The sequence below is a fragment of the Streptomyces sp. DT224 genome (genome assembly GCF_049844595.1).
Lineage (GTDB): Bacteria > Actinomycetota > Actinomycetes > Streptomycetales > Streptomycetaceae > Streptomyces.
Genome location: NZ_JBNCLI010000010.1, coordinates 113,920 through 171,590, shown reverse-complemented (window position 1 = coordinate 171,590; position 57,671 = coordinate 113,920). Strand labels below are relative to the sequence as shown.

General features: G+C 72.6%; 46 protein-coding genes (1 of these 46 running past the window's edge). 21 read left to right on the top strand and 25 right to left on the bottom strand.

Annotated features, from left to right (window positions below; translation table 11 throughout):
* Positions 1–130: 130 nt before the first annotated feature.
* The 6 genes from ACLQ2N_RS25215 (at position 131) to ACLQ2N_RS25190 (ending at position 14,205) form a co-directional block, all read left to right on the top strand.
* Entirely contained in the window at positions 131–2,725 is a 2,595-nt protein-coding gene (locus ACLQ2N_RS25215; protein WP_425816424.1) for a S8 family serine peptidase, read from the top strand.
* Positions 2,722–5,670, top strand: coding sequence for an FG-GAP repeat domain-containing protein (locus ACLQ2N_RS25210; RefSeq protein WP_425816423.1), 2,949 nt, complete (start codon positions 2,722–2,724; stop codon positions 5,668–5,670). The genes ACLQ2N_RS25215 and ACLQ2N_RS25210 overlap by 4 nt, the downstream gene beginning before the upstream one ends.
* A gap of 367 nt (positions 5,671–6,037) precedes the next feature.
* A complete protein-coding gene (locus tag ACLQ2N_RS25205) occupies positions 6,038–9,784 on the top strand; it encodes a S8 family serine peptidase (RefSeq protein WP_425816422.1) in 3,747 nt (1,248 codons plus the stop codon).
* Positions 9,785–9,847: 63 nt separating this feature from the next.
* Positions 9,848–13,129 carry a S8 family serine peptidase gene (locus tag ACLQ2N_RS25200; RefSeq protein WP_425816421.1) on the top strand — a complete coding sequence of 1,094 codons (3,282 nt, stop codon included), beginning with the start codon at positions 9,848–9,850 and terminating at the stop codon, positions 13,127–13,129.
* A gap of 98 nt (positions 13,130–13,227) precedes the next feature.
* On the top strand, positions 13,228–13,869 hold the full coding sequence (locus tag ACLQ2N_RS25195) for a class I SAM-dependent DNA methyltransferase (protein WP_425816420.1): 642 nt from the start codon (positions 13,228–13,230) through the stop codon (positions 13,867–13,869).
* Positions 13,870–13,890: 21 nt separating this feature from the next.
* On the top strand, positions 13,891–14,205 hold the full coding sequence (locus ACLQ2N_RS25190) for a hypothetical protein (RefSeq protein WP_425816419.1): 315 nt from the start codon (positions 13,891–13,893) through the stop codon (positions 14,203–14,205).
* 15 nt (positions 14,206–14,220) lie between these two features.
* Here ACLQ2N_RS25190 and ACLQ2N_RS25185 read toward each other — a convergent pair whose 3' ends face one another.
* Positions 14,221–14,499 (bottom strand): metal-sensitive transcriptional regulator, encoded by a 279-nt coding sequence (locus ACLQ2N_RS25185; RefSeq protein WP_425816418.1) that lies wholly within the window; start codon positions 14,497–14,499, stop codon positions 14,221–14,223.
* Positions 14,500–14,679: 180 nt separating this feature from the next.
* On the opposite strand from ACLQ2N_RS25185, the gene ACLQ2N_RS25180 reads away from it, so the two are divergent.
* Genes ACLQ2N_RS25180 through ACLQ2N_RS25170 form a run of 3 tightly spaced genes read left to right on the top strand, consistent with a single transcriptional unit; the run spans position 14,680 to position 18,665 of the window.
* A complete protein-coding gene (locus ACLQ2N_RS25180; protein WP_425816417.1) occupies positions 14,680–16,581 on the top strand; it encodes an alkyl/aryl-sulfatase in 1,902 nt (633 codons plus the stop codon).
* 35 nt (positions 16,582–16,616) lie between these two features.
* Complete coding sequence (locus ACLQ2N_RS25175; protein WP_425816416.1) at positions 16,617–17,072, top strand: SRPBCC family protein; 456 nt, start codon at positions 16,617–16,619, stop codon at positions 17,070–17,072.
* A 30-nt stretch (positions 17,073–17,102) separates the two neighbouring features.
* Complete coding sequence (locus tag ACLQ2N_RS25170; protein WP_425816415.1) at positions 17,103–18,665, top strand: phytoene desaturase family protein; 1,563 nt, start codon at positions 17,103–17,105, stop codon at positions 18,663–18,665.
* Positions 18,666–18,673: 8 nt separating this feature from the next.
* Here ACLQ2N_RS25170 and ACLQ2N_RS25165 read toward each other — a convergent pair whose 3' ends face one another.
* The gene (locus tag ACLQ2N_RS25165) at positions 18,674–19,552 is read right to left on the bottom strand and encodes an SDR family oxidoreductase (protein WP_425816414.1); all 879 of its coding nucleotides are present in this window, start codon (positions 19,550–19,552) and stop codon (positions 18,674–18,676) included.
* A 239-nt stretch (positions 19,553–19,791) separates the two neighbouring features.
* Here ACLQ2N_RS25165 and ACLQ2N_RS25160 point away from each other — a divergent pair, with 239 nt between their 5' ends.
* Together ACLQ2N_RS25160 and ACLQ2N_RS25155 are read left to right on the top strand one after the other, a co-directional pair.
* Positions 19,792–20,478, top strand: a complete 687-nt coding sequence (locus ACLQ2N_RS25160; RefSeq protein WP_425816413.1) for a HemK2/MTQ2 family protein methyltransferase — start codon at positions 19,792–19,794, stop codon at positions 20,476–20,478.
* Complete coding sequence (locus ACLQ2N_RS25155; RefSeq protein WP_425816412.1) at positions 20,462–20,710, top strand: CDGSH iron-sulfur domain-containing protein; 249 nt, start codon at positions 20,462–20,464, stop codon at positions 20,708–20,710. Before ACLQ2N_RS25160 ends, ACLQ2N_RS25155 begins: the two co-directional genes overlap by 17 nt.
* Here ACLQ2N_RS25155 and ACLQ2N_RS25150 read toward each other — a convergent pair.
* The 6 genes from ACLQ2N_RS25150 to ACLQ2N_RS25125 are packed head-to-tail and all read right to left on the bottom strand — an operon-like array spanning position 20,658 to position 25,875.
* Positions 20,658–21,890 (bottom strand): cytochrome P450 family protein, encoded by a 1,233-nt coding sequence (locus tag ACLQ2N_RS25150; protein WP_425816411.1) that lies wholly within the window; start codon positions 21,888–21,890, stop codon positions 20,658–20,660. The two genes, ACLQ2N_RS25155 and ACLQ2N_RS25150, sit on opposite strands and share 53 nt — an antisense overlap.
* Before the next feature lie 9 nt (positions 21,891–21,899).
* The gene (locus tag ACLQ2N_RS25145; protein WP_425816410.1) at positions 21,900–23,111 is read right to left on the bottom strand and encodes a cytochrome P450; all 1,212 of its coding nucleotides are present in this window, start codon (positions 23,109–23,111) and stop codon (positions 21,900–21,902) included.
* On the bottom strand, positions 23,108–23,734 hold the full coding sequence (locus ACLQ2N_RS25140) for a GTP-binding protein (RefSeq protein ID WP_425816409.1): 627 nt from the start codon (positions 23,732–23,734) through the stop codon (positions 23,108–23,110). Before ACLQ2N_RS25140 ends, ACLQ2N_RS25145 begins: the two co-directional genes overlap by 4 nt.
* Positions 23,712–24,038 carry a DUF742 domain-containing protein gene (locus ACLQ2N_RS25135; RefSeq protein WP_425816408.1) on the bottom strand — a complete coding sequence of 109 codons (327 nt, stop codon included), beginning with the start codon at positions 24,036–24,038 and terminating at the stop codon, positions 23,712–23,714. The genes ACLQ2N_RS25140 and ACLQ2N_RS25135 overlap by 23 nt, the downstream gene beginning before the upstream one ends.
* Before the next feature lie 23 nt (positions 24,039–24,061).
* Positions 24,062–24,490, bottom strand: coding sequence for a roadblock/LC7 domain-containing protein (locus ACLQ2N_RS25130; protein ID WP_425816407.1), 429 nt, complete (start codon positions 24,488–24,490; stop codon positions 24,062–24,064).
* Positions 24,491–24,492: 2 nt separating this feature from the next.
* Positions 24,493–25,875, bottom strand: coding sequence for a hypothetical protein (locus ACLQ2N_RS25125; protein WP_425816406.1), 1,383 nt, complete (start codon positions 25,873–25,875; stop codon positions 24,493–24,495).
* Positions 25,876–26,304: 429 nt separating this feature from the next.
* Between ACLQ2N_RS25125 and ACLQ2N_RS25120 the strand changes: the two genes are divergently transcribed.
* Positions 26,305–27,522: an FAD-dependent monooxygenase gene (locus tag ACLQ2N_RS25120; RefSeq protein WP_425816405.1), complete on the top strand. Its 1,218-nt coding sequence runs from the start codon at positions 26,305–26,307 to the stop codon at positions 27,520–27,522.
* A 36-nt stretch (positions 27,523–27,558) separates the two neighbouring features.
* Here the strand turns inward: ACLQ2N_RS25120 and ACLQ2N_RS25115 are convergent, their stop codons facing one another.
* From ACLQ2N_RS25115 to ACLQ2N_RS25065, 11 genes are all read right to left on the bottom strand, one after another.
* Positions 27,559–28,287, bottom strand: a complete 729-nt coding sequence (locus ACLQ2N_RS25115; RefSeq protein WP_425816404.1) for an ABC transporter ATP-binding protein — start codon at positions 28,285–28,287, stop codon at positions 27,559–27,561.
* A gap of 9 nt (positions 28,288–28,296) precedes the next feature.
* Positions 28,297–29,139: an ABC transporter ATP-binding protein gene (locus ACLQ2N_RS25110; protein ID WP_425816403.1), complete on the bottom strand. Its 843-nt coding sequence runs from the start codon at positions 29,137–29,139 to the stop codon at positions 28,297–28,299.
* Positions 29,136–31,331: an ABC transporter permease subunit gene (locus tag ACLQ2N_RS25105; protein WP_425816402.1), complete on the bottom strand. Its 2,196-nt coding sequence runs from the start codon at positions 31,329–31,331 to the stop codon at positions 29,136–29,138. Before ACLQ2N_RS25105 ends, ACLQ2N_RS25110 begins: the two co-directional genes overlap by 4 nt.
* A 1-nt stretch (position 31,332) precedes the next feature.
* Positions 31,333–32,541: an ABC transporter substrate-binding protein gene (locus ACLQ2N_RS25100; RefSeq protein WP_425816577.1), complete on the bottom strand. Its 1,209-nt coding sequence runs from the start codon at positions 32,539–32,541 to the stop codon at positions 31,333–31,335.
* Between the two features lie 100 nt (positions 32,542–32,641).
* Positions 32,642–33,046, bottom strand: a complete 405-nt coding sequence (locus ACLQ2N_RS25095) for a roadblock/LC7 domain-containing protein (RefSeq protein WP_425816401.1) — start codon at positions 33,044–33,046, stop codon at positions 32,642–32,644.
* Entirely contained in the window at positions 33,043–35,412 is a 2,370-nt protein-coding gene (locus ACLQ2N_RS25090; protein ID WP_425816400.1) for a sensor histidine kinase, read from the bottom strand. The genes ACLQ2N_RS25095 and ACLQ2N_RS25090 overlap by 4 nt, the downstream gene beginning before the upstream one ends.
* Before the next feature lie 339 nt (positions 35,413–35,751).
* A complete protein-coding gene (locus tag ACLQ2N_RS25085; protein WP_425816399.1) occupies positions 35,752–37,026 on the bottom strand; it encodes a hypothetical protein in 1,275 nt (424 codons plus the stop codon).
* Positions 37,027–37,098: 72 nt separating this feature from the next.
* The gene (locus ACLQ2N_RS25080) at positions 37,099–39,474 is read right to left on the bottom strand and encodes an ATP-binding cassette domain-containing protein (RefSeq protein ID WP_425816398.1); all 2,376 of its coding nucleotides are present in this window, start codon (positions 39,472–39,474) and stop codon (positions 37,099–37,101) included.
* 84 nt (positions 39,475–39,558) lie between these two features.
* Entirely contained in the window at positions 39,559–40,008 is a 450-nt protein-coding gene (locus tag ACLQ2N_RS25075; protein ID WP_425816397.1) for a helix-turn-helix transcriptional regulator, read from the bottom strand.
* Positions 40,009–40,062: 54 nt separating this feature from the next.
* The gene (locus ACLQ2N_RS25070) at positions 40,063–41,106 is read right to left on the bottom strand and encodes a hypothetical protein (RefSeq protein ID WP_425816396.1); all 1,044 of its coding nucleotides are present in this window, start codon (positions 41,104–41,106) and stop codon (positions 40,063–40,065) included.
* 109 nt (positions 41,107–41,215) lie between these two features.
* Complete coding sequence (locus ACLQ2N_RS25065) at positions 41,216–42,031, bottom strand: SAM-dependent methyltransferase (protein ID WP_425816395.1); 816 nt, start codon at positions 42,029–42,031, stop codon at positions 41,216–41,218.
* Positions 42,032–42,222: 191 nt separating this feature from the next.
* Between ACLQ2N_RS25065 and ACLQ2N_RS25060 the strand changes: the two genes are divergently transcribed.
* The 3 genes from ACLQ2N_RS25060 (at position 42,223) to ACLQ2N_RS25050 (ending at position 45,760) form a co-directional block, all read left to right on the top strand.
* On the top strand, positions 42,223–43,596 hold the full coding sequence (locus ACLQ2N_RS25060) for a lipase family protein (RefSeq protein ID WP_425816394.1): 1,374 nt from the start codon (positions 42,223–42,225) through the stop codon (positions 43,594–43,596).
* A 128-nt stretch (positions 43,597–43,724) separates the two neighbouring features.
* Positions 43,725–44,366: a CatB-related O-acetyltransferase gene (locus ACLQ2N_RS25055; protein ID WP_425816576.1), complete on the top strand. Its 642-nt coding sequence runs from the start codon at positions 43,725–43,727 to the stop codon at positions 44,364–44,366.
* Positions 44,367–44,584: 218 nt separating this feature from the next.
* Entirely contained in the window at positions 44,585–45,760 is a 1,176-nt protein-coding gene (locus ACLQ2N_RS25050) for a macrolide family glycosyltransferase (protein ID WP_425816393.1), read from the top strand.
* A gap of 74 nt (positions 45,761–45,834) precedes the next feature.
* Here the strand turns inward: ACLQ2N_RS25050 and ACLQ2N_RS25045 are convergent, their stop codons facing one another.
* The gene (locus tag ACLQ2N_RS25045) at positions 45,835–46,797 is read right to left on the bottom strand and encodes an electron transfer flavoprotein subunit alpha/FixB family protein (RefSeq protein WP_425816392.1); all 963 of its coding nucleotides are present in this window, start codon (positions 46,795–46,797) and stop codon (positions 45,835–45,837) included.
* A gap of 49 nt (positions 46,798–46,846) precedes the next feature.
* Positions 46,847–47,632 carry an electron transfer flavoprotein subunit beta/FixA family protein gene (locus ACLQ2N_RS25040; RefSeq protein ID WP_425816391.1) on the bottom strand — a complete coding sequence of 262 codons (786 nt, stop codon included), beginning with the start codon at positions 47,630–47,632 and terminating at the stop codon, positions 46,847–46,849.
* Between the two features lie 109 nt (positions 47,633–47,741).
* Between ACLQ2N_RS25040 and ACLQ2N_RS25035 the strand changes: the two genes are divergently transcribed.
* Both ACLQ2N_RS25035 and ACLQ2N_RS25030 read left to right on the top strand, forming a co-directional pair.
* Complete coding sequence (locus ACLQ2N_RS25035) at positions 47,742–48,494, top strand: TetR family transcriptional regulator (RefSeq protein WP_425816390.1); 753 nt, start codon at positions 47,742–47,744, stop codon at positions 48,492–48,494.
* A 118-nt stretch (positions 48,495–48,612) separates the two neighbouring features.
* Positions 48,613–49,008 carry a Zn-ribbon domain-containing OB-fold protein gene (locus tag ACLQ2N_RS25030; protein ID WP_425816389.1) on the top strand — a complete coding sequence of 132 codons (396 nt, stop codon included), beginning with the start codon at positions 48,613–48,615 and terminating at the stop codon, positions 49,006–49,008.
* A 21-nt stretch (positions 49,009–49,029) separates the two neighbouring features.
* On the opposite strand, the gene ACLQ2N_RS25025 is transcribed toward ACLQ2N_RS25030, so the two are convergent.
* The 3 genes from ACLQ2N_RS25025 to ACLQ2N_RS25015 all read right to left on the bottom strand — a co-directional run bounded on the left by ACLQ2N_RS25025 (position 49,030) and on the right by ACLQ2N_RS25015 (position 51,586).
* Positions 49,030–49,674, bottom strand: coding sequence for a response regulator transcription factor (locus tag ACLQ2N_RS25025; RefSeq protein ID WP_425816388.1), 645 nt, complete (start codon positions 49,672–49,674; stop codon positions 49,030–49,032).
* On the bottom strand, positions 49,665–50,837 hold the full coding sequence (locus ACLQ2N_RS25020) for a sensor histidine kinase (protein ID WP_425816387.1): 1,173 nt from the start codon (positions 50,835–50,837) through the stop codon (positions 49,665–49,667). The genes ACLQ2N_RS25025 and ACLQ2N_RS25020 overlap by 10 nt, the downstream gene beginning before the upstream one ends.
* Positions 50,838–50,914: 77 nt before the next feature.
* Positions 50,915–51,586: a DedA family protein gene (locus tag ACLQ2N_RS25015; RefSeq protein WP_425816386.1), complete on the bottom strand. Its 672-nt coding sequence runs from the start codon at positions 51,584–51,586 to the stop codon at positions 50,915–50,917.
* Positions 51,587–51,871: 285 nt separating this feature from the next.
* Here ACLQ2N_RS25015 and ACLQ2N_RS25010 point away from each other — a divergent pair, with 285 nt between their 5' ends.
* Positions 51,872–54,595: a cellulose binding domain-containing protein gene (locus ACLQ2N_RS25010; RefSeq protein ID WP_425816385.1), complete on the top strand. Its 2,724-nt coding sequence runs from the start codon at positions 51,872–51,874 to the stop codon at positions 54,593–54,595.
* 106 nt (positions 54,596–54,701) lie between these two features.
* Complete coding sequence (locus ACLQ2N_RS25005) at positions 54,702–55,211, top strand: hypothetical protein (protein WP_425816384.1); 510 nt, start codon at positions 54,702–54,704, stop codon at positions 55,209–55,211.
* Between the two features lie 95 nt (positions 55,212–55,306).
* Here the strand turns inward: ACLQ2N_RS25005 and ACLQ2N_RS25000 are convergent, their stop codons facing one another.
* A complete protein-coding gene (locus ACLQ2N_RS25000; protein WP_425816383.1) occupies positions 55,307–56,191 on the bottom strand; it encodes an SIS domain-containing protein in 885 nt (294 codons plus the stop codon).
* 185 nt (positions 56,192–56,376) lie between these two features.
* On the opposite strand from ACLQ2N_RS25000, the gene ACLQ2N_RS24995 reads away from it, so the two are divergent.
* Both ACLQ2N_RS24995 and ACLQ2N_RS24990 read left to right on the top strand, forming a co-directional pair.
* Positions 56,377–57,177, top strand: coding sequence for a DeoR/GlpR family DNA-binding transcription regulator (locus ACLQ2N_RS24995; protein WP_425816382.1), 801 nt, complete (start codon positions 56,377–56,379; stop codon positions 57,175–57,177).
* Positions 57,178–57,514: 337 nt separating this feature from the next.
* Positions 57,515–57,671, top strand: partial view of an ABC transporter permease gene (locus tag ACLQ2N_RS24990; protein ID WP_425816381.1) — the beginning only. 851 nt of this gene lie beyond the right edge of the window; only the first 157 of its 1,008 coding nucleotides appear in the window; it begins with the start codon at positions 57,515–57,517; its stop codon lies beyond the right edge, outside the window.

Here is a 57,671-nt window from a genome sequence, read left to right as displayed (position 1 = left end):
ACCACCGACGGGGCGTCAATCACTGCTGGTAGAAGGCGGGTTGCCGCTGACCAGGCCTGTAATGGCCGAGTAACGGCCCGCTCCTACGGTTCGCGCACCCCGTATGTACCCTCACTCGGAGGAGTGCTCGATGCCCCAGCCCCAACCGTCCAGGCGCAGATCCGCCGTATGGACGGTGGCCTCGCTCGCCGCGGCTGCCCTGCTCACCACCCCGCTGCCGGCCCTGGCGGCGGACTCCCCGTCCTCCTCCGCCACCGCTTCGGCGAAGATCGACTCCGCGCTCGCGCGCGCGGTGCGCGACGGCGGGGACACCACCTTCTTCGTGGTCCTGAAGGACCAGGCCGACCTGTCCGGCGCGAAGAAGCAGAAGACGCACGCGAAGAAGGCCACGGCCGCCTACCGCGAGCTGCGTGCGCACGCCGAGTCCAGCCAGAAGTCGCTCAACGCCTTCCTCGACAAGAAGAAGGTCGGCCACCAGGACTTCTGGATCGCCAACGCGGTCAAGGTCACCGGCGGCCAGGACCTCGTCAAGGAGCTTGCCAAGCGCTCGGACGTGGCGTCGGTCGTGAAGCGGCAGTCGTTCCAGCTGGACGGCATCGAGACCTCCGACAAGAAGGTCACCGCCTCGCGCGCCGCCGCGCTCGGCACCGACTCGGCCGCCGACGGCACCGACGCCCCGGCGTGGGGCGTCGCCGACATCAAGGCCGACCAGGTCTGGGACCAGTACCAGGACCGCGGCGAGGGCATCGTCGTCGCCAACGTCGACTCGGGCGTCCAGTACGACCACCCCGACCTCGTCGCCAACTACCGCGGCAACAACGGCGACGGCACCTTCTCGCACGACTACAACTTCTACGACGCGAGCGGGCAGTGCCCCACGACCGCGCCGTGCGACAACAACGGCCACGGCACCCACACGATGGGCACCATGGTCGCCAAGAACGGCCTGGGTGTCGCACCGAACGCCAAGTGGATCGCCGCCAAGGGCTGCGCCTCCGACATCTGCTACGACGACGAGCTGCTCGAAGCCGGCCAGTGGATTCTCGCCCCGACCGACCACAACGGCCAGAACCCGCGCCCGGACCTGGCCCCGAACATCGTGAACAACTCCTGGGGCAACAAGGACACCAGCACCCCGTTCTACGAGGACATCCTGGCGGCCTGGAACGCCGCGGGCATCTTCGAGGCGTTCGCGGCCGGCAACGACGGTGACGGCGTCACCTGCTCGACCACCCACCCGCCGGGCTCGCAGGCCGATTCCTACGGTGTCGGCGCCTACGACTCGACCGGCAAGATCGCCAACTTCTCCGGCTTCGGCCCCTCGCCGACCGACGGCAGCGAAAAGCCGAACATCTCCGCACCCGGCGTCCAGATCCCGTCGACCTGGCCGGGCAACGCGTACAACACCATCAACGGCACGTCGATGGCGACCCCGCACGTCGCGGGCGCGGTCGCGCTCCTGTGGTCGGCGGCCCCCTCGCTCATCGGCAAGATCGAGGAAACCCGCAACCTCCTCAACGAGGGCGCGCGCGACGTCGACGACACCCACTGCGGCGGCACCGCCGGCATGAACTACGTGTGGGGCAACGGCAAGCTCGACATCCTCGCCTCCGTCGAGAAGGCCCCGCACACCGCGGCCGTCGTCAGCGGCAAGGCCACCGACAAGGCGACCGGCGCGGCGCTTGCGGGCATCACCGTGAAGTCCACCGACTCGGCCGGCGCGGTCCGTACGGTCACCACCGGCCCGGACGGCACCTACCGTCTGCCGCTGGCCGCCGGCACGTACTCCTTCGCGTTCAGCGGCTACGGCTACGCGAACGGCTCGGCCGCCGGCGTCACCCTGGCCGAGAGCCAGGCGTTCACCCAGGACATCGCGCTGACCGCGGTGCCCGCCCACGTGGTGTCCGGCATCGTCCGTGACGTCACCGGCAAGCCGCTGCCCGGCGCCACGGTCGAGCTGAACGGCACGCCGCTGCCCGCCGCGACCACCAACGCCAACGGCACGTACACCTTCAAGAAGGTCGCCGAGGGCTCCTACGCCCTGGCCGTGAAGCCCGCCGCACCGGTCCTGTGCAACGGTGTCTACACCGGTACCGCCGCCGTCGGCGCCGCCGACCTGACGAAGAACGTGCAGGTCCCCAACCGCACGGACCACTCCGGCAACGTCTGCGCCCCGGCCGCCTACTCCTGGATCGCGGGTTCCAAGAAGGTCGCCCTGTCGGGTGACGAGGACTCCGCCACGGTCTCGCTGCCCTTCCCGGTCAAGCACTACGGCGTCTCGTACTCCACCGCCTCGGTCACCACCGACGGTCTGATCAACTTCCTGTCCTCGCGCGTCGGCGACTACCACAACACCGCCCTGCCGACGGCCGGCGTCAACGGGGTGAAGGGCATCGTCGCCCCGCTGTGGGACGACCTGACGCTCGACAAGAAGTCCTCCGTGCAGACGGCCACCACCGGCACCAGGGGCAGCCGGAAGTTCGCCATCGTGTGGAACAACGCCGCCTACGCCGACGGCACTTCGGGCCGCGCCACCTTCGAGGCCGTCTTCGACGAGTCCACGGGCGGGGTGACCCTCCAGTACCAGTCGGTCGCCGACCAGGGCGCGGGCGCGACCATCGGCCTCGCGGACCAGGCGGGCACCGACGCCTTCCAGTACGCGTACAACCAGCCCGTGATCGCCGCCGGCACCGCCGTCGGCTTCACCCAGGGAGCGAAGTCATGAGAGCCCAGCACTCCCGGCGGGCGCTTCAGCTCGCCGCCGGCCTCGTCGCGGCGGGCCTGTGCCTGACCGCGGCCCCGCAGGCCCTCGCCGCCGACGGCGGCAGCGACGCGCCGATGAAGCTGACCAGCGCCGAAGCGAAGAAGCTCGCGGCCGACGTCACGCTCGACCCGTACGTCAGGGCCGAGGACACCACCGGCACGCGGAAGGACGCCCCGGCCGCTTCCGCGACGACGCACGCCACGACCCCTTCCGCGACGACGGACGCCACGGACACCGACGCCGCCCCGGACACCAAGGTCACCATGACCGCGAAGTCCACCCTGGAAGGCGTGCGCGGCCTGGGCGCCACGGTGCCGGCCGGCAAAATGGGCGACTACTTCAGCGTCAACGCGATGGGCAACGTCCAGCTCCACGCGGCCGACGGCAGCGAGACCTGGGCCCGCACCAGCAGCTCGTTCTACACGGACTGGCAGGTCAAGCCGCTCCAGGTGTGGCGCGTCGAGCCGTACCCGCCCCAGATCCTCATGGGCTACAACGCGGTCTCGCCGTTCTCGCCGAACTCGGAGTCCGGCTACTCCGCCGGTGACCTGACCGGCGACGGAGTCCCGGACCTGGTGTTCTCGGCACTGGTCGGCGCGACCCCGTACCCGCGCGCCTTCACTTCCCCGGGCTCCGACCTGAGCACCGGCACCTTCGTGACGGTCCTCGACGGGAAGACCGGCGCCACGGTCTGGTCGAAGCTGTACAACTACGCCGCCATGGTCAAGATCGTGGACGGCACCCTGCTGATCGCCGACGCGCCCCGGATGAGCCGCGACGCCAAGGTTCCGGCCGCCGCCACCGCCACCCTGACGGGCATCCGCTTCTCGGCGGGCGCGGACGGGAAGCTGAGCCCGGCGCAGACCTGGTCCTTCGACACCGAGGAAACCCGGTACACCAACTGGGGCGACATCCAGGACCTCGGCAAGGGCAAGGTCGCCGTCTCCTGGAACCTCGCCAAGGCCACCGGTGTCGAGGGACGCGGCCACACCGCCGTCCTCGACGCCGCCGACGGCTCGGTCACCTGGCGGACCGACAGCGTGCTCTACAGCCGCATCATGCGCCTGGACGCCGCCCGCAAGCGCCTCGTGGCCGTCGAGCAGGCGGACGTCAACGACGCCGTGCACTACGAGATCGCCGCGTACGACCTGAAGACGGGGCACCGCGCCACGCTGAGCGGCCGCGACAACGTGGTGCCCACCGCGCTGGCGGTCGGTGACCTCAAGGCGAAGGCGGGCGACGAGTACGCGGTCTCGGAGTCCTCGTTCGACGAGAACCTCGTCATCAACGCCAGCACCATCCGTGTCGTCAGCGGTGACAGCGCGGACAAGGTCCTCTGGTCGAACACGACCAAGCGGGATGCCGCGAACGGCCACGACGCGCCCAGCACCTGGGGGCTCGGGGTGATCGACGGCAAGCTGGTCGCCTCGGCGCAGGACGACCGGAAGATGAACGAGCCGGAGAACCGGGGCAGCCTGCGCTACGCGTCGCTGACCGTCTTCTCCGGCAAGGGCACGGTCGCCTGGCAGTCCAAGGGCGTCGCGGCCTCGCCGATGTTCCAGGACCTCTACACCGACGCCACGGGCTCCCACGTCCGGGTGATCGACCAGGGCCAGAACATCCGCACCTTCAAGCTGGGCACCGGCAAGGCGGAGAACGTCACGCCGCTCCAGGGCGACATCGCGTACGCCAAGGGCGCCGACCTGAACAAGGACGGCAGGACGGACGTCGTCATGGGCGGCTCCTCCAACGGCGTGTGGGCCTACTCGGGCCCGTCGCTGGTCAACGGCGGCAAGCCCGAGAAACTGTGGCAGGCCACCCTCCCCGGCGCGGTACACGACATCGAGACCGGTGACGTCAACGGCGACGGCAGGACCGAGATCGTGGTCGCCGCGGACACGGCAACGGTCGTCCTCAACGGCAGGACCGGCAAGACGCTCGCCACCATCGAGGCCGGCGAGGGCACGTTCGTGCGCTCGGTGCAGCTGGCCGACCTCGACGGCGACGGCGAACAGGACATAGTCGTCCCGACGGACGCGGTGCGCGCCTATGACGGTGACGGACACGCCATCTGGACGTACGACGCCCCGGCGGAGGCGGGCGAGGTGCGCTTCGGCGACGTGTCCGTCAACGACGGCCGGGTGTACGCCGCGTATGCCACCCTGAACGCCTACCAGCAGGCTTCACCGGTGACGACCGCGGTCGCGCTCAACGCCAAGAACGGCAAGGCCCGCTGGTCCGTCGCGCCGAAGGCGCCCGGTGGCGCGGTCGGCGGCATCCGCGGACTCGACCCGAACCAGGGTGTCTTCGCCTCCAAGGAGATCCCCTACGCGGGCGGGCACGCCGTGGCCTACGTGTGGGTGGTCAACGCGCCCATCAACTTCGACAGCACGCAGGCGATCAGCCCGCAGAACTACTTCGAGATCCGCGACGGCCGCACCGGTGAGGTGCTGCACACCCTGATGTCGGGCGGTCTGTGGACGCACAACGGCTTCTTCGCCAAGGACGGAGCGCTGTACCAGGCCGGCACGGCGTCGATCCGCCGCTTCCGGGCGAACGGTGACGACACCGTGCAGCTCTTCCTGCCGCAGACGTACGGTCTCGGCTTCATGACGGGCCCGGGCGGGCGCGAACTCCTGATCGCCGGCGCGGAGTCCAGCATGCACGTCTTCGACCCGAGTGCCGTCGATTCCCCGAACTCCTGGGCCGAGGCCGTCGGCGGCATCGGCAGCCTCATGGGTGCCCGCAACTACTTCGCGGGCGACCTGGACGGCGACGGGGTCGACGAGGCGATCTCCCTGAACGGCGACGACGCCGGCCGGGACCGCGCGGCCGGCGAGTTCGGCGGCGGCTACTTCGTCACCGACAACGGCATCCACCAGGTCACTGCGTACAAGCTCAGCTGACCCGAACCGCCCTGCACGAGCCCCCGGGACGCGCCTCGTCCCGGGGGCCCTCGGCGTACGCCACACCCCGCGCGTACACGGATGGCGGGCCGGGACGAGCCGGCCCCGGGCGGCGTGCTCGCGGTGTCCCGCGGAAGCCGGCCGTGGTGGTTCCGGCGGCGCCGCGACCGCCCACCCGCCCCGGCGAACAGGCGACATGTCGCATGCTCGCCACCCGTACCTCCTATGCCTCCCCGCGACGCCGACCCGAGGATGTCCGGCAACGGGCCGCGCGGCCGCCTGAGCGGTCGCCCGGCCCGTCCCCGCGCTCCCGTTCGTCCGTCGCCCGGCAGCCGCTGCCGGGGCCGTACCTCGCCAGGAGGCCACGATGCGCACCGGTCCTGCCAGACGCAGCGGAGGGGCGGCGCGCGGCACCGCGCTCCTCGCCTCGGCGTGCGCCTTCGCGCTGCTGGGGCCCGTACTCCCCGGGCAGGCGGCCGGAGCGGAGCCCATCGCCGTCCGTACGGCCCCCGCCCCGCACCGCGCCACCGTCACCCTGGTCACCGGGGACACGGTCACCGTCACCACCGACACCGACGGGCGCGTCTCGGCCGACCCCGCGCCGGCCACGGGCACGGCCACCGCCTTCCGTACCGAGCAAGGGCCTTCGGGCGACACCTACGTCATCCCGGACAGCGCGGGGGAGGGGCTGGCCTCCGGGCGGCTCGACCGGGAGCTGTTCAACGTGACCCGGCTCGCCGCCGACAAGCAGGGGGCCTCCGGCAGCGACACCCTGCCGTTGATCGTGGACTACGCGGGCACCCCGGCCCGGTCCGTGCTCGCGGCGCGCGCCGGGGACGTCCCGGGCGTCACGCGCCGGACGCCGCTCACCTCGCTCGGCGCGGCGGCCGTGGACGTCGAGAAGGACGAGCTGCACGCGTTCTACCACGCGGTGCTGGAGGGGCCGGAGGCCGTGGTGCGGCCGGACCGCAGGGTGCGGGCGGCCCTGGACGTCAGCGTGCCGCAGATCGGCGCACCCGAGGTCTGGAAGAGCGGGTACGACGGCAGCGGGGTCCAGGTCGCCGTGCTGGACAGCGGAATCGACTTCAAGCACCCCGACTTCGAGGGCCGGGTCCTCGGCTCGAAGAGCTTCATCCCCGGCCAGCAGGTCCAGGACGGGCGTGGCCACGGCACCCACGTGGCGAGCACCGTGGCAGGCAGCGGAGCCGCGTCCGACGGGAAGTACAAGGGCGTCGCGCCGGGCGCCGGGCTCCTGATCGGGAAGGTGCTCGACAACACGGGCAACGGGGACGAGTCCACGGTCATCGCCGGCATGGAGTGGGCCGTCGCCCAGGGCGCCGACATCGTCTCCATGAGCCTCGGGGCGCCCACCGAAGAGGGCAGCGACCTGCTGAGCGAGGCCGTCGACGCGCTCAGCGAGTCCACCGGGGCGCTGTTCGTCATCGCGGCCGGCAACACCGGACCCGGCCGGTCCACCCTGGCCAGCCCCGGCACCGCGCGGACCGCGCTGACCGTCGGCGCCGTCGACGGCCGGGACCGCCTGGCCGCCTTCTCCGGGCGCGGGCCGACCGCCTCCGGCGCGCTCAAGCCGGAGATCACCGCGCCGGGCGTCGGAATCGTCGCCGCCCGGGCCGCCGGCACCCACATCGGCAAGGACGCCGGGGAGTACTACACCGCGCTGGACGGCACCTCCATGGCCACCCCGCACGTGGCCGGCGCGGCGGCCCTCCTCAAGCAGCAGCACCCGGGGTGGCGGGCGGCCCGGCTCAAGGACGCGCTGGTCTCCGCCGCGAAGACGGGGCCCGACGACGACGTCTACGAGCAGGGCGCCGGACGCGTCGCCGTGGACCGCGCCTCCGCCCAGTCGGTGACCGCGACCGGGACCGCCGACTTCGGGGAACTGCGCGACGAGCTGCGGACGGTGACCCGGGACGTCGTCTACACCAACGACGGCGACCACGAGGTCACCCTGAGCCTCGCCCTCGACCTGGGACGCGGGGCGGTGGTGCCCGAGGGCGGCGCGGCCCTCTCCGCCCGTACCGTCACTGTCCCGGCCCACGACAGCGCGGCCATCACCCTCACCGTCGATCCCACCCGTACCGGAACCGGCCGCTACGACGGCTACCTGACCGCCACCGCCGACGGGACCCACCTCACCACCGCCGTCGGCTGGACCGAGCAACCCCCCAGGCACACCGTCGACTTCACCTTCACCGGCCGCGACGGCCAGGCAGGCGGGCAGACCAACCTCCAGATCCTCAGCCTGGAGACCGGCGACGCCCAGCTGCAGAGCCTCACCTTCATGGGCGACGGCACCTGGCGGACCCGGCTGCCCGAGGGGCGCTACGCCCTGCAGGCCCTCGTCACCACCTACGACACCACCCGCATCCCGCTGGCCGTGGACACCTTCGCCGAACCGGAGCTCACCGTCGACGGCGACACCACCGTGGACATCGACGCCCGGCGGGCCCACGAGCTGACCGCCCGGGTGGACGGCGAGGACCGTCCGACGGAGCACGCCGCCCTGGGCGTCACCGCCCGCCGCACCCTGGACGACGGAGCCACCGCAGCGATCGGCGTCGCCAAGGGCCTCAGCGACAGCACCACCCGGTACGGCGCCATCGCCTCGCACACCACCGCCGAGCACGGCACCTTCGACCTCACCGCCGAGCACCGGCTGCGCGACCCGCTCGTCCGGGGCACCTGGGATGCGGGCCGGACGACCCACCGCCTCGACCTCCTCGCTCCGGACCTCGGACAGCGGTTCACCGGCGACCGCGAGCTGTCCGCCGTCGACGTGGGCACCGGCACCGAGGCCGACTACGCCGGCCTGGACCTGACCGGCAGGCTGGCCGTCGTCCGCACCAACGGATGGCTCGTGCCCGTCCTCGCCACCGCCGCCCGGCATCATGCCGCCGCCGTCCTGGCGATCCGCCCCACCGAGGGCGCAACCCTCGTCCAGGACGACGGCAACAGCACCGTCCCGGCCGTCGCCGTCAGCCACGAACAGGGCGCCGAACTCCTCGCCGCCCTCGCGAAGGGCCCCGTCACGGTCACCCTCGACGGCCGCGCCGACAGCCGGTTCACGTACACCGCCCCGTTCCACGCGGCCGGGGCCATCCCGGAGCGCACCGCCCTCACCGTCCGGACGGACCGGTTCGCCCGGCTCGTCAGCACCTTCCACGCGGACGGCGCATCCCGGTTCGCCGACGACGTCCTGACCGTTCGGCACCCGTGGGAGAGGGCCGCGTTCCGCGTCGCCGCCCGGCACCTCGCTCCCGGCATCCGTTCCGACTTCGTCTACGCCCCCGACAGCCAGTACGCGCAGACGGTCAGGGTGTCCGACCTGTCCGACACCGCGCTGGACGAGTACCCCGCGAGTCATCGCGCCGGTGAGACCGTGACCACCGACTGGGGCCGCGCGCCGCTGCATCCCACACTGCCGCGCCGCATCAGCTGTGCCCTCTGCCGCTCCGACATCGGTGCGAGCTTCCTGCTCGCCCCGTACGGCGACGGCGCCCCCTCCCACTACGGCACGGGCGTCTCCACGAGCACCTTCACCTATCGCCGCGACGGCCGGCCGGTGCCCGCCGCCCAGCTGTTCGTGCCGGAGGAGGCCGAGTACCGCATCGACCAGAGCGTCGTCCGCCGCACCAACGCCCTGGAAACCCTCGGAACCCGGACCGACACCACGTACACCTTCCGCTCGAAGGCACCGCAGGCCGGAGCCACCGCACCCGGCTGCGCCGAGGTCTACGGCCCGGACCACCCGTGCGCCGTCCTGCCGGTGATCCTCTTCGGCTACGACCTGGGCGTCGGCGGCGACAACACCGCCCGCGCCGGCCGGGCCCTCCCGGTGCGTGTCAGCACCCTGCGCCCCGACGGCTACGCGGGCCCGCGCGTCACAGGAATGCGGGTCGAGGCGTCGTACGACGACGGCACGACCTGGACCGATTCCGTACGGCCGCACGTGCGCGCCGATGGATCGGCCACCGCCGTCCTGCACCACCCACGCACCGGGGCGGAGTACGTCACGCTCCGGGTCACCGCCTGGGACGACGCCGGTAGCCGCACCCAGCAGACGATCACCCGGGCCTACGCACTGCGCCGCTGACCCGGGGCGCCGGGGACGAACGAACCGCAGGCCCACCCCTCAACAGGAAGGGTTCACCTCTCCATGACACCGAGACACGGCAGACCGCGACGCGCCTGGGGGCTCCTGCTCGCCGTGGGCCTCGCGGCGACGGGGCTCCCCGCCGCCACGACCGCCCAGGCCTCGCCCGCGAGCGACGCCACCGCCCCGTCCGTCGAGCGCGCGCTGACCAACGACCTCGCGGACGGCGGAAGTTCCACCTTCTGGGTCTACCTCCGCGACGAGGCCGACCTCAAGGGCGCCGCGAAGATCAAGGACCGGGCGCGGCAGGGACGCGAGGTGCAGAGCCGCCTCCAGGAGACGGCCCGGGCCAGCCAGTCCGCCCTGATCGACGTGCTGCGGGACGCCGACGCCTCGTACACGCCCTTCTGGATCGCCAACACCGTCGAGGTGAAGGGCGACGCGGACCTGCTGAAGCGGATCACTGCCCTGCCGGAGGTGGAGCGGGTCACCGGCGACCGGACGTACGCCCTGCCGGAGATGAAGGCGGCGCAGGACGAGCCGACCGTGGACGACGTCGAGTGGGGTGTCGACCGGATCGGCGCGCCCGGGGTGTGGAAGGACTACCAGGCCACCGGTGAGGGCATCGTCGTCGGCAGCATCGACTCCGGCGTCCAGTACGACCACCCGGCGCTGGTGGAGCGGTACCGGGGGAACAACGGCGACGGCACGTTCACCCACGCCTACAACTGGTACGACCCCACCGTCAGTTGCGGCATCGTCGTCTCCACGCCCTGCGACAACGTGGGGCACGGCACCCACACCGTCGGCACCATGGTCGGCGACGGCGGCACCGGCAACCACGTCGGCGTCGCACCGGGCGCCAAGTGGATCGCCGCCAAGGGGTGCGCGGGCAGCACCTGCGCGCAGAGCGCCCTGCTGGCCGCCGGCCAGTTCATGCTGGCTCCCACGGACGCCCGCGGCAAGAATCCGCGCCCCGACCTGCGGCCGCACGTCGTGAACAACTCGTGGGGCAGCGCCGCGGCGGGGGCCGACCCGTGGTTCGAGCAGACCGTGCAGGCGTGGGTGGCGGCCGGGATCTTCCCGGTCTTCTCCAACGGCAACGAGGGCCCGGACTGCGGGACCGACGGCAACCCGGGCAACCTCAAGGAGAGCTACGGGGTCGGCGCCTTCGACGCCGACGGCACCATCGCCTCCTTCTCCAGCCGCGGCCCCTCGGAGTTCGATGACGGCCTGATCAAGCCGAACGTCTCGGCGCCGGGTGTCGCGATCCGTTCCACCTACCCCGGCGGGAAGTACGCCGTCGGCAGCGGGACGTCGATGGCCGCGCCCCATGTGGCGGGCTCCATCGCCCTGTTGTGGTCGGCGGCCCCGGCGGTCGCGCGGAACATCGACGCGACCCGGCGTCTCCTCGACGAGACGGCCGTGGACGTCCCTGACGTCTCCTGCGGTGGCACCGCCGCGAACAACAACGTGTACGGGCAGGGCCGCCTCGACATCCACGCGGCCGTCGAGAAGGCGCCGCGCGGCACAACCGGCACCCTGAGTGGCACGGTCACCGACGCGACCACGGGTGAGCCCGTCGAGGGCGTCACCGTGCAGCTCACCGCCGCCGGTGACCCGGTGGGCCTCCCGGCGACGACCGACGCCGAAGGGCGCTACACCACACTCGCCACCGTCGGCGACTACACCGTGACGACGTCCTCCCCGGCCTACACCGCCACGAGGACGGAGGTGACGATCACCGAGTCCGCCACCGCCACCGCCGACATCCGCCTGCCGGCCCTGCCCGGCAAGGTCCTGTCCGTCGGCCCGGGCGACGTCGACTTCGGCTCCGTACCCATCGGCACCACCGGCGGCCCGGTCGCCGTCACGCTCACCAGCCTCGGCAGCAAGCCGGTCACCGTCATCCACGTCACCGACCACGACGGCGCCTTCGTGGCCGACGCGGGCACCTGCGGCAAGGCGCCCTTCCGGCTGAAGCGCAAGGAACACTGCACGCTCGATCTGTCCTTCCGGCCCACTGAGAAGACCGGACAGGACGGGAAGATCACCCTCCTCGACGACGCGAAGGGCCACGTGCACACCGTGCGCGTCCACGGCGGCGGCACCCCGATTCCGGCCCGCACCGGCACGGTGGGCACCTCGCCCCTGCAACGCGACCTGCACGCCGCGGCCATCGACCCCGAGGGGCGTTACGCCTACTTCGGCACCGACAACCCCGTGGACCCGTTGCCCGGCTACATCACCAAGGTCGACCTGAAGACGTTCAAGAAGGTCGGCACCCTGTCGGTGGGGATCGGGCAGAAGGTCATGCAGGACGCGGTCATCGACCCGGCGGGGAAGTACGCCTACTTCGCCGTCGCCGCCTACCCGAGCCGCCTCGTCCGCATCGACCTGGACACCTTCACGCTCGACAAGATCATGGTCCTGGGCGCGGACGACGGCAACGTCCGCTCGGCCCTCATGGACCCGGCGGGGAAGTACGCCTACTTCGGGACCGGCACCAACCCCGGGCGCCTCGTGAAGGTCGACCTGGCCACGTTCACCCGCGTCGGCTCCGTCACCCTGGGAGCCGGAAACGACTTCCTGGACGACGGAGTCATCGACTCCAAGGGGGAGTTCGCCTACTTCGGTACGGTGACCAGCCCGCAGGGACGCGTGGTCAAGATCGACCTGGCGTCCCTGCGGGAAGTCTCCACGCTCACGCTCCAGCCGGGTGAGGGGCCCCTGCGCGCCGCGGTGATCGCGCCCGACGACCACTACGCGTACTTCGGCACCGGCGAGGGCAGCAGCGGCCGGATCATCCGGGTCGACCTGACGACCTTCACCCGCGACAAGGTCATGACCCCGTCGGGCGGCGGGGCGTTCTTCTCCGCGGTGATGGACCCGGGCGGGCGGTTCGCGGCCTTCGGCACGCTGTCGACCCCGGGCCGGGTCGTCACCATCGACCTGGAGCGCTTCGAGCCCACCGGGTACGTGGCGCTCGGCGAGAACGACGGCCCGCTGATCTCCGGCGTGATCGACCCGCAGGGCGCCTACGCGTACTGGGGCACCAAGGACGCGCCCGGCCGGATCGTCAAGGTCAGGGTCGGCGCCCGCTTCGAGCTCACCGCCACGGCGGGCCCGGGCAGGCTGCTGCGCACCGCGTCCCTCACCTGGAACGGGGCGACGACGGCGAAGGTCCGGGTGGTCCGGGACGGCAAGGCGGTCGCGACCGTGCCGAACACCGGGCGCTTCACCGACCTGATCACCGGACGCCGCCTGCCCTCGTACACGTACAAAGTGTGCGACACGGGCACGGACCGCTGCTCGGCCGAGGCGAAGGTGGCCTTCGGCGGGTAGCGCGCGGGGCCTCCGCCGGTTCGTTCCCCCCGGCGGAGGCCCCTGCCCGTCGGACGGGCCCGTCCAGGAACCCCGTTGCGGGCGCTACCCTCGCCGCCATGGTCGAACACGAAGCCTTCTCCGTCACCCGTGCCGCCTACGACGACGCCGCCGGGCTGTACGCGCGGTTGTTCAGCGACTCACTGCGCGACAGCCCGCTGGACCGGGCGATGCTGGACGTCTTCGCCGAGGCCGTCGGTGCGGGCGGGCGGGTGGCGGACCTCGGCTGCGGGCCGGGCCATGTCACCGCCCACCTCGCCGGGCTGGGGCTCGACGTGTTCGGCGTCGACGCCTCGCCCGCCATGATCGAGCTGGCCCGGACGGCCTGCCCGGGGCTGCGGTTCGACACCGGGTCGATGGCCGCGCTCGACATCGCCGACAGTTCCCTGGCCGGTGTCCTCTCGCGGTGGTCCGTGATCCACACCCCGCCGGCGGAACTCCCGCCCGTCCTGGCCGAGTTCGGCCGCGTCCTCGCACCCGGCGGCCACCTCCTCATCGGCTTCTCCGCCACCGACGGGCCCGACCGCCCCACGCAGTCCTTCGACCACGCCGTCGCGACGGCCTACCGGTGGTCGCCCGACCACCTCGCCGGTCTGCTGCGGGCCCACGGGCTGACCGAGACGGCCCGGATGGTGCGCGAGCCCCGGCCGGACGACCGGCGGCAGTTCCAGGAAGTGCACCTGCTCGCCCGCAAGGCGTAACGCGGGGAGCGGTCCGGTGAGGTGCCGGACGGCGAGGTGTGGGTGCACTGCGCGGGCGGGACGCGCGCGGCGATCGCCGCATCCCTGCTCGACGCCGAGGGCCGTGCGGTCGTCGCCGCACTCGCCGCCCTCGCCGCGGTGCGCATGCTGCGGCGCTCCGGCGGCGCGGCGGGCATGCACTGGGCGGTGGCGGCCCCGTTCACCGGCGCCGCGATCCCGGGTGCGTGGGACGTCAGGCGGCTGGCGGCACGGGAGGCCGGGGGCGGCCTGCAACGGCTGTTCGCCTGGGAGCTGCTCGGGGTCGCCGCGTTCACGCTGGCCGACGCGCTGACGTAACGGCGGCGGCGCCGCTCAGGCCAGGGAGAGGAACAGCTTCTCCAGACGGGCCCGCATCCGGTCCCGGTCCACCACCGCCCGGTCGCCGTCGGCCATGCACTGCTGGAGGCCCGTCGCGATGATGGCGAAACCGGCCCGGTCCAGGGCGCGGGAGACGGCCGCCAGCTGCGTGATCACGTCCTCGCAGTCCCGGCCCTCCTCGATCATCCTGACGATCCCGGCGATCTGGCCCTGAGCCCGCTTCAGCCGGTTGAGCACCGACTTCAGCTCGTCGGCCGCCATGTCCAGCTCCACGGTTCCTCCCACGTGCACGGCCTCGGGTACGGCCTCGGTCAGGGTTATACCCCCAGGGGTATATTCTACCCCGTTCGGCGACCCGTACGGCGTACACCCGCTTGTGGGGCCCCGCAGGCCGGGTGAGGGTGGCGGTGCCCGGGCCCCGCAGGGCCGGGCACCGCCGCGAGGGAGACCGACATGCCGCAGGACACGGAGATCAAGCCCGCCGAACAGACCATCGCCCGGGCCCACCAGGCGGTCCGGCGCGACTACCCCTTTGACGACACCCAGGACCTGGAGGACGCCCGGCGCGGCTTCATGGGCACCGCGCAGGACCCGGTGATCCGCGACGCCACCGGCAGCGCCGTCTGGGACCTGGAAGCCTACGGGTTCCTCGACCAGGAGTGCCCGGACACCGCCAACCCGAGCCTCTGGCGGCAGAGCCGGCTCTGCTCCGAGCACGGGCTCTTCGAGGTCACCGAGGGCATCTACCAGGTACGCGGCTTCGACCTGTCCAACATGACGATCGTCGAGGGCGAACGGGGTGTCTTCGTCATCGACCCACTGGTGTGCGCCGAGACGGCCGCCGCCGGCCTCGCCCTCTACCGCAGCCACCGGGGGGACCGGCCGGTCACGGGCGTGCTGTACACCCACAGCCACGCGGACCACTTCGGCGGGGTGCGCGGGGTGCTGACGGACGAGGACGTGGCGGGCGGTGTGCCTGTCCTCGCCCCGCAGGGGTTCCTGGAACACGCTGTCAGCGAGAACGTCTACGCGGGCACTGCGATGAACCGTCGCGCGGCCTATATGTTCGGTGCCGCGCTGCCCAAGGGCGCGCAGGGCCAGATCGGTGCGGGGCTGGGGCAGACCCTCTCGACCGGTGTCGTCGGGCTGATTCACCCGACGGTGGACATCACCCGCACCGGCCAGGAGGAGACCGTCGACGGCATCCGCATGGTCTTCCAGCTCACCCCCGGCACCGAGGCGCCGGCTGAGCTGAACATCCACTTCCCCGACTTCTCCGCCCTGTGCATGGCGGAGAACGCCACGCACAACCTGCACAATCTGCTGACCCTGCGCGGAGCCGTGGTCCGCGACCCGCACGTGTGGTCCCGCTACCTCACCGAGTCGATCGATCTCTTCGGCGGGCTGTCGGACCTCGCCTTCGCTTCCCACCACTGGCCGGTCTGGGGCCGCGAGCGCGTGATCGCCTTCCTCACGGAGCAGCGCGACCTGTACGCGTACCTCCACGACCAGGTCCTGCGGATGCTCAACCAGGGACTCACCGCCCCGGAGATCGCCGAGGAGATCGTGATGCCGCCGGCCCTGGAACGGGCCTGGCACACCCACGGCTACTACGGCTCCGTCAGCCACAACGCCAAGGCGATCTACCAGCGTTACCTGGGCTGGTTCGACGGCAACCCGGCGCACCTGTGGCAGCACCCGCCGACCGAGGGCGCCCAGCGGTACGTGGAGTTCATGGGCGGCGCCGAGGAAGTCCTGCGCAGGGCCCGGCAGTCCTTCGAGGACGGCGACTACCGCTGGGTGGCGGAGGTCGTGAACCACGTGGTGTTCGCGGACCCGGACAACAGGGGGGCACGCGCCCTCCAGGCAGACGCGCTGGAACAGCTCGGCTTCGGCTGCGAGAACGGGACCTGGCGCAACTTCTACCTGATGGGCGCCCTGGAACTGCGCCACGGTTCGGTCGGCACCCCCACCTCCACCGTCGCACCGGACGTCCTGGCGGCCCTCACCCTGGACCAACTGGTCGACTCGGTCGCGATCCGGGTCAACGGCCCCCGCGCCTGGGACGCGGACATCACCGTCCGCTGGGACATCGCAGGCAGCGAGCCCCTCACGATGCGGCTGCGCAACGGCGTCCTCACCCACGTCACCGGCACCGGACCCGCTGCGGGCGAGCCCGACGTCGCCTTCGCGCTGACCGAGGCGGACCTGCGGGACGTCCTGGTGGGCGCGGTGCAGCCCGGCGACCTCGCGGCCCGCCCCGGCGTCGAGGTCACCGGGGACGCCGGCCGGCTGATCGAACTGCTCGGGTATCTCGACGCCCCGGACCCGGACTTCGCCATCGTCACCCCCTGATCGGCAGACCCGCACCCACGACGACAGGAGGACCGATGGCGGTACGACACCGTTTGATCGAGGCCACGGTGGCAGATGTCTGGCGGGTCCTCGCGGACCCCTCGCTCTACAGCGACTGGGTGGTCGGGACCTCCGACTCCCGCCCCCGCCGCGGCACCTGGCCGGAGGTCGGCGCCAGCCTCACGTACACCCTGGGCATCGGCCGGTGGTCCGTGCGGGGACGGACGATCGTCCGGCGGTGCGAGGCGCCGCACGTGCTGGAGCTGGAGGCCGACAGCGGCCGGATCGGCACCGCCCGGATCGCCCTGGAAGTGCGGCAGTGGGGCGACAACGCCCTGGTCACCTTGGACGAACACCCCCTGCGCGGTCCGGCCGGGACGTTCCACAACACGGCCATCGACGCCGTGATCCAGCTCCGTCACCGCAGCGTGCTCGCGCGGCTGGCGCAGACCGTCGCCGCGGCCCCGAAGGGCGCCCGCGAAGCGGTCTGACCCCTTTCCGTGATCCCCCTGGAGGCACCGATGCCGGACGCCGTGGTCATCGGAGCGGGTCCCAACGGTCTCGTCGCGGCGAACCTGCTCGCCGCCGCCGGGTGGAGCGTCGAGGTCCTGGAGGCCCAGCCCGAGCCCGGCGGGGCGGTGCGCAGCGACCGCCGGGTGCACCCCGACTACGTCACCGACCTGTTCAGCGCGTTCTACCCGCTGGCGGCGGCCTCCCCGGTCATCGGCGGGCTCGACCTCCGGGAGGAGGGGCTGCGCTGGTCGCGCGCCCCCCGCGTCCTGGCGCACCCGCTGCCGGACGGGCGGTGCGCGGTGCTGGAGGACGACGCGCGGGACACGGCGGCGGGCCTCGACGCGTTCACCGAGGGCGACGGGGCGGCGTGGCTGGAGCTGTGCGCCACCTGGGACCGGGTGCGCCGCGACGTGCTGGGCGCCCTCTTCACGCCGTTCCCGCCGGTGCGTTCGGGCGTCCGCCTCGCCGCCCGGCTCCGGGCCGCCGACGGCCTGCGCCTGGCGCGGACCCTGCTGCTGCCCGTGCGCCGTCTGGGCGAGGAGCGGTTCGGCGGCGAGGCGGCCAGGATTCTGCTGGCGGGCACCGCACTCCACGCCGACCTCGGCCCCGAGGCGGCCGGGAGCGGCGGCTTCGGATGGCTGATGTCCATGCTCGGGCAGACCTACGGCTTCCCGGTGCCCGTCGGCGGCGCGGGCGCGCTCACGGCGGCCCTGGTACGCCGGCTCGAACGGCACGGCGGCGTGCTCCGCTGCGGGGAGCAGGTCACGGAGGTCGTCGTACGCGGCGGACGCGCCGTCGGCGTACGCACCGCGAAGGGCGAGGCCGTGCCCGCGTCGCGCGCCGTGCTCGCCGACGTGTCCGCGCCCGCGCTCTACGGCCGACTGGTCGACGCACGGCACCTGCCCGGCCGGCTCCTGGACGACCTGCGCCGCTTCCAGTGGGACTTCGCGACGTTCAAGGTGGACTGGGCGCTGAACGGCCCGGTGCCCTGGACCGCCCGCGCGGCCACCACGGCGGGCACCGTGCACCTGGCGGACGGCGTCGACGGCCTCACCCGCTTCACGGCGCAGATCGCCACGGGACAGGTGCCGGACCGGCCCTTCCTGCTCTTCGGGCAGATGAGCACCGCCGACGCCACCCGCTCACCGGCCGGCACCGAGGCCGCCTGGGCCTACACCCACGTCCCGCACCGCATCAAGGGCGACGCGGGGGAGGACGGGCTGACCGGGCGGTGGGACCGGGGCGAGCAGGAGGCCATGGCCGACCGCATGGAGCAGGAGGTGGAGCGCTGGGCCCCCGGCTTCCGCTCCCGCATCAAGGCCCGCCGCCTGCTGGCACCGCCGACCATCGAATCCATGGACGCCAACCTCTACGGGGGTGCGATCAACGGCGGGACGGCGTCGGCGCACCAGCAACTGGTGTTCCGCCCGACCCCGGGCGCCGGCCGGCCCGAGACCCCGGTCAGGGGTCTGTACCTCGCCTCGGCCTCGGCGCACCCCGGCGGCGGGGTGCACGGCGCCCCCGGCGCCAACGCGGCGCGCGCGGCGCTGCGCAGGCGTCTGCGGCGCTGAGGCGCGGGTCAGTCCCGCCGCGCGGGGCCCGCCGACCCGGCCGCCCGGCCCCCGGCCCCCAGCAGGCCCGTGGGCGTGAACTCGGAGCGGTTCAGCTCCTTGCGGGTCGCGAGGGCGACCACCCCCGGCAGCCCGGCCCGCACGGCCTGGACGCCGCGCAGCCAGCCGGGGACGTACACGGAAGGCGACCGCCGTTCGATCGCGGCGACCACGCGCCGGGCCACGTAGGGCGCCGGGTAGGTCTTCCGGGCCGGCGGGGGCATGTGGGCGCGCAGCTCCCGCAGCACCGGGTACTGGTCGGCGTCCCGGATCATGTCGGTGTCGATCCAGTTCAGGTACGCGATGCCCACGCCGACACCGCGCGGCGCCAGTTCCGCGCGCAGCGAGTGGCACAGGGCCTCCACGCCCGACTTGGAGGCGCAGTACGCGCTCATCATGGGCGCGGCCCCCATGGAGGCCAGCGAGGCGATCTGGAGGTAGTGCCCCCGGGTGTCCAGGAGCTGGGGCAGGAACGCCCGGGCGGTGACCGCGCTGCCGATCAGGTTGACCTCGATCACGCGCCGCCAGCTCGCCGGGTCGGACTCCGCGAACGGCCCGCCCTCGGCCACGCCCGCGTTGGCGACGACCACCGAGGCGGGGCCCAGCCGACGGCGTACCCCGTCGGCGACGCGGGCCATCGCCGCGTCGTCGGTGACGTCCACGTGCCAGTGCCCGGAGGGTGCGGGGAGCGTGCCGGCCACCCCGGCGAGCGCTTCCTCCTCCAGGCCGAGCAGGGCCACCCGGGCGCCCCGGGCGGCCAGCTCCCGGGCCACGGCCTTGCCCAGGCCGCGCGCCCCGCCCGTCACCACGGCCGTACGGCCGCTCAGCAGGTGCTTCCGGTCAGTCACGGGACTCCTTCGCGGTGACGGGAATGGTCGGACAGGCCCCGAGCGCCCTGTTCCGGCCATGGTCACCCGGGGCTGCCGGATGTGCGCGGCGGGAGCGGCCCCGCATGCGGCCGCGGGGGCGGGGCAGGAGGCGGGGGACCGCCGCTCGGGTCGCGGCGGGGGGCGGGCCCGGCCACGCTGGACTGGATGAGCCCGCGCCGGTGAGAAGAGGACCGCCTTCCCCCTCATGGAGGATCCGGATGACGACTACCGCCGCACCGCCCGCCGACCTGGGCAGCCTGTGGACCCTGCCCGGGGTGTACGCCCCGCAGGCCGACACCCACCTGCTGGCGCGGGCGCTCCGGGCCGAGGGCCCGGCCGCGGGCATGGACGTCCTCGACGTCTGCACGGGCAGCGGCGCACTGGCCCTGCTGGCGGCGCGGGGCGGGGCCCGGGTCTGGGCGATCGACATCTCCCGGCGGGCCGTCCTGACCGCCCGCCTGAACGCCGCCCGCGCCGGCCACCGCGTCCGGGTGCTGCGCGGCGACCTCACCGGCCCCGTGGGCGGCCGGCGCTTCCACCTGATCGTGAGCAACCCCCCGTACGTCCCCGCCCCGCACACCCGCCGCGCCCGCGCCCACGGCCCCGAGGTCGCCTGGGACGCCGGGCGCGGCGGCCGGCAGGCCCTGGACCGGATCTGCGCCCACGCCCACGACGCCCTCCACCCGAACGGCGTGCTGCTCCTCGTCCACTCCGGGCTGTGCGGCGTGGAGGAGACCCTCGCCCGGCTGACCGCGAGCGGCCTGCGCGCCGCGGTGACGAGCCGGGCCTCCGTACCCTTCGGGCCGGTCATGACCGAGCGGCTGCCGTGGCTCCGCGCACAGGGACTGCTCGGCCCTCACGACGACACCGAGGAACTGGTGGTCATCCGTGCCGAACGCCCCTGAACCCCGCCGCCTCTCCATCGAGCCGGGCGGCCCCGTGCTGATCGAGGGGCCGGTCGAGATCGTCCGGGAGGACGGCTCGACCGTCACCTCCGACCGCTTCGTCGTGGCCGTCTGCACCTGCCGCCGGAGCCGGATGTACCCCTGGTGCGACACCAGCCACCGCCGTCACCGGCGGCCCGTCAGCCCTCCGCCGGGTGAAGGCGGACCGGAAGGGCCTGGTGGCCGTTGCTGATCAGCGACGGGAGCGGCAGGAGGTCCTCGGCGGGGACCGCGAGACGGATCTCGGGGAAGCGCTCGAAGAGCTGACGCAGGGCGGCGGCGATCTCCAGGCGGGCCAGCGGGGCGCCGAGGCAGAAGTGGACGCCGTGGCCGAACGCCAGGTGGTCCTTGGCGGTGCGGGTCACGTCGAAGTCGTCGGCGGTCTCGCCGTGCCAGTCGGGGTGGCGGTTGGCGGGGGCGAAGGAGACCAGGATCGCCTCGCCCCGGGCGATCTTCCGCCCGTCGGGCAGGGGGATGTCCGAGACGGCGAAGCGCATCGGGATGTGCTTGACCGCGGGCTCGTGGCGCAGAGTCTCCTCGACCACGTCGTTCCAGTCGGCGCGGCCCTCGCGGAGATGGGCGAGCTGTTCCGGGTGGGTCAGCAGTGCGGTGATCGCCTGGTCGATCACGTTGACCGTGGTGTCGTAACCGGCGGAGATCATCAGGAGCAGCGTGTCGCGCAGCTCCTCCTCGCTGAGGCGTCCGCCGTCGCCCTCGTCGTCGCGGGTGGCGAGCAGGAGCGAGGTCATGTCGTTGCCCGGCCGGTCCCGCTTGGAGGCGATGAGCCGGCCGAGCGCCTCGTACAGGGCGGCCGTGTTGGCGGTGGCCTCCTCGACGGTGAGGGTGGTGTCGAAGACGCCGTCGACCGTGGAGCGGAAGCCGTCGAGCTGGTCCTCGGGGACGCCCATGAGCCGGCCGATCACCGCGATCGGCAGCGGGTGGGCGAGCTCGGTGCGGAGGTCGACCGGTTCGCCGGCGGGCCGGTCGGCGAGGCCGTCGAGGAGTTCGGAGACGATCTTCTCCACCGAGACGCGCAGGTCCTGGACGCGGCGGGCGCTGAACGCCGGGGCGATCATCCGGCGCAGCCGCCGGTGGTCGCCGCCGTACGCGGTGAACATGTTGTTCACCGCCACCCACAGGGCGAGCGGCCAGGTGGCCACCGTCTCGGCGAACGCCGGCCAGTGCGCCCGGGCGTCCTTCGAGACCTGGGAGCTGGTCAGGAGCTCCTTCAGGAGGACCGGGTCGCTGACGGACCACGCGGTGACCCCGAGGACGTCGACGCGGGTGGCGGGACCGCGCTCGCGCAGCGCCCGGTACTCCGCGTGGCGGTCGGTGCCCGCGGGGTCGAGGACGAGGATCGGCTGCTCGGACATGGGACTCCTTCAGTGGGAGGCGTGGAAGACGATGGGGAGCGATTCCAGCGCGCGGTGGAACGGGCCCGGGCGCCTGCGCAGTTCCGCGGCCGGGACCGCGAGGTCCATCTCGGGCAGGGCGTCGAGCAGACAGGTGACCGCGGTCTCCGCGATCAGGTACGCGTGCGAGCGCGCCGGGCAGGTGTGCGGGCCGATGCTCCACGCCAGGTGGGCCCGGTTGCCCGCGATGCCGCCGGACGCCCGCGCGATCGCCGGGTCGTTGTTGCAGCCGGCCATCGAGATCATGACCGGCTGGTGGGCGGGGAGCAGCACCCCGTCGATGTCCGCCGGGTAGGGCGGGTAGGTGATGCAGTAGTTCGCCATCGGCGGGTCGGTGTAGAGGACGGTGTCGAGCGCGTCCCGCACGGTGGAGTGCCCGGCGTGCAGCCCGGCGGAGAACTCCTCGTCGGTGAGGATCTTCAGCTGGGTGTTGGCGATGAGATTGGTCAGCGGCTCGATGCCCGCCCCGTACAGCGTGACCAGTTGGTGGCCCATCTCCTCGTCGGTCAGCTGCGCCGCGTGGCCGAGCAGCCGGGAGGTGATGTCGTCGGCGGGGTGGCGCCGGCGCAGTTCGACCAGGTCGGCGACCGCCTGGCCCAGGATCTCGTTGCCCCGCTGGGCGTCCGTGGCCTCGAAGATCCGGGACATCCCGTCGGCGATGCGCGCCCCGATCTCGTCGGGGCAGCCGAGCAGGGAGCTCAGGACGCGGAAGGCGATCGGCCACGCGTACTGGGTGAGCACATCGGCCCGGCCCGCCGTGATGAAGTCCGCGATCGCGGCCGCGGCCAGCTCCTCCACCCGGGCCCGCAGCTCGTGCTGGTCCACGGCGTCGATCGCGGTGGTGTTGGCGGTCCGGTAGCGGGCGTGCGCGGTGCCGCTGCTGCGCAGGGCGTTGGGCCGCCACTCCATCATCGGCCGCACCGGGCAGGAGGCCGGCACCCGCTCCTGCCAGACGCGCGGGTCGTGCGGGAAGTACAGGGGGTCGTTGAGGATGCGCCGGGCCTGGAAGTACCCGATCACCAGGGTCGCCGGGATGCCCGGGGACAGCTCGACGGGCACCAGCGGCCCGTACGCCGCCCGCATCCGCTCGTGCGCGGCGTGCGGGTCGGCGGCGTAGGCCGGGTCGTAGAGCGCGACCCGGCCCGACGGGGCCGACGGCAGGGTGGTGGTGGGGGACGTCATGGCGTGGGCTCCAGGGAGAGGGCCGAACGTTGCGCGGCGAGGTGTTCCGTGAGCGTGATCAGGGCGTACACGCAGGAGGTGCGGTCACGGGCGTCGCAGGTGGTCAGGGGCGTCTCCGGGTCCAGCGCCAGGGCCTCGCGGATCTCGTCCAGGCCGTACCCGGGCGCGTCCGGGAACACGTTGATCGCGACCGCGTACGGGATGCCCTGGTCCTCCAGCAGCCCCAGCGCCTCGTGGCTCGCGTCCAGGTCGCGCGTGTCGGCCAGCACCAGGCAGCCGAGCGCGCCGTGGGCCAGGTCCTCCCACACCGGCTGGAACCGCACCTGGCCGGGCAGGCCGAACAGGTAGAGGGCGAGCGCGCCGCGGGCCAGGTGGATGCGGCCGAAGTCCATGCCCACGGTCGTCGTGGTCTTGTCCGGCACCCCGCGCAGATCGTCCACGCCGGCGCTGTCCTCCGTGATCGGCTCCTCCATCCGCAGCGGCCGGACCTCCGAGACGCTGCCGATGAAGGTCGTCTTGCCGACGCCGAAGCCACCGGCGATCACGATCTTGGCGGACTGGGTCACCGTGGCCGGCACGTACGAGACGCCGTTCGAGGCGTCAGACCAGTTCTCGGAGTCCATCGAGCACCTTCTGGAGGATGTCGTTTCGGGGCTGGTCACCCGCGGCGGGTGCGGGGCCGGCCAGATGGCCGCTGTCCATCAGGGAGGACACGATGATCCGGACGGTGGAGGGCGGCAGCTGGAGCGCGGCGGCGATGTCGGCGACCGCCAGACCGCCCCGGCCCACCGCGAACAGGCTCATCACCCGCCGCGCGTCGGGCCCCAGCTCACCGGCCGGGCCCGGCGCGGCGACGACCACGCTCTCCAGGCGTACATCCCGGTCCGGGCGGACCCGCCCGCCGGTACGGACGTAGGGCCTGACCATGTCCGGATCGTGCCGGGGGCCGCTCATGCGGCGGGGCCCCCGTCCGGCCGGAGTACCGGGGTGCGCTCCCTCGTGCCCAGCTGTTCGCCCAGGCGGACGACGAGCAGGGCCATGTGGTGGCTGATCAGGCCGACGTCCGCGTGCGGACCCGTCGTCACGACGGACAGCATGGTGTGGTTCCCGGCCGCGGTCGTCAGCCCGATGGCCGACACGGACTCGATCAGCTGCTGGCGCACCCCCTGCCCGCCGGTGAACTCGTCCCAGGCCCGGCCCGACGCGCGCAGCGACGCGGTCAGGGCGGCCAGCTTCTCGCCGTCCTCCTGGCTGATGGTGCGCGTCCGCGCCTTCAGCAGTCCGTCGCCGCTCATCAGCACGGCGTACCGGACGCCCTCCACCGTTCCGAGCTGCTCGTCCAGCAGCCAGCCCAGGGTGTTCGCGTGCGTGTCCGACATGATCAACGTCCTTCGTCCGTACGGGGGGTGTTCTGGTCGTCCCGGCTGCGGCGGCTGCCCGCCATCCAGGCGGCGGCCACCGCGGGCCTGCCCGGCTCGACCTCGGGTTCGGGGCCCGGCCGCGCTGCGGTGGCGGGCCGCGTCCCGCGGCGGCGGACGGTGAGCCCGCCGGCCGTGGTCGCCGGGGCGGGAGCCGGACCGGGGGCCGGACCGGGCGCGGGTTCCGGCTCGGGGGCAGCCAGGGGGGCGGTGGCCTTCCGGGCCGTCGGCAGCGACTGCGCGGCCGCCGGCCGGGACGGCCCCGGCGTCGTCAGCAGCTCCTGCGGCAGCACGATGATCGCGCGGGTGCCCCCGTACAGGTTCGGCGCGGTCAGCTCGACGCGGAAGCCGTACTGGTGGGCCAGGACCGAGGCCACCCGCAGACCCGTCTGCGGGTAGGCGCCGAGCCGTGTGATGTCGTCCCGCTGCTCGCCGGACATCACCTCGCGGGCCCAGGTCAGCCGCTCGTCCTCCATCCGGAGACCGGCGTCGTCCACGACGAGGAACGCCGCGTTCGCCCCGTGCTCCAGCGAGACGTGCACCAGGGCGTTGGGCGGCGAGTAGCGCAGGGCGTTGTCCAGCAGCACCGCCAGGGTGTGGACGACCGCCTCCACGGACCGGCTGCGCACCGCGAAGGACTCCAGATCCGTGTGCCGGACGCGCTGGTAGCCCTCGACCCGGCCCATGGCGGTGCGCACCACATCGGTCAGCGTCGTCGCGGGCCAGCGCCGCGACAGTTTGTCCCCGGCCAGGACCCCGTAGCCGGACGCGGTGAGCAGCATCTGCTGCGCCAGGTGGTCCATCTCGACCAGCGTCGCGTACGCGTCGTCCGACACGTGGCGCCGTACCCCGGCGCTGATCGTGCTGCTCAGCTTCGCCGCGCGGTGCACGGTACTGGACGCGAAGGCGCGTACCGCCGCCCGAGCCGTGTCCACCGACTCCTGGCGGACCCGGGCCACCTGACGTTCCGTCTCCACCCTTGCCTGGGCGAGCTGTTCCTCGGCGGCGTTCTGCGTGAGGCGGGCCGTCATGGTGATCGCGGAGCGCACCTGATCGGCCAGCGCAGTCAGCCCGTTGGCGAGCTGGGTGTGGGCCAGCTGGGGCGGGATGGCCGAATCCAGTGGGTAGGGGCGACCGCTCCGCGCCTCGGCGGCTGCGGCCTGGACGACGCTCTGGGCGATGTGCGCCACGTACTGCTCGGCCGCCCGGATCTGCTGAGTCAACTGATCGCGCTGTGACCGGATTTCGTCGGCCCGGCGCTTCTCGGCGCGGGCCCGGCGCAGGAACCACAGCGAGGCGCAGGCCCCCGCCGCCAGCGCGAGCAGGATCACTATCGGTTCAGTCATGGGGTCCTCGCGGAGATCATGGGGGGCGGTTCCACCGGCCGCGCGGGCGCCGGAGCCCGCGCGGTCAGCTGAGGCGGGGGGAGGCGAGGCGTCTTCGGAGCGCGTCGCGGCCGGTGCCGAAACCGGCCGCCGGGCGGGCCGCTGAGCAGGTGACCGGCGATGGGGACATGACAGAACAGTAATCAGAAATGACCAAGGCACGTGCAGAAAGAGATTGTTGACGATGTATCGGTGGCCGAAAAGTGGAACCACCTGGCCGCTGGCGCGCCGAACGCCCCTCGTAGGATTCGGTGCGGGCCCGCGACCGCCGAGGTGCGGGCCGACCAGCGCCCGCGCGAGCGTACGTCCGCGCCGGGGCCCCGGCGGGGGAGTGGCCGGGCGGACGGCCGGAACATCGAGCCGGGACATCAAGTGAGTGGAGAGCCAGTCATGCGTGGAGGCAGCATCGCCGTGGTCGGCGGGAGCATAGCGGGGTGTGCCGCGGCCCTGGCCGTGTCGCGCGCCGGAGCGGACCGCGTCACCGTCTTCGAGCGCGCCGACGCCGAACTCCGGGACCGGGGCGTCGGAATCGCCCTCCAGAGCGACCGCTACGAGGAGCTGAGAGAGGCCGGATACGTCGCCCCCGAGATGCCCTGGGCGCCGCTGACCCGGCGGGTGTGGAGCGTACGGGACGGAGACGCGCCGCACGGCCGGGGCTTCGGGCGGCAGCCGTTCCCCTTCCGCGCCTACAACTGGGGCTCGCTGTGGAGCGAGCTGCGCAGCCGGGTGCCCGAGGGCGTCGACTACCGCTCCGGAGCCGTCGTCACCGCCGTGGAGCCGGGCGACGACGGGGTGACGCTGCGGCTCGCCGACGGCCACGAGGAACGCTTCGACCTCGTCATCGGCGCCGACGGCTACCGCTCCGTGGTCCGCGAGGCCATGTTCCCCGGCATCAGCCCCGAGTACGCCGGATACATCGGCTGGCGCGGCGCCTCCGAGGACGTCGAGGGGCTGCCCTCGGACGGGCTCGACGCCCACAACATCGTCTTCCCCGGCGGCCACTGCATGATCTACCGCATCCCGGACGGCACCGGCGGCCACCGCCTCAACTGGGTGCTCTACACCACGCCCCCGCAGACCGACGGCCTCCACCCGGACCTGCGCACCCCCACCTCACTCCCGCCCGGCCGCCTCAACGCCGAGCTGACCGACTGGCTGCGCGCCCTCGTCGCCGGCAACTTCCCGCCCTTCTGGGCCGACAAGGTGCTCGGCACGCCCGCCGAGACCACGTTCATCCAGCCCATCTACGACCTGGTCGTCCCGCACTACACTTCGGGCCGCATGGCACTCGTCGGCGACGCCGCCAGCGTCGCCCGCCCGCACGTCGGCGCCGGAAGCGTGAAGGCGCTCCAGGACGCGACCGCGCTGGAGGCGGCCTGGACCGCCGGGGACAGCTGGAAGGACGTGCTGGACCGGTACGACGCCGGGCGCGGCCCGGTCGGCTCCGCCATGGTGGCCCTCGCCCGCCGCATGGGCAGCACCCAGGTCGAGAACACCCCGGACTGGCCGGCCATGCACCAGACCGGGTTCGACGCCTGGTGGCAGGACCAGAACAGCGGCTCCGACCGCAGCAGCGGCTTCGGCGGCCACAGCCTGAAGGCGAACTGACCACGGGCGCGAGGGGGCACCGCCCCCTCGCGCCCGTCAGGACGCCGCGGGTGCGAGCTCCAGCGCCGCGTGCAGGGCCGTCGGGTCCTTGCGGGCCTCCGCCCCGTCCAGTCGCAGCGCCACCCGGCCCGACGTCAGGACCGTGAGCGTGTCCGCGCACCCGGCCGCCGTCGCCGGACTCGGCGACACCAGGAGCACGGCGATGCCCTCGGCGGCCAGCGTCGTCACCAGGTCGTGCACCTGACGGACCAGGGCCGGGGCCAGCCCCTCCGTCGGCTCGTCCAGCAGCAGCACGCTCGGCGAACCGAGCAGCGCCCGGGCCAGGGCCAGCATCTGCTGCTCCCCGCCCGACAGGTCCGTGCCCCGGTTGCCCCGGCGCTCACCCAGCCTCGGCAGCAGATCGAGGACCCGCTCGGGCGTCCACACACTCGGCCGCGAGGCGTCGCCCCGGCGCGGCGGACGGTGCGCAAGGCGCAGGTGCTCCGCGACGCTGAGGTTCGCGAAGACCCGGCGGCCCTGCGGCACGAGACCGATCCCGGCGCGGGCGATCCGGTGCGCCGGCTGCCCCGTCAGGTCCCGGCCGGCCAGCCGTACGGTGCCCGCGTCCGGGCGCATCAGACCGGCGACGGTGTGGACGAGCGTCGTCTTCCCCGCGCCGTTGTGGCCGACGACGGCGTGCACCGTACCGGCGGGCACGGACAGGTCGAGGCCGTGGAGGACCGTGCCGCCGTGGTAGCCCGCGGTCAGGCCCGTGAGTTCGAGCATCGGGGTCGGTCATCCTCTCGTTTCGGGGCTGCGGGCGACGAGGTCCGGCGCCTCACCGGACACCGGCGCCGTGTTCTGATACGCGTCGCGCACCTCCGGGTGGGCGAGCGCCTCCCCGGTCGGACCGGTCACCAGCACCCGGCCGGCCGCCAGCACGGTGACCGATGTGGCGACCTGGGCGACGACCTCGACGTGGTGCTCGACCAGCACGACCGCCACGCTCTCGGGCAACGCCCCGAGGATGTCGAGCAGTCGGCCGATGTCGGCGTCGGTCAGCCCGGCCGCCGGCTCGTCCAGGAGCAGCAGGCGCGGATCGCCCGCCAGGGCCGCGGCCAGGTCGAGCATGCGGCGCTGCCCGTGCGAGAGCTCGGAGGCCGGCCGGTGCGCCAGGTGCGCGAGCCCCACGGTCTCCAGGTGCCGCCCCGCCGATTCGGTGTGCAGCCGGTAGCGGGACGGGCTGCGCCAGGCGCCCCGGCGCTTCGGATGGTGCGCCCAGCCGGCCAGCACGATGTTGTCCAGCACCGTCAGCTCCCCGATGACGGACGGCTGCTGGAAGCTGCGCGCGATGCCCAGCCGGCTGCGCTTCGCGGTGGACGCCCGGGTGACGTCCGCACCGTTCAGCGCGATCGTGCCCCGGTCGGGCCGGTCGGTGCCGGCGATGAGGTTGAGCAGGGTCGTCTTGCCGGCGCCGTTGGGGCCGATCACGGCGTGCCGGGCGCCCGGGGGCAGCCGCAGCGCGACGTCGTCCACGGCGGTGAGGCTGCCGTACCTGCGGGTGAGGTGGTCGAGGTCCAGCACCGGGGCCGGCTGTCCGGCCTCGGGTGCGGGGGTCGTTCCGGTTGCGGGCGTCATGGCGAGACCTTCCCGGCGGGGGGCACGGTGGGGGCGGCGGAAGCGGGGCGGCCGACGACGGTGCGCAGACCGGCCAGACCGCGCGGCAGCAGGTACACGGCGGCGATGAACAGCGCCCCGAGCAGCAGCGGCCCATGGCCCGGCCAGGAGCCGGCCACCCAGTCCCGGGTGAACACGATCAGCCCGGCGCCGAGCAGGGCGCCGATGACCGACGTCGTACCGCCGATGACGACCGCGAGGAGCGCGAACGCGGCGATCTCGAAGCCCACGTCGGCGGGGGAGAGGTACTGCTGCACGGTGACCATCAGCGAGCCGCCCACCCCGGCCAGCGCACCGGCGCAGACGTGGGCCACCAGCAGATAGCGCCCCACGGGGTGCCCGGACGCGCGCATCCGCGCCTCGGCGCCCCGGGTCCCGGTCAGCAGCTTGCCGGCCGGGGAGCGCAGCACCAGCAGGGTGAGCGCGACGGCGACGACCGCGACGACCGCCGCGTACACGTACAGCTCGCGCTCCTCGGTCATGCCCTCGCCGCCCCACAGCGCCCGGGTGGCCGGGAAGCCGACCAGCCCGTCGGCGCCGCCGGTCACGGACTTGACCTGGTTGATCACGGCACTCGTCAGCTCGCCGACGGCCAGCGTGATCATCAGCACGGTCGTGCCCCGGGCCCGGATCACCGCGGGTCCGGTCACCGCCGAGAAGACGGCGGCCGCGAGCGCCGACAGCACGATCTGGACCGGGCCCACCGTCCACCCGGCGTCGGCCAGGTTGGCGGTGGCGTACGCGCCGACGGCGAACGGGGCGGTCTGCCCGAGCGTGGGCAGACCGGCGTACCCGGTCAGGACGGTGACGCTGACCGCGAGCAGCCCGAGCGCCAGGGCGGACCCGGCGAGCGAGATGCTGTACGAGTCGAGCATCCCCGGGAGCGCGAACAGGACGGCGAGCAGGACGAGCAGCGGGACGGCCTGCCGCCACCCGGCCGCGTGCAGCCAGGCCCGTAGGGCATGTTTCGAAAGTAGCGCCGTCCGCCCGTAGGGCGGGTCCGGCGGCGTCTGGTGCGTGCGATCGCAAGGCGGAGGGTCGCCCCGATACTGGGTGTATCGGGGTGGTCCCGACAACGCGGCGAGCAATGGGGCCTCCCCTGCTCGAACGGAGTTGAGAGCTTGGGGAAGTGCCAGGCGTCGCCGGACAGGCGGGACTTTCGAAACACGCCCTAGCCACCCCGGGACCGCCGGAGCGGGGGTTGCCGCGCGCGGCCGGTTCTCCCACCGGGCGGCGAGGAGCCGGCGCAGCCGGGAGACCGGATCGGAGGAGGGGCCCCGCTCCTCGTGCGCCTCCGGCTCCGCGAACCGGGAGCGGAACACCAGGACCGCCGCCATCGCGGCGAACAGCAGGTACGGCGCCAGGTCCGGGAGCACCGAGACGCCCAGGGTCTGGACCTCGCCCACGGCGACCGCCGCGGCGAACGTCGCCCACAGCGAGCGCAGCCCGCCGAGGACGACGACCACCAGGGAGAGCATCAGCACGTTCTCGGAGGTGCCGGGCCCGGGGCCGATGATCGGCGCCCCGAGCACGCCCGCCGCACCGGCCAGCGCACCCGCCGCCGCGAGCACCCCGGTGTGCACGGCCCGGGGGCTGTGGCCGGTGGCGGCGAGCATCTGGGGGTCGTCCGCCGACGCGCGTACCGCAGCGCCCACCCGGGTCCGGGTGAGCACCCACGTACCGAAGGCCGCCAGGACGACGGCCATGGCGATGAAGCAGAGCCGGTAGGCGGGGTAGCGGTGGCCCAGCAGGTGGACCGAGGAGTCGAGCGCGCCGGGGACGCGCACCGGCAGTTCGTCCGCGCCGAAGAACTGGATCAGCAGGTCCCCGCCGACGAGGGCGATTCCGAACGTCAGCAGGGCCTGGGCCAGATGCCCACGCCGGGCGAGCGGAACCGTGGCGGCGGAGAGCCCCGCCCCGGCGAGGGCCGCGGCCGCCGTTCCGGCGGCGAGCCCGAGGGCGAGGCCGCCCCATGTTCCGTCGCTCAGCTCGGCGCCGGTGTAGGCGCCGATCGCGTACAGCATGCCGTGCGAGAGGTTCAGTACGCCGGCCGTGCCGAACGCGAGACTCAGGCCGGCGGCGACCACGAACAGCAGCAGCCCGTAGGCCACGCCGTCCACCGCCGGCACGAGGTGGGCATCGAGCAGATCCATGTCAGCCGCCGAGTGTCGCCAGGTCCTGGACCATGACGTTGGACAGCTGGTTGCCGTCCGGGCGCACCTGGCGCAGGTACCACGTCTGCACCGGCGCGTGCGCCTTCTTGCTGAACTCCCAGTTGCCGCGCGGGCTGTCGATCTGGCCCAGGCTCGCGATGGCCTTGTTGATCGTCTCCGAGGTCACGTCACCCTTCTTCGCGGCGTCCGCGATCGCCTTGTCGAGCACGGCGGCCGCGTCGTAGGACGACATGGCGTACGTGGTCGGCTGGGTGTCGTGCTCGGCGGTCCAGTCGGCGGCGAACTTGCGGTTGGCCGCGTTGTCGAGGTCCGGCGCGTAGTTCAGGACGGAGTAGATGTCCTTGGCGGCCTGGCCCTCGGCCTGGAGCACGCTGCCCTCGGTGACGAAGGCGGTGTACAGCGGCAGGTCGGCGACGTCGGACTGCGCGTACTGCTTGGCGAAGTCGATCGCGGCCTTGCCGGCGTAGAAGCAGTAGACCGCCTTGGCGTCGGTCTTGGCGATCTCCGCGAAGTACGGCATGAAGTTGGTCGTCTTCGGGAACGGCGTCCACTTGGTCTTGCCGTCCGGGTTGGCCAGCTTGCCGCCGACGCGCTTGAACTCGTCGGTGAACCCGCGCAGTTCGTCGTAGCCGCCCTGGTAGTCCGGTCCGATCGCGTAGACCGGGCCGTTCACCTTCTCCTTGACGTACGGGGCGATGGCCTTGCCCGGCTCGTCGGACATGAAGCTCGTCGTCCACACGTACTCGGGGTCCTTGACCTCGGGACGGGCGTTGGAGCCGAGGAAGGGGATCTTCGCCTGGCCGACCAGCGGCAGCACCGCGTTGACCGAGCCACCGCTGACCAGACCGGTCAGCACGTCGACCTTGTCCTTCTTGACCAGCTTGGTGGCGGCCGGAACGGCGGTCGGCGGGCCGTCGCCCTCATCGGCCACGATGAGCTCGACCTTGCGCCCGCCCAGCTTGTTGTCGTGCGTCTTCAGGTACAGCTGGAAGCCGTCGCGCAGGTCGGTGCCGACCGGCTTGTAGGTGCCGGAAAGCGAGGCGACCAGGCCGACCTTGACGGTCTCGTCGCCGGAACCGCTGTCGCTGCTGCAACCGGTGACGGCGGCCAGGCCGAGGGCCAGGGCGGCGGCGCCGACGGGCCGGACGAGTCTGCGGTGGCGGGTGCGGCGGGGTATGTCGAAGAACATGAGTGCTCTCATCGGGGGAGTGGTTGGGCAACGGTGTGACCCGACCGCGGGGCGTGGGCTCCGCGGACGGGTCGGTGTGCGGCCGTGGGGGACGGCCGGGTCAGTGCGTGGGGGAGGCGTGCGGGGAACGGACCTGGGGGGACAGCGAGTCGCCGACCTGGTTGATCAGCTCGGACATCATGTAGCTGACCTCGCCGATGTCCGCGTCCCTGGTGGTCATCACCAGGAGCGAGGCACCGCTGGAGACGGCCATGGAGAACATGTAGCCGCCCTCCATCGCGGTGAGGCTGTGCTCCACCGGGTCGGTGTCGGTCAGCTGGGCGGCCGCGGACAGCAGGTTCACGACGCCGGAGGCGATGGCGGCCAGCCGGTCGGCGTCGTCGCGCTCCACGCCGGTGTACGCGAGCGCGAGTCCGTCCACGGACACGGCTATCGCCTGGGTGACTTCCGGGATGCGTCCGGCGAAGTCGCTCAGGATCCAGCTCAGGTCGGTGGGTGAGGTCATTTCTTGGTCCGTTCGGTGTCGTCGTTGGTGGCGGGACGCCCGCGGGGGTTCGTGCTCCGGCTGATGCCCTGGGCGTAGGCCGCCAGGACGTCGGATACCTGCCGGGAGTCCCGGCGGCGGGGGGTCGGCCGCGACGCACCGGCGCCGGACCGCTGCTCGGTACCGGCCCGCTTCTCCCGCGCCGGCCACTGCTGGGGCGCGGTGCGCTTGCGGACCGGCAGGCCGGACGCGCTGACGCCCGCGATGCGCGAGGCCGGCTCGTCGTGCACGGGATGCGGGGCGGGCGCGTCGGCGACGTCCGTACGGGCCGGGGCCTCGTGCTCCTCGCGCGTGCCCGGGTCCGCCGGGGCGCCCGCACGGGCGCCGATGCCCGCGCCGACCGGGCGGCCGGCCCGTCCGCGTACGTGGTCCGGCTTGCGGCGGGTGACGACCGTACGGGGCGACTCGAAGCCGTTCTCCGTCGGCAGGGCCGGTTCCTCGGACACCTCGGCCAGCACGTCCTTGGGCAGGGTGACCTCGGCGATGGTGCCGGGCCCCGAGGAGTCGCGCAGCTCGACAACGATGCCGTGGCGGGCGGCGAGGCGCGCCACCACGTGCAGACCCATGGACCGCACGTCACCGATGCCCGACTTCGGCTCGCGCAGCCCGGCGTTGAGCGCGGCACGGCGGTCCGCCGCGATGCCCACGCCCTCGTCCACGATCTGGACGACGGCCCGGTCCCACAGCCGCCAGACGGCGACCCCGACCTGGGCGTCGGGCGGGGAGAAGCGGGTGGCGTTGTCGAGGAGTTCCGCCAGGATGTGCGCGACGTCGTGCACGGCGCGGGCGGCGATGCCGATGCCCGCCTCGATCGCGCCGAGGGACACCCGGTCGAAACGCTCGATCTGCTGGGCCGCCGCCACGATGACGGTGGAGCAGCCGATGTCGGCGGACCGCACCCGGGCGTTGCCGTAACCGCCCAGCACCAGCAGGTTGTTGGTGTTGCGCTCCATGCGGATCGCGAGGTGGTCGAGGGCGAAGAGCGTCTTCATGCGCTCCGGGTCGGCCTCGTCGCGCTGCACCGTGTCCAGCTCGGACACCATGACACTGGTCAGCTGGGCGCCGCGGCGGGCGACCCGGACCAGGGTCTCGGCGAACTGCTCGTGCACCCGGGCCTGTTCGGCGGCGAGGCGCACGGCCTCGTGGTGCACGGCGTTGAACGCCTCGCCGACCTCGCCGATCTCGTCGCCGCTCGTGGTGGTGACGGGGTTGCCGGTGCGTTCGGCGACCTCCTCGGGCGTGGCACCGCTCAGCGCGCCGGGCTGGGACAGCTCGCTCATGACGGCGGGCAGCCGGACGTGGGCCACCTCGTGCGCGGCGTTGCGCAGGTCGCGCAGACGGCGGATCATGACCCGGCCGAGGCGGACGGCGACGAGGACGACGCCGACGAGGGTCAGCAGCACGAGGGCGACCTCGCCCCCGGCGGTCCACAGCAGCCTGGTGCGCTCCGCGTCGACGGTGGCGGCGACGGATTCGTCGATCCGCTCCTCCACCTGGTGCAGCAGGGTCTGCCGGTCGTCGGACGCCTTCTGCCATTCCTCGGGCGTCACGCCGATCGGCTTGCTGGTGTCCGTGCGCCCGATCCGGTCCTCGAGTTTGCGGGACTCCAGGGCCTTCGGTCCGGAGAGGGTGCGCTCCAGCCAGGTCCGCCACTCGCTCGGGCCGAGGCTGAACAGCACGCCCGTCGACTCGGTGTAGCCGAGCCGGCTGGCGTCGAAGGTGCGCTGGGAGGCCGCGGTGAAGCCACCGGCGGCCTGCGCCCTCATGACGGTGATCTGCTGCTGCGCGGTGTGCTCGGCGGCCTCGGACAGCGCCGCGGCCGCGCGGATGCGGTCGGCGATGTCGGCGTCGACGCCGTCGGCCTGCGCGATGCCGTCGCGGTAGCCGTTGAGGTCGGCGATCACGATCCGGTAGCCGAAGGCGAGCGCGGAGATGGTGGTGCTGCCGGAGCGGACCTGGGCGCGCAGGGCGGGGAGTTCGTCGATGAAGCGGTCGATGCGGGCCAGTGCCTCCCGGGCGCTTCCGGGTACCTCGGAGAGCCCGCCGGCGCGGCTCTTGAAGGCGGCGATGCTCTTGTCGGTCGCGTCGGAACTCGCCTGGAAGGCCGACGAGTCCCCCTGATCCGAGACCAGGGCGGTGGCCGCCGCGCGCTCACGCTGCAACTGGTGGGTTAAATCAGCTGCGCCGGCGGCGACGTCGACCATGTCGGCCAGCCGGTCCGCCTGGAGCGCCTGATTGGTGGCGGGTGCGAGGGCGAGGGCCGAGAACGTGACCGCGACGGTGAGCGGAGCGGTGACCAGCAGGACGAGTCGGCGGTTGATTTTCACTGCGCGGCTCCGTAGCCGGAACCGGGCTTGAGTATCGGTGACACGCAGATACCTGTTAACGGGTTGTGGGGTGTCGGTAGGGACGCTCGTACATCGTGCGCACAGTTGCGGATGGGACGGGTGGGGTGGGTGGGGTGGGTGGGGCTCGCACTGCGCGGCTTGATCCTATGCCTAGTACACAACGCCGGAAGCGTGCAGCATCGAAAATTTGCGTTCAGTTAGACGTGCGAATGCGGTCGGACTCGGTCAATAGTGGCCGCCGGGCGCCTGATTAGCCCTGCTGTACGCGCCTCGGCAGGCTCCGTGCAGGTGTGCGAAGTCGGGTGAACTTGCGGCGGATTAGCGAAGGCGACGGTTCGTCACCCCCTTCACAGCGCCGTGAACAAGCCATCCTGGAAAGACACATGGTCTCCACGGCACGCCGTCTTGACCTGATCGCCCCTCCAGTGCGGCCACCGCCCACCGCGCCCGCGCGGACAGCGGCGCGAGCGCCTTGACCGACCCCTTGGCGATGTGCCCCAGCACCAGCCGGGCGTGCCCCATCACCGAGCGCGCCAGCTCCGCCTCACCCGACTCGGCGGCGACCAGCACCAGTTCGAGATGCTGCTGCGCGATGAACCGGCCGAGACCGCGACGGTGCCACTGCTCGACCGTGGCGTCGGGCGCGCCGGAACCGCGCCCGCGACCGCCCTCACCGCCCATCCCCACCGCCTCACGCGCCCGCTCCAACGCCAGCGCCGCGGCCGGGAGATCGCCCTTGCCGCGCTCGATCCGGGCGAGCGCGTACGCCTCCGCCGCGCGGTCCCGGTCCGTGTCCTGGAGCGAGAGCAGGCCGGACTGGGCGCGGGCCGCCTGCCCGTACTCTCCCAGCCTCTCCAGGAACCGGCTCAGCGCCCGCAGCCGGTCCGCGTCGGGGCCCGTGTCGTCCAGCATCCGGATCAACGCCACCGTCGCGTGGGCGCGCAGGCCCTGACGGCACGCCAGCTCGGCCAGGGCGAACGCGTCCGGCTCCGGCCCCTCCCCGGCGTCCGGGAGCGCCGCACGGCCGGGCCCGAGGACCACGTCCCGCAGCCGCATCCGGTACGCCTCGTCCAGCCGGTAGGCGCACAGCTCCGCGGAGTTGAGAAGCAGGTAATCCGGCTCGGTGCGCCGGGCGGCGGACTCCGCCAGGGCGAAGAGCTCGGTCAACGGCCGCTCCGGCAGCCCCAGACCCTCGGTCAACGCGGCGCGCCGGGCGTCCAGGTCGGGGGCGAACTCCTCGCGCGCCTCCGCGTCCCCGGCGCGCACGGCGGCCCGCAGCCCCTCCTCGTCCAGGTCCGCGGTCAGCCCCTCGCACCAGTCGGGCAGCCGCACCAGCATCTCCAGCGCCTCGGAGACGCTGTCGGCGATCAGGACCGCGTCGCCCTCGGACGAGGCGTACAGCACCGCCGCACCGCCGCACAGGAAGTACGTACCGCCGGTGTCGTCCCCCGCGACCGGTTCCAGCTCCATCCCGGACGCCAGGTGCACCGCCTCGACGTGGTAGGCCCGCTCCACGTCGAAGCCGAAGGGGAAGGCGGCGAGTTCCGCCAGGTCGGGACGGGCGCGGAGCAGTTCGAGCACACGGTCGGTCATGGCCCGCATCCTAGGAAGCGGCCCGCGTCCGCGCGCGCCCGGCCACCCGGACCGGGCGCGCGGTGAGGTCGCTCAGGCGCCCACGTACTGCGCCAGGTGCTCGCCCGTGAGGGTGGAGCGCGCGGCGACCAGGTCGGCCGGGGTGCCCTCGAAGACCAGCGTGCCGCCGTCGTGGCCGGCGCCGGGGCCCAGATCGATGATCCAGTCGGCGTGCGCCATCACCGCCTGGTGGTGCTCGATGACGACGACCGACTTGCCGGAGTCCACCAGCCGGTCGAGCAGCCCGAGCAGCTGCTCCACGTCCGCGAGGTGCAGCCCGGTGGTCGGCTCGTCCAGCACGTACACGCCGCCCTTTTCGCCCATGTGCGTGGCGAGCTTCAGCCGCTGCCGCTCACCGCCGGAGAGCGTGGTGAGCGGCTGGCCGAGGCTGAGGTAGCCGAGCCCGACGTCCGCCAGCCGTTCGAGGACGCGGTGCGCGGCCGGCGTACGCGCGTCCCCGGAACCGAAGAACTCCTCGGCCTCGGCGACCGACATCGCCAGCACCTCGCTGATGTCCCGCCCGCCCAGCCGGTATTCGAGCACCGACGCCTGGAACCGCTTGCCCTCGCACTCCTCGCAGACCGTGGCGACACCCGCCATCATCGCCAGGTCCGTGAAGACGACACCCGCGCCGTTGCACGTCGGGCACGCGCCCTCGGAGTTGGCGCTGAACAGGCCCGGCTTCACGTCGTTGGCCTTGGCGAACGCCTTGCGGACCGGGTCGAGCAGCCCGGTGTACGTGGCCGGGTTGCTGCGCCGCGAACCGCGGATCGCGCTCTGGTCGACCGTGACCACACCGTCCCGGCCGGCCACCGAGCCGTGGATCAGCGAGCTCTTCCCGGACCCGGCGACGCCCGTGACGACGGTCAGCACGCCGAGCGGGATGTCCACGTCGACGCCGCGCAGGTTGTTCGCCGAGGCGCCCCGCACCTCCAGCGCGCCGGTGGGCTTGCGGGTGTCCGCCTTGAGTGTGGACCGGTCGTCGAAGTGGCGCCCGGTGACCGTGTCGGATGCGCGCAGCCCGTCGACGGTGCCCTCGAAGCAGACGGTGCCGCCGGCCGTTCCGGCGCCGGGACCGAGGTCCACGACGTGGTCGGCGATCGCGATCGTCTCCGGCTTGTGCTCCACCACCAGCACGGTGTTGCCCTTGTCGCGCAGGCGCAGCAGCAGGTTGTTCATCCGCTGGATGTCGTGCGGGTGCAGCCCGGCGGTCGGCTCGTCGAAGACGTAGGTGATGTCGGTGAGCGAGGAGCCGAGGTGGCGGATCATCTTGACGCGCTGTGCCTCACCGCCGGACAGCGTGCCGGCGGGGCGGTCGAGCGCCAGGTAGCCGAGGCCGATCTCCACGAACGAGTCGAGGGTCTGCCCGAGCGCGGTGAGCAGCGGCGCCACCGAGGGCTCGTCCAGGTCACGGATCCAGGCGGCCAGGTCGCTGGTCTGCATCGCGCAGGCGTCCGCGATGCTGATGCCCGCGATCTTCGAGGACCTGGCGCCCTCGCTGAGCCGGGTGCCCTCGCAGGCCGGGCAGGTGGTGAAGGTGACCGCACGCTCCACGAAGGCCCGGATGTGCGGCTGGAGCGAGTCCTTGTCCTTGGACAGGAACGACTTCTGGATCTTGGGGATCAGCCCCTCGTACGTGAGGTTGACGCCCTCCACCTTGACCTTGGTGGGCTCGCGGTACAGGAAGTCCCGCATCTCCTTCTCGGTGTACTTCGCGATCGGCTTGTCCGGGTCGAGGAGGCCGGACTCGGCGTAGACCCGGACGGTCCAGAAGCTGTCGGACTTCCAGCCGGGGATCGTGAACGCCCCCTCGGCGAGGGACTTGGAGTCGTCGTAGAGCTGGGTGAGGTCGATGTCCGAGACGGTGCCCCGGCCCTCGCACTCGGTGCACATGCCGCCGGTCCGGTTGAAGGTCGCCTTCACGGTCTTCTTGTTGCCGCGCTCGACGGTGATCGCACCGCTCGCCTTCACGGACGCGGTGTTGAAGGAGTACGCGCTGGGCGGGCCGATGTGCGGGGTGCCGAGGCGGCTGAAGAGGATGCGCAGCATGGCGTTGGCGTCGGTCGCCGTGCCCACGGTCGAACGGAGGTCGCCGCCCATCCGCTGCTGGTCCACGATGATCGCGGTGGTCAGCCCCTCCAGGACGTCCACCTCCGGCCGGGCCAGGGTGGGCATGAACCCCTGCACGAAGGCGCTGTACGTCTCGTTGATCAGCCGCTGCGACTCGGCGGCGATGGTGTTGAACACCAGCGAGCTCTTGCCGGACCCGGAGACGCCCGTGAACACCGTCAGCCGGCGCTTGGGGATCTCGATGCTGACGTCCTTGAGATTGTTCACGCGCGCCCCGTGCACACGGATCAGATCGTGGCTGTCGGCGGCGTGCGGCCGCGTACCTGTGGCCCTGCTCATGGTGTCTCCCTGTAGTGGCGGAGCCGTCGCGCAGCCCCGTCGTCGCCGCCCGTTGTCACCGGCGGCCCTTCCCCGTACATCGCCTTACGCTAGCGGCGTCCCCGGCAGCGGGGCTTCTCGATTCCTGACCGGCCGCGTCACCTGCTTCGCGACGCAGGACGGCATGCCCTCGGTCGCCTGCGCCGCCTTCTGCCGGTAGACGCTCGGCGGCATCCCGACCAGCTCCGTGAAGCGCGTGCTGAACGTGCCGAGCGAGGAGCCGCCGACCGCGAAGCACACCTCGGTGACGCTCATGTCCCCCCGGCGCAGCAGCGTCATCGCGCGCTCGATGCGCCGGGTCATGAGGTAGCCGTACGGGGACTCCCCGTACGCCCTCCGGAACGCGCGGCTGAGATGGCCCGCCGACATGTGCGCGCCGCGCGCCAGCGCCTCGACGTTCAGCGGCTGGGCGTACTCGCGGTCGATCCGGTCGCGGACCCGGCGCAGCCGCGCCAGGTCGCGCAGGCTCTGCGCCGCGTCGGGTTTGCTCGTCACGCCCGAAGCGTACGTCGCCGGGGAGCGCCCCGCCCGGGTGTCGCGCGCCCCGGGTCAGGTGCGGGTGGCCGTGTCGCAGTCCGAGGCGTCGCGGTCCCCCATGCGCTCGTCCATCGACGTGCCCCGCTCGTACGGGTCGATCGTCGTGCCGTCGTCCGAGGGCCCCCGCTTCTTGCCGAACTCGGGGACGAAGTAGCCGGTGGTGTTCTCGCAGCCCCCGTTGGCGGAGTCCAGCCGGTACGACTTCAGCGAGAAGGTGCCCGGCGTAATGATCACTTTCTCGGGGTCGTCCCAGCTCATCACGATCTCCCGGCGGGCGATCGTACGGGCGACCTCGTCGCTGTCCCCGGAGGCCCGCACGAGGGGATAGACGAAGGTGACGTCGGCGGTGACCTCGACCGCGCCCCGCTCGCCCTCCCGGTAGGTGATCCCGCCGCGCGTCTTGATCACGTCGCCGGCCAGGCGGGCGTACGAGGGGTCGAAGCGGCTGAACAGCAGCAGCGGGTCGTTCTTCCGGCCCGGGGTGTCGAAGGCGTGCGCCAGGTACTCCTTGACGTCGGCCTGCTTTGTGTTGAGCGCCGCGATCGCCTTCGCCGGCCGTTCCCCGCGCAGCACGTCCGGATCGAGGCCGGCGTCGGAGAGGAAGGCCAGACTGCTGTCGAGCGCGTCGGACACCTGCTTCTCGCTCATCCAGCCGGTCGCCCGCGCCGAGGGCATCGTGATCCCGGCCGTCCCGGCGGCCCAGTGCTCCGCCGGTGAACCCTTGAACGGGTCGTCCGGCGTGGGGCGATCGGCCGCCGCCGTGGAGCCGCCCCCGCCGTGGAAGCCGAGCCAGCCGGCCGCGCGGCCCGGGACCAGCGCCACGACGAGCAGCGCGACGACGACCACCAGGCCCACCACGTACCAGACCCTGCCGCGTCGCCGGGGCGGCTGATGGGCGCGCCACCCCGGGGGAGGGGCGCTGTCCTCGCGCAGCCGCTGGGCCACCATCCGGGCCCGGGCGGACGGTTCCTCGGGGGCGCCGGGCGTCCCGGCCTCGGCCTCCCGCAGGAAACGCTCCCACTCCTCGTCCGGTATGGATGACCCGCCGTGGCCCACGCTGCCCTCCCGCCCCCGGCCTGCCCGCCGGTCCGTTTTTCCGTGCATCATCACACAGCCCGGTGACGCCCAAGTGGCCGCCGGGCTGCCGCGGATGAGGGTGCGGGCGCTACGGCTTGCGGGCGACCGCGACGTAGCCGGGGGTGACGACCTCGCCCGTGCCGGGGACCGGCTCGCCGAGCTCGGGGTGCCAGGCCTCGGCGGCCACGATGCCGGGCTCCACGATCTCCAGGCCGTCGAAGAACGCGGCGAACTGGTCGCGGCTGCGCGGGGCGAGCGTCAGGGTGTTGGCCTTGTACATCTTGTCCACCTCGCGCGCCTCCTCCGGGTGGAAGTCGGCGGTGATCTGCGAGATGGCCATGTAGCTGCCCGGGGCGAGGACGTCGGTCAGCCGGCTCACCAGCTCGTACGCGCCGTCCTCGTCGCTCACGAAGTGGAGCAGCGCGATCATCGACAGCGCGACCGGCTTGCCGAAGTCCAGTGTCTTGCCCGCGTGTTCGAGGATGGTGTCGACGTTCCGCGCGTCCGCCTGGACGTAGTCGATGACGCCCTCGGGCGTGCCCTTGAGCAGCGCCTCGGCGTGGGCCAGCACGATCGGGTCGTTGTCGCAGTAGACGACCCGGGTCTCGGGGGCGGCCGCCTGGGCCACCTGGTGCAGGTTGGGCTCGGTGGGTATCCCGGTGCCGATGTCGAGGAACTGGCGGACCCCCTGGGCGGACAGCCAGCGGGTGGCGCGGTGCATGAACGCGCGGTTGATCTTCGCCATCACCGGAACGTTCGGCTCCACGGCCAGCATCTGACGGCCCATGGCCTCGTCGACCGGGTAGTTGTCCTTGCCGCCCAGGAACCAGTCGTACATCCGCGCGGGATGCGGCTTGCTGGTGTCGATGAGCGGGGCGGTGGGGTCGTTCTCCGGTCGGGACATGGCCAACTCCAGGGTGCGGGAGGCTGCGGATGATCAGCTGGGGCCCACCTTAAGCAACTCCTCGTCCCAGCAGCGAGAGTTCAGCCTCCGACGACAGTTACCAATGCGTAACTTACCGATGGGTTACCACCGGTAAGCTCCGCTGTTAGCTTGCGCTCACCCGTATTCCGGAGCAGAGCGAGGAGTGAGCCTTGAGCCGCAAGGACCGTTCGCGTTCCACCCTTCCCCCACGCCGCGTCCGTCCCCTGCGCGCCGCGGCCGTCGCCGTGACCGCGGCGGCCTGCGTGGCCGCGTACGCCGCGCCCGCGTCCGCCACGGACGGCACCGAGCCCGTCGTGTCCCGGGGCGTGACCATCCCCGCCTTCTACAGTCCGCCCGCCCAGCTGCCCGCCGCCAACGGAGCGCTGATCCGGACCGAGCCCCTGCCGCTCGCCCTGAGCCTGCCCGGCCTGGACGGCCGCCCGATGCCGGGCACCGCCACCCGCCTCATGTACCGCACGACCGACTCCAACGGGCAGCCGGCCGCGGTGACCGGCGCCTACATCGAGCCCTCGGCCGCCTGGAAGGGCGGCGGCGCCCGCCCGCTGGTCGCGCTGGCCTCGGGCACCATGGGCCAGGGCGACCAGTGCGCCCCCTCGCTGGCCCTCCAGCACCCGCTGACCGCCACCACGGAGACCGTGTCGATCGGCTACGAGACCCTGTCCGTCTACCGGTTGCTGTCCGCCGGTGTCGCCGTCGTCGTCACCGACTACGTGGGCCTCGGCACCACCGACCGCCTCCACACCTACGTCAACCGGGTGGACGAGGGCCACGCGCTGCTCGACGCGGTCCGCGCCGCCCACCGGCTGCCCGCCACCTCGCTCACGCCCGACTCGCGGACGGGCCTGTACGGCTACAGCCAGGGCGGCGGGGCCAGCGCGTCCGCCGCCGAGCTCCAGCCCTCGTACGCCCCCGAGATCCAGCTCGCCGGTACCTACGCCGGGGCTCCGCCCGCCGACCTGACCGCCACCATGAAGGGCATCGACGGCAGCGCCCTGGCCGGCGCCCTCGCCTGGTCGATCAACGGTTTCGCGCAGGCGGACGCGGATCTGCGGGACGTCGTGGAAGCCAACATCAACGACGCCGGGCGGGCCGCGCTGAAGGACGCCTCGACCATGTGCGTCGGCGACGCGATCCTCGGCTACGGCTTCGCGAAGAGCGCCAAGTGGACCACCACCGGCAAGTCCCTCGGCGAGATCATCGCCGCCGAGCCCAAGGCGCAGGCGGCACTCGACAAGCAGCGCATCGGCACCCTCAAGCCGTCCGGACCGGTGCGGGTGGCGACCGGCACCCAGGACGACATCGTGCCGCACAGCCAGGCGCGCCGGCTCGCCGTCGACTGGTGCCGCAAGGGCGCCGACGTCACCTACGACGCCGTCGTCCTGCCCAACCTCGGCGACAAGATCCTCACCAACCACATGGTGCCGCTCCTCACCGACCAGGGTGACGCCATCGCGTGGATGACCGACCGCCTCGCCGGCAAGCGGTCCGTCTCCAACTGCTGGTCGATGCCGATCCAGCCCTGACCCGCACGCCCGCCCCGCCCCGGTCCCGCCGGGGCGGGTCTTCCCGTAAACCGCTGTCGCACGGGCCGGGGCGCGGCGATCATGGCCGGTGACCCGACCGGCGACCGTGAGGACAAGGCTCCATGCCCCTGCCCGTACCCGCAGACCCGACCGTGCTCCACCCGATGCCCGGCCAGCCGAGGGTGGTGCAGCTCAAGCCGCTGGTGACCTCGCCGCTGATCGAGGTGGGGGAGTACTCGTACTACGACGACCCGGATGACGCCACCGCGTTCGAGACCCGCAACGTGCTGTACCACTACGGCCCGGAGAAGCTGGTCATCGGCAGGTTCTGCGCGCTCGGCACGGGTGTGCGCTTCCTGATGAACGGCGCCAACCACCGCATGGACGGCCCGTCCACCTTCCCGTTCCCCACCCTGGGTGGCTCCTGGGCGGACCACTTCGACCTGCTCGGGGGGCTGCCCAACCGGGGCGACACCGTCGTCGGCAACGACGTCTGGTTCGGCCACGGGACGACCGTGCTGCCCGGCGTGCGGATCGGCCACGGCGCGATCATCGGCAGCGGCTCGGTGGTCACCAAGGACGTGCCGGACTACGGGATCGTCGGCGGCAACCCGGCCCGGCTGCTGCGTACCCGCTACGCCGAGAAGGACGTCGCCCGCCTCCTCGCGCTGGCCTGGTGGGACTGGCCGGCCGAGCACATCACCGCCCACATCCGGACCCTCATGTCCGGCACGGTGGACGACCTCGAAGCGGCCGCTCCCGGGGCGTGACCGCCCCGCTGCCCGGAAATGCGCGTGCGCGCGCACCGGGCGGCGGTTAGGGTCGCCGCATGAACATCGTCCAGCTCTACGGCTGACGCGGCCGGGGCACGCCCCCGTCCCGTCCGGCACACCGCGCACCCGCGCCCACCGCCCGGCCGTCGCCGGGGTGGCGACGCGGCGGTCTGCCGTCTCCACTTCCGCCGCAGAACTGAAACGAGTGATTCCTCATGTCACGTCGCCGTGCCCATATCGCCATGATCGGCATCCCCGCCGTCAGCCATGTGCTGCCGAGCATCGAGGTCATCCGCGAACTGGTGGCCCGCGGCCACCGCGTCACCTACGCCAACGACCCCGTGATGGCCGAGCGCATCGAGGCCACCGGCGCCGCCTTCGTGCCGTACGACTCCGTGCTCCCGGTCGGTGACAACAACTGGCCCGACGACCCGATCGCCGCCATGGGCCTCTTCCTGGACGACGCCGTCCAGGCCCTGCCGCAGCTCCGCGCCGTCTACGACGAGGACCCGGCCGACCTCTACCTGTACGACATCGGGGCGTACCCGGCCCGGGTGCTCGCCGAGTCCCAGAACCGCCGCCTGATGCAGCTCTACCCGACCTTCGTCGGCTGGCGGAGTTACGCGCAGGACGTGGCGGCCCAGCTGTGGGCGCTGCCCGGGGCCGACGCGTACCGCGCGCGGTTCACCGAGTGGCTGGCCGGGAACGGCGCGACCACGCTGGACATGGAGGACTTCACCGGGCGCCCCGACAACACCCTCGCCCTCATCCCCCGGGCGATGCAGCCGCACGCGGACGACGTGGACATGGACACCGTCACGTTCGTCGGGCCGTGCTTCGCCGGGCGCGGCGACGAGCAGTCCTGGACCCGGCCCGCGGGGGCGGAGAAGGTGCTGCTGATCTCGTTGGGCTCCGCGTACACCAACCGTCCCGACTTCTACCGCAGTTGCCTGGCGGCCTACGGCGATCTGCCCGGCTGGCACGTGGTGCTCCAGGTCGGCAAGCAGACGGACCTGGCGGAGCTGGGCCCCGTACCCGGCAATGTCGAGGTGCACCGGTGGGTGCCCCAGCTGGCCGTCCTCCAGCAGGCGGACGCGTTCGTCACGCACGCCGGGATGGGCGGCAGCTCCGAGGGGCTGTACAGCGGGGTGCCGATGATCGCCGTGCCGCAGGGCGTCGACCAGTTCATGAACGCCGACAAGCTCGTGGAGCTGGGGGTGGCCCGCCGCATCGACACCGATGACGCCACCCCCGACGCCCTGCGGGAAGCGCTCACCGCCCTCGTCGCCGACCCCGAGGTCGCCCGGCGTTCGGCGCGGCTGCGCGAGGACGCCCGGGCGGAGGGCGGCACCCGGCGGGCCGTCGGCCTGGTGGAGGAACTGCTCGGCTGAGAACGGCCCGGCCGGGGCGGTGAGCGGGTTCTCCGCGTTCACCGCCCCGGCCGGGCGCCACAGGTGAGGCCGGGTCAGCCCTTGCGGGTGTTGATCTCCTCGGTGAGCTGGGGGACGACGTCGAAGAGGTCGCCGACGACGCCGTAGTCCACGAGGTCGAAGATCGGGGCCTCGGCGTCCTTGTTGACCGCGACGATCGTCTTCGAGGTCTGCATCCCGGCCCGGTGCTGGATCGCGCCCGAGATGCCCGAGGCGATGTACAGCTGCGGGGAGACGGACTTGCCGGTCTGGCCGACCTGGTTGGTGTGCGGGTACCAGCCCGCGTCCACGGCGGCACGCGAGGCACCCACCGCGGCCCCCAGCGAGTCGGCGAGCGCCTCGATGACCGCGAAGTTCTCCGCGCCGTTGACGCCACGGCCACCGGAGACCACGATCGCGGCCTCCGTCAGCTCCGGACGGCCCGTCGACTCACGCGGCGTACGCGAGAGCACCTTCGTGCCCGCCGCGGCGGCGGAGAACTCCACCGCCAGCTCCTCCACCGCACCCGCGCCCGCGGCCTGCTCGACCGGGGCGGAGTTCGGCTTCACCGTGATCACCGGCGTGCCGTGCGTGATCCGGGACTTCGTCGTGAACGAGGCCGCGAACACCGACTGCGTCGCCACCACACCCTGCTCGCCGGCCTCGACGTCGACCGCGTCGGTGATGATGCCCGACCCGATCCGCACCGCGAGCCGCGCCGCGATCTCCTTGCCCTCCGCCGACGACGACACCAGTACGGCTGCCGGGGACACCGCCGCGTGGGCGGCCTGGAGCGCGTCCACCTTCGGCACGACGAGGTAGTCGCCGTACTCGGCGGCCTCGGACACCAGGACCCTGACCGCGCCGTGCTCGGCGAGCACACCCGCCGTCCCCGACGCACCCGCACCCACCGCCACCGCGACCGGGTCACCGATCCGCCGCGCGAGCGTCAGCAGCTCCAGCGCCGGCTTGCGGACCGCACCGTCCACGTGATCGACAAAGACGAGAACTTCAGCCATCAGACTTCCCTACTCCTGCACATCAGCGACAACGACCACGAACTACGGGCTAGATGAACTTCTGACCGGCCAGGAACTCGGCCAGCTGCCTGCCGCCCTCGCCCTCGTCCTTCACGATCGTGCCCGCGGTGCGGGCCGGGCGCTCGGTCGCGGAGTCGACCGCGGTCCACGCACCCGCCAGACCCACCTGCCCGGCGTCGATGCCCAGGTCGTCCAGGTCCAGGGACTTCACCGGCTTCTTCTTCGCCGCCATGATCCCCTTGAACGACGGATAGCGGGCCTCACCGGACTGGTCGGTCACCGACACGACCGCCGGGAGCGACGCCTCCAGCTCCTCCGACGCACTGTCCCCGTCCCGGCGGCCGCGCACCACACCGCCCTCGACCGACACCTGCGACAGCAGCGTCACCTGCGGCACACCCAGCCGTTCCGCGAGCAGCGCCGGAACCACACCCATCGTGCCGTCCGTCGACGCCATCCCCGAGATCACCAGGTCGTACCCGGTCTCCTCGACCGCCTTCGCCAGCACCAGCGACGTGCCCAGCGCGTCCGTGCCGTGCAGATCGTCGTCCTCGACGTGAACCGCCTTGTCCGCACCCATCGACAACGCCTTGCGCAACGCGTCCTTGGCATCCTCCGGACCCACCGTCAACACGGTGACCTCCGCGTCGTCGGCCGCCTCCGCGATCTGCAACGCCTGCTCGACCGCGTACTCGTCCAGCTCCGACAGCAGACCGTCGACATCCTCACGGTCCAACGTCAGGTCATCGGCGAAATGCCGGTCACCGGTCGCGTCGGGCACGTACTTCACACAGACAACGATCCTCAAGCTCACGCCGGCTCTCCCTGTACCTGGTGGTGTCCTGCGGGAATCCTATGGCACTCAGTACCCTACGTAAAGGTACCCAGTGTCAGAGGGCTGCCTTCGGTGTTACGTTTCCGGCATGACCGAAGACCGCCGACCGGCCAAGAAGCCCCCCATGCGTGACGTGCTCGCCGAGGCGGCCTTCGCGCTCTTCCTGGAGCGCGGGTTCGAGCGGACCACGGTGGACGACATCGTCGCGCGGGCCGGGGTGGGGCGGCGGTCCTTCTTCCGCTACTTCCCCTCCAAGGAGGACGCGGTCTTCCCCGACCATGAGCGGTGCCTCGCGGACATGACCGCGTTCCTGGCGGACGCCGACGGTGCGGACCCGGTCGCCACGGTGTGCGACGGCGCCCGGCTGGTGCTGCGCATGTACGCCGAGAAGCCCGAGTTCTCCGTACAGCGCTACCGGCTCACCCGCGAGGTGCCCGGGCTGCGCACGTACGAGCTGTCCGTGGTGCGCCGTTACGAGAGGACCCTCGCCGGCTACCTGGAGCGCCGTTGGGCCGGGGACCCGGACGCCGGGCCCGACGCCGCGCTGCGCGCCGAGGTGATCGCCGCCTCGGTCGTCGCCGCGCACAACAACGGGCTGCGGTCCTGGCTCCGTTCGGGCGGCGAGGGCGACGCGGAGGCCGAGGTGGACCGGGCCCTCGAACTCGTGCGCGCGGTGTGGGGCGGGGCGGACGCGCGGCCCGTCGCGCCCGCGCCGGAGCCGGAATCCGCCGCCGTGACCTCTTCCATGAGCGACGACGAGGTGATCGTCATGGTCGCGCGCAAGGGTGCCCCGATGTGGCGCGTGGTGCAGCACATCGAGTCCGCGCTCGGCACCGCCTGACACCCCGGCCCCCACTTCGCGGCACTCAGTGCCTTTACTCCTGGAACTAAGTGCCATACGGTGCCGGTGTGCCGTCTTCGAAGCTGCGGCGCACCGAGTCGAGCGCGGGAGGCGGAACGTGTTCAGTACCGGAATCGACGTGATGGGGCGGCCGGCGCGCGACGCGGCGGAAGCACACAGCCAGGAAGGGCTCGTCTATCAGGTGTGCCGCTGGTGCCACACCGCCTCCTTCCGCACACTCCTGTGCCCCGTCTGCGCGTCGAGCGATCTCGAATCCGCGCACAGCGACGGCCACGGCGTGGTCATCCGCTCCAACGTCGTCAACCGCTACTCGCGCATCATGCGCAACGAGTCCCTCGTCCGCTTCCCCGAAGGCTTCGTCTACCGCTGCCGGATCGTGGGCGCGGCCCCGCACCTCGTGAACGTCGGTGACCGGGTGCGCCCGGTCGGCGGCCGCACCTCCGTATCCGGCGAGGTCGTGCTCGAAGTCTGCGACCCGCCCGGCTGGTACTGAGGGCCGCCGGGGCCGGGGCCCTCACGCCTCCAGATAGCGCAGCACGGCGAGGACGCGCCGGTTGTAGCCGGTGGCGTGCGCGAGTCCCAGCTTGTCGAAGACGGTGTTGAGGTTCTTCTCGACGGCACTCAGCGAGATGTGCAGCTTCCGCGCGATGGCCGCGTTGGTGTGGCCCTGCGCCAGCGCCTCGAGGACGGTGCGCTCGCGCGGGGTCAGCCGCGACAGCGGATCACCGTGCGCGCTGCGGATGACCAACTGCCGTACGACCTCCGGATCGAAGACGGCGCCGCCCGCGTGGATGCGCTCCAGCGAGTCCAGGAACTCCTCCACCTGCGCGACCCGGTCCTTGAGCAGATACCCGACCCGCTCCGCGTTCTCGGCGAGCAGCTGGGCGGCGTAGTTCCGCTCGACGTACTGGGAGAGCACCAGCACGCCGACGTCCGGGCGCCGCGCCCGGATCTCCACCGCCGCGCGCAACCCCTCGTCCTTGTGCGTGGGCGGCATCCGGATGTCGGTGACGACGATGTCCGGCGCGTGCGCCGCGACCTGTGACAGCAGGGACTCCGCGTCGCCCACCGCGCCCAGGACCTCATGGCCCTCCTCGGTGAGCAGACGGACCAGGCCCTCCCTGAGCAGGATCGAGTCCTCGGCGAGAATCACACGCACGGCAGCTCCGCGGTCACGGTGGTGGGGCCCCCGGCGGGGCTGTGGACGTCCAGCATGCCGTCGATCGCGGCCACCCGGCCGCGCAGCCCGGCCAGCCCGCCGCCGTCCGGGTCCGCGCCGCCGCACCCGTCGTCCCGGACGCGCACGGTCAGCACGCCGTCCCGCCGGGCCACGCTCACCACGATGCCCTGGGCGCCCGAGTGCTTGGCGGCGTTGTTCACGGACTCGGACACCACGAAGTACGCCGCCGTCTCCACGGGTGACGGCAGCTCTCCGGAGACCTCGTACGCCACCCGGACCGGGATCGGGCAGCGCTCCGCGACCCCGCCCAGCGCCTCCCGCAGCCCCACGCTGTCCAGGGCCGTCGGATACACCCGCCAGGCCACCTCGCGGAGTTCGGCGAGCACCTCGCCCGCCTCCCGGTGCGCCTGCGCCAGCAGTGCGTCGGCGCGGCCGGCGTCCCGGGTACGGCGGGCCCGGCCCAGCAGCATCGCCAGCGCGACCAGGCGCTGCTGGACCCCGTCGTGCAGATCGCGCTCGACGCGCCGGCGCTCCCGGTCCACCGCCCGCACCACCGCGGCCCGGCTGGCGGCCAGTTCACCGATGCGCCGCCTCAGCAGTTCCCGCTCGCCGGGCCCGAAGCACTCCCGGGCGAGCCGGGCGTCCAGCGCGGCGAGCGAGAACAGCCCCTGCACGTCGAGGAAGAGCAGGACGGAGCCCAGGACCGCCTGGGTCAGCAACTCGCCCCAGCCGAGCGTCGCACGGGCCACGCCCACCGCGAGCAGCCCGGCCAGCACCAGGCCGAACCCGAGCAGCGCGGTCACCACCGCACACAGCAGCCCCGAGGAGACGCGGCCGCCCAGATAGCGGAGGACCTGCTGGTCGGAGGCGTGGTGCGCGGGGAACCGGTCGCCGAAGAAGACGGACCGGCGCCACCGCTCCGCTTCCGCCAGCCTTCGGGCCCCCGCCACCAGGAGGCGGCGCGTGGAGGCCCGGGTGCGGGGCCACAGCAGGAACGCGCCCAGGAGCGCCCCGGCCGCCGCGAAGTACACCAGTCCGGCGAGGGCCGTCGCGCAGCCGAGCAGCGCCCCCGCCGCCGCGGCCGGCCTGCCTGTCCGGCCGCGGCCGGACGTGCCCGGCACTCCGGCGGAAACCTCCGACACCCCGCTCCGCCCCTCCGCCTCGCGCCCGGGGCCCCCTCGCCGGGGCCCGGTCGGCCGAACCATAGTGCCCGGCCCGCTCATCCGGCACCCCGGCGGTGCCTGGCCCGCCCCGCCGCGCGGGACCGGACGCGCACGACGACGTACAGCACGAGCGCCACCGCGACCAGCAGCAGCACGGCCTCGGAGAGCACGCCGACGTAGTCGCCGACGGTGTCCCACTGGTCGCCTAGCCAGTAACCGGCCATCACCAGCACGGAGTTCCAGGCCAGACTGCCCACGGCGGTCAGCCCGAGGAACGTCGGCAGCGGCATGCGTTCCAGGCCCGCCGGTACGGAGATCAGGCTCCGGAAGATCGGCACCATCCGGCCCAGCAGCACCGCCTTCGTGCCGTGCCGCAGGAACCACGCCTCGGTGCGCTCCAGATCGGAAACCCTGACCAGGGGCAGCCGCGCCCACAGGGCGTGCACGCGGTCCCGCCCGAACAGCACCCCGATCCCGTACAGGGCCGCCGCCCCCGCCACTGAACCGAGTGTCGTCCAGAACAGCGCCGAGGCGAGCGAGAGCACCCCCTGACCGGCGGCGAACCCGGTCAGCGGCAGGATCACCTCGCTCGGCAGCGGCGGGAACAGGTTCTCCAGAGCGATGGCGAGACCGGCCCCCGGAGCGCCGAGGGCATCGATCAGGTCGGCCGCCCAGCCGGCGAAACCTCCGGCGGGTTCCTGAGGGAGAGCGAGTGGGACGGGGTGCATGCAGGGCTCCAGACGGACGGCCGCCGAGGCGCCCTGCCCCGGCTCCCCGCCACGCTAGGAAGCGCGGGACCGCGCCGGTATGAGGGTCGCCGCCGTCCGGGGTGCGGTTAACCGCAGGTGTGCCTATCGAGGGCGGCGCGCCCAAGTCATCCGATGAAACTTGCCTCTTCTCTTCTCCAGGAGGGGTGACGCCGCTACCATCGGGACGCGAAATGGGAGCGCTCCCACATCCGTTCACGCCCTTAACCGCCATTGTCGGCGGCCCTGTTCGGAGGAGACGTTTCCGTGCGCAGAAGCGCAAGACCCCTCGCTGCCCTGGTGGCGGCACTCACCCTCACCGCCGGGCTCTTCGCCGCCGGTGCGCCGGCGTCGGCGAAGGACAGTGACGCCGCCCCCGCCGCCCAGGCATCCGATGTGTCCCTTGCGGCGGACACGTACGACTGGAAGAACGTCCGGATCGACGGCGGCGGCTTCGTCCCCGGGATCGTCTTCAACCGGTCCGAGAAGAACCTCGCCTACGCCCGTACGGACATCGGCGGCGCCTACCGCTGGGACCAGGCCGGCAAGCAGTGGAAGCCGCTGCTCGACTGGGTGGACTGGGACCACTGGGGCTGGACCGGGGTGGTGAGCCTCGCGTCGGACTCCGTCGACCCGGACAAGGTGTACGCCGCCGTGGGCACCTACACCAACGACTGGGACCCCACCAACGGCGCGGTGCTGCGTTCGTCGGACCGGGGCGCGACCTGGAAGGCGAGCACACTGCCCTTCAAGCTCGGCGGCAACATGCCGGGCCGGGGCATGGGCGAACGCCTCGCGGTCGACCCGAACAAGAACTCCGTGCTGTACCTCGGCGCGCCCAGCGGCAACGGCCTCTGGCGGTCCACCGATTCGGGTGCCACCTGGTCCGAGGTGACGGCCTTCCCCAACCCGGGCAACTACGCCCAGGACCCCACCGACACCAGCGGCTACGGCAACGACAACCAGGGCATCGTCTGGGTGACGTTCGACGAGCGCAGCGGCAGCGCGGGCAGCGCGACCCAGGACATCTACGTCGGCGTCGCCGACAAGGAGAACACCGTCTACCGCTCCACGGACGGCGGGACCACCTGGTCGCGGATCGCCGGGCAGCCCACCGGATACCTGGCGCACAAGGGCGTACTCGACTCGGACAACGGCTACCTGTATCTGACCCTGAGCGACACCGGAGGCCCGTACGACGGCGGCAAGGGGCAGATCTGGCGGTACACCACCGCGACCGGTGAGTGGAAGGACGTCAGCCCGGTCGCCGAGGCCGACACCTTCTACGGCTTCAGCGGGCTCACCGTGGACCGGCAGCACCCCGGCACGGTGATGGCGACCGCCTACAGCTCCTGGTGGCCCGACACCCAGATCTTCCGCTCGACGGACAGCGGCGCGACCTGGACCCAGGCGTGGGACTACACCAGCTACCCCAACCGCTCCAACCGCTTCACCCAGGACGTCTCCTCGGTGCCGTGGCTGACCTGGGGCGCCAACCCGACGCCGCCGGAGACCACGCCCAAGCTGGGCTGGATGACGGAGGCGCTGGAGATCGACCCGTTCGACTCCAACCGCATGATGTACGGCACCGGCGCGACGATCTACGGCACCGAGAACCTCACCAACTGGGACTCCGGCAGCAAGTTCAAGATCACCCCGATGGTGAAGGGCCTGGAGGAGACCGCCGTCAACGACCTGGCCAGCCCGCCGTCCGGGGCGCCGCTGCTCAGCGCGCTCGGTGACATCGGGGGCTTCCGGCACACCGACCTCGACGCCGTGCCGGACATGATGTTCACCTCGCCCAACCTCACCTCGACCACGAGCATCGACTTCGCCGAGAGCAGCCCGAACACGGTGGTCCGGGTCGGCAGCGCCGACGCCGCCCCGCACATCGGCTTCTCGACGGACAACGGCTCCAACTGGTTCCAGGGCTCCGAGCCGTCCGGGGTGACCGGCGGCGGCACGGTCGCGGCGGCGGCCGACGCGAGCGGCTTCGTCTGGAGTCCCGAGGGCGCCGGGGTGCACCACACGACCGGGTACGGGAGTTCGTGGTCGGCGTCGACCGGGATACCGCAGGGTGCGACGGTCGAGTCGGACCGGAAGAACCCGAAGAAGTTCTACGGATTCAAGGCCGGCACCTTCTACGTCTCCACGGACGGCGGCGCGACCTTCACGGCCAAGGCGTCGAGCGGCCTGCCCACCGAGGGCGACGTCCGCTTCAAGGCGGTCCCCGGCACCGAGGGTGACGTCTGGCTCGCGGGCGGCGACACGACGGGCGCGTACGGCCTGTGGCACTCGACCGACTCGGGGGCGACCTTCACGAAGCTGAGCGGCGTCGACGAGGCGGACTCCGTCGGCTTCGGCAAGGCGGCGGCGGGCGCCTCCTACCAGACGCTCTTCGTGTCGGCGAAGATCGGCGGGGTGCGCGGCATCTTCCGGTCGACCGACGCGGGCGCCACCTGGACCCGCATCAACGACGACGCCCACCAGTGGGGCTGGACCGGCGCCGCGATCACGGGTGACCCGCGCGTCTTCGGCCGGGTGTACGTGTCCACCAACGGGCGCGGAATCATGTACGGCGACTCCTCGGACAGCGACGGGGGCGGTACGGACCCGGGCACCGACCCCGGCACGGACCCCGGTACCGACCCGGGCACGGATCCCGGTGACGCCGCCTGTTCGGTGACGTACAAGGTCACCAACCAGTGGTCCGGCGGTTTCCAGGCCGATGTGACCCTCACCAACACCGGCAGCACGGAGCTGGACGGCTGGAAGCTCGCCTGGACCTTCCCCGACGGGCAGAAGGTCGGCCAGATGTGGAACGCGACGCCCGCGCAGGACGGCGCGAAGGTGACGGCCGCCAACGTCTCCTGGAACGGCCGGGTGGCGCCGGGCGCGTCCGCGGGCTTCGGTTTCACGGGCACGCTGACCGGCGGCAACACGGCACCGGACACCTTCTCGCTCGGTGAGGAGGTCTGCGCCACCGGCTGACGCGGGGCGCGGGGCCTCGCGTCAGGGGGCGGGCCGGGCGGCCCGGGCCCGTCCCCCGGCACGGCCTTACTGGCCCTGTACAGGTTCGTCGGCCATACTGCCCGCCGTGGAGCAGCGCATAGACCCGAAGACCCAGCCCGCGTACGCCGCGGGGACCGACCCGGCGTACATCCCCGGTCTCACGGCCCCCCGACCCGCCGAAGCGGTGGAGGAGGAGCCGGAGAGCACCGAGGAGCCCGCCCCCGCGGACGCCGTCGCCGAGCCGCCGGCCGACGAGGCGCCGGTGGCGCCGGACGAGGAGGACGAGGAGAAGGAGAGCGACGAAGAGACCCCCGAGGGACCGTCGTTCGAGGTGAGTGACCGGCGCGGTTCGATCTCGGCCGGGCCCGGCGGCGTCCGGTTCACGCTGGACGACCAGCAGGCCGACTTCGGCTGGGACGAGATCGGCGCGGTCGAGCTGAAGCCGGCCCGCTTCGGCCGCCGGTTCACCGTGACCGTCCACCTGTCGTCCCAGCGCTGGTTCAACGGCGAGGTCGAGGCGCCGTCGCGCGGCAGCCTCAAGGAGTGGACCGAGGGCTTCGACGCCGTCCTGGACGCCCACTTCGAGGAGTCCTGACGGGGGCGTCGCCCCCCCCTCGGACCCCCAGTCATCAAACGCCGGCCAGGCCGAAGTTCGGCCTGGCCGGCGTTTGACGTGTGGTGACGACGGGATCAGGCGTCCGCCAGGACCACCGAGCGCGTCAGGTGGCGGGGGGCGTCCGGGTCGAGACCGCGGGCGGTGGCGCGCGCCACCGCCAGGCGCTGGACGCGGACCAGGTCGGCCAGCGGGTCCAGGTGGCTCTCCACCCAGCGGGCACCGGTCTCCAGGAGCTGTTCGCGCAGGCCCTCGGGGGCGGCGCCGAACATCCAGGTCGCGGTGGTGTCCGTGGCGATGGAGATCGGGCCGTGGCGGTACTCCATCGCGGCGTACGACTCGGTCCAGGAGAGCGACGCCTCCTTCATCTTGAGCGCCGCCTCGTTGGCGAGGCCGGCCGTCCAGCCGCGCCCGAGGAAGGTGAACTGCGCGCACTCCACCAGCCCCTCCGGCAGCGGCTCGGCCAGCGCCCGCTCCGCGTCCCGGACCACGGCGTCGGTGTGCAGGCCGAGGTGCGCGCGCAGCAGCGTCAGCAGCGTGGTGGCGAACCGGGTCTGGACGACCGACTGTTCGTCCGCGAAGTCGAGGACGACGACCGCGTCGGCGGCCGTCATCACCGGCGTCTCCGGGTCGGCGGTGATGGCCACCGTGGGGGTAGTGCCGCTCAGCCGGCCGAGGAGTTCGAGGACCTCGGTCGTGGTGCCGGAGCGGGTGAGCGCGACGACCCGGTCGTAGCGGCGGCGGCTGGGGAACTCGGACGCGGCGAAGGCGTCCGTCTCGCCCTGCCCGGACTCCTCACGGAGCGAGGCGTATGCCTGAGCCATGTAGAACGAGGTGCCGCAGCCGACGACGGCGACGCGCTCGCCGGGCGCGGGCAGCGCGGCCGCATGACTCGGTGCCAGCTCCGCTGCGCGGCGCCAGCACTCCGGCTGACTGGCGATCTCGGTCTCGACAAATGACACTTTTGCACTCCGTGGTGGTGGTGGGATGCTCGTTTGCGCACGTTACCCGCGACGAGCGAGCATTATCAAGCATTCTGCATGCACGGGGCTTGACTCGCCGGAGCCTTGTGCGACGCTTGCGCCTGTCCGGTGATCGCGCCCAAGGGGATGGGCGCCCGCAGCCCGGACCTGTGAGGAGAACCGCCTTGTCCAGGGATGCCCGGTGGAACGCACTGCTGGAACTCGTAGGTAAGCACGGCCGGGTGGACGTCGAGGACGCCGCGAGGACGCTCGACGTCTCGGCCGCGACCATCCGGCGGGACCTGGACCAGCTCGCCGAACAGCAACTGCTCACCCGCACCAGGGGCGGCGCGATCGCTCACGGCGTCAGTTACGAGCTGGCCCTCCGTTACAAAACGGGGCGCAACGCGCCGGAGAAGCAGGCCATCGGACGTGCCGTCGCCGAACTCGTCGCGGTCGGCGAGGTGGTCGGCCTCACCGGCGGCACCACCATCACCGAGGTGGCCCGTTCGCTCGCCGTCCGCGCGGACCTGGTGGGCGACGGGGCCGGCGGCGCGGCGGGCCCGCCGACGCTGACGGTGGTGACCAACGCCCTCAACATCGCCAACGAGCTGGTGATCCGGCCGCAGATCAAGATGGTCGTCACCGGCGGGGTCGCCAGGCCCCAGTCGTACGAGCTGACCGGCCCGCTGGCCAGTGGGGTGCTCGGCGAGATAACGCTCGACGTGGCCGTCCTCGGCGTCAACGCCATCGACACCGAACGCGGTGCGTACGTGCACCACGAGGGCGAGGCCAGCATCAACCGGCTGCTCGCCCAGCAGGCCCAGCGCGTGGTGGTCGCCGCCGACTCCTCGAAGATCGGCAAGCGGGCCTTCGCCCGGGTCTGCGACCTCGCCCTGGTCGACTTCCTGGTCACCGACCGGGGGATCGCCCCCGAGGCGTCCGCCCGCTTCACGGAGGCCGGTGTCACGGTCATCGCCGTCTGACCTCTGGCGCCTGTCTTCAGGGGAGTTCGAGGACAGGCCCTCGCCGTACCGCCAGCGGGCCGCCGCGCACATCGTGCGCGGCGGCCCGCTTTTCTGCGCACACCCCAAGGCGCCCAAACCGGTTCAGATTGCAGGAGCGCGCGTGGAGCGACTTTTGCTTGCCCATAGATGTTCGTTACCTCTGCGAAATGAACAACTCTTGCCATACCGGTGCGCGGTCGTGAACTATGTGCCTGTCGCCGCGAAGGAGCAGCGGCCGCGCTTCCCCGAAGCGCGCGCCGCCTCCACGTATGCGGGACGTTCTCTCGCTCCATCAGCCCTGGAGGTGCCTGTGACGATGGCAAACACGCCGGTCACAGCTGCGCGGCCGCCCGTGCCGCAGCCCCGCGACCCGGAAGACGCGGAACGCCCCGCGGGGAAGGGCAGGAAGAACCGAATACGGCAGCCGCTCCGGCAGCGCATCAAGCGGGACAAGGCGCTTCTGCTCTTCTGCC

Excerpts from the sequence above, each read along its gene's own strand:
- ACLQ2N_RS25215 (WP_425816424.1), top strand. The coding sequence starts at position 131 with ATGCCCCAGCCCCAACCGTCCAGGCGCAGATCCGCCGTATGGACGGTG.
- ACLQ2N_RS25210 (WP_425816423.1), top strand. The coding sequence starts at position 2,722 with ATGAGAGCCCAGCACTCCCGGCGGGCGCTTCAGCTCGCCGCCGGCCTC.
- ACLQ2N_RS25205 (WP_425816422.1), top strand. The coding sequence starts at position 6,038 with ATGCGCACCGGTCCTGCCAGACGCAGCGGAGGGGCGGCGCGCGGCACC.
- ACLQ2N_RS25200 (WP_425816421.1), top strand. The coding sequence starts at position 9,848 with ATGACACCGAGACACGGCAGACCGCGACGCGCCTGGGGGCTCCTGCTC.
- ACLQ2N_RS25195 (WP_425816420.1), top strand. The coding sequence starts at position 13,228 with ATGGTCGAACACGAAGCCTTCTCCGTCACCCGTGCCGCCTACGACGAC.
- ACLQ2N_RS25180 (WP_425816417.1), top strand. The coding sequence starts at position 14,680 with ATGCCGCAGGACACGGAGATCAAGCCCGCCGAACAGACCATCGCCCGG.
- ACLQ2N_RS25175 (WP_425816416.1), top strand. The coding sequence starts at position 16,617 with ATGGCGGTACGACACCGTTTGATCGAGGCCACGGTGGCAGATGTCTGG.
- ACLQ2N_RS25170 (WP_425816415.1), top strand. The coding sequence starts at position 17,103 with ATGCCGGACGCCGTGGTCATCGGAGCGGGTCCCAACGGTCTCGTCGCG.
- ACLQ2N_RS25160 (WP_425816413.1), top strand. The coding sequence starts at position 19,792 with ATGACGACTACCGCCGCACCGCCCGCCGACCTGGGCAGCCTGTGGACC.
- ACLQ2N_RS25150 (WP_425816411.1), bottom strand. The coding sequence starts at position 21,890 with ATGTCCGAGCAGCCGATCCTCGTCCTCGACCCCGCGGGCACCGACCGC.
- ACLQ2N_RS25145 (WP_425816410.1), bottom strand. The coding sequence starts at position 23,111 with ATGACGTCCCCCACCACCACCCTGCCGTCGGCCCCGTCGGGCCGGGTC.
- ACLQ2N_RS25140 (WP_425816409.1), bottom strand. The coding sequence starts at position 23,734 with ATGGACTCCGAGAACTGGTCTGACGCCTCGAACGGCGTCTCGTACGTG.
- ACLQ2N_RS25135 (WP_425816408.1), bottom strand. The coding sequence starts at position 24,038 with ATGGTCAGGCCCTACGTCCGTACCGGCGGGCGGGTCCGCCCGGACCGG.
- ACLQ2N_RS25130 (WP_425816407.1), bottom strand. The coding sequence starts at position 24,490 with ATGTCGGACACGCACGCGAACACCCTGGGCTGGCTGCTGGACGAGCAG.
- ACLQ2N_RS25125 (WP_425816406.1), bottom strand. The coding sequence starts at position 25,875 with ATGACTGAACCGATAGTGATCCTGCTCGCGCTGGCGGCGGGGGCCTGC.
- ACLQ2N_RS25120 (WP_425816405.1), top strand. The coding sequence starts at position 26,305 with ATGCGTGGAGGCAGCATCGCCGTGGTCGGCGGGAGCATAGCGGGGTGT.
- ACLQ2N_RS25115 (WP_425816404.1), bottom strand. The coding sequence starts at position 28,287 with ATGCTCGAACTCACGGGCCTGACCGCGGGCTACCACGGCGGCACGGTC.
- ACLQ2N_RS25110 (WP_425816403.1), bottom strand. The coding sequence starts at position 29,139 with ATGACGCCCGCAACCGGAACGACCCCCGCACCCGAGGCCGGACAGCCG.
- ACLQ2N_RS25105 (WP_425816402.1), bottom strand. The coding sequence starts at position 31,331 with ATGGATCTGCTCGATGCCCACCTCGTGCCGGCGGTGGACGGCGTGGCC.
- ACLQ2N_RS25100 (WP_425816577.1), bottom strand. The coding sequence starts at position 32,541 with ATGTTCTTCGACATACCCCGCCGCACCCGCCACCGCAGACTCGTCCGG.
- ACLQ2N_RS25095 (WP_425816401.1), bottom strand. The coding sequence starts at position 33,046 with ATGACCTCACCCACCGACCTGAGCTGGATCCTGAGCGACTTCGCCGGA.
- ACLQ2N_RS25085 (WP_425816399.1), bottom strand. The coding sequence starts at position 37,026 with ATGACCGACCGTGTGCTCGAACTGCTCCGCGCCCGTCCCGACCTGGCG.
- ACLQ2N_RS25080 (WP_425816398.1), bottom strand. The coding sequence starts at position 39,474 with ATGAGCAGGGCCACAGGTACGCGGCCGCACGCCGCCGACAGCCACGAT.
- ACLQ2N_RS25065 (WP_425816395.1), bottom strand. The coding sequence starts at position 42,031 with ATGTCCCGACCGGAGAACGACCCCACCGCCCCGCTCATCGACACCAGC.
- ACLQ2N_RS25050 (WP_425816393.1), top strand. The coding sequence starts at position 44,585 with ATGTCACGTCGCCGTGCCCATATCGCCATGATCGGCATCCCCGCCGTC.
- ACLQ2N_RS25045 (WP_425816392.1), bottom strand. The coding sequence starts at position 46,797 with ATGGCTGAAGTTCTCGTCTTTGTCGATCACGTGGACGGTGCGGTCCGC.
- ACLQ2N_RS25035 (WP_425816390.1), top strand. The coding sequence starts at position 47,742 with ATGACCGAAGACCGCCGACCGGCCAAGAAGCCCCCCATGCGTGACGTG.
- ACLQ2N_RS25015 (WP_425816386.1), bottom strand. The coding sequence starts at position 51,586 with ATGCACCCCGTCCCACTCGCTCTCCCTCAGGAACCCGCCGGAGGTTTC.